Source organism: Thermohalobaculum xanthum (assembly GCF_016623495.1).
Classification (GTDB): domain Bacteria; phylum Pseudomonadota; class Alphaproteobacteria; order Rhodobacterales; family Rhodobacteraceae; genus Thermohalobaculum; species Thermohalobaculum xanthum.
In genome coordinates this window covers 1-57,671 of sequence record NZ_JAEHHL010000003.1, presented here as the reverse complement: position 1 = coordinate 57,671, position 57,671 = coordinate 1, and the positions used below count along the sequence as shown (strand labels likewise).

Genomic DNA, 57,671 nt, shown 5'->3' with positions numbered 1-57,671 from the left:
GACATAGCCGAGGGTCGCCGCCGCAAGCGTGATCGAATGCGCGGCGGTGAAGGCGGTGACCGCCCAGAACAGGCGGCGCAGGCCGTCCGTCAGCAACAGCAGCACGAAGACGAAGCACAGGTGGTCGAAGCCGAGCAGGATGTGCTCGAAGCCGAGCGCCAGGTAGAGCGCGGCGACGCCGCCAAGCGTCGACCGGGCGGTGGGCACGAAGGATGTCGCGCCCTCGAACAGGCGTGCGGTCTGCGTCGCGCCGTCTTCGCGTTCATAGCGCACGATGGTCTCGACCAGCGTTCGGTCCAGACCCTCGAGCCGGACGCCCTCGTCCGCGAGACCGGCATCGCAGCGGATCGACCAGCGCGTGGCACGCGCGGCCGTGTCGCGGGTGACGATCCGTGGCGTCGCGTCCTGGCAGCCACGGGGGAGCACGACCTCGATCGGCAGCACCGCATCACCACGTGCCGGAACCTTCCAGAAGATGTCGTAGGTGCTGGCCCCGGTTTCGCGGATCTCGAGATAGGCCGGCCGCACCTCGTGCGCCGCCGCCATTCCAGCGAGCACGGACAAGAGACATGCGATGGCGAGGGCGAAAGGCCGGATCATTCGTCCCTCGCCCCGGGCTCCTCAACGCGGATCTCGTATTTCGCGCGAAGCTGCGCTAGATACGCCGCGCGCGCCTCGCGCCGCCGGGCATCGCGCCAGTCGCTCTCGACGCCGGCACGCGCCTCGGCCAGGCTCGGCATCCGGCCGGGCTCGCGTCGTTCCACCTGGATCAGATGGACGCCGTAGGTCGAGGGGACCGGGCCGGTCCACCGCCCGAGGGGTGCCGACCCGAGGGCATCGGCGAAGTCCTCGCCGAAGACCTGCGCGATGCGCGAGACCGAGGCGCCCTTCATGCCATCTGGCAGCGGGGCCGCGTCACCGAGGGCCGCGGGGTCCGTGCCACCCTCCAGCGCCGCGAGCACGATGCCCGCGTCGTCGAGCACGCGCTCCCCCCTCCGTTCAGGGCTGAGATAGATCTGGCGGAAGCTGATCGCAGGCTCGATCGCGTAGCGATCGGCATGTTCGGCGAGGAAGGCCGCAAGCTCCGCCTCGGTCGGGTCTCGGCGCGCCGAGAGGTCGTCGATCAGGAACTCGACCTTTTGTGCGAGCCGGCGGCGGACCACAACGTCATCGGTGTCGAGGCCAAGGGCGAGGGCCTCGCGGTAGAGCAGTTCCTCGTCCAGCCGGGATGCGATCAGGATGTCGATCTCGTCCGCCGACGGCTGGCGCCGCCAGGTCTGCTCGAAGAGCGCGGCGAGATTGCGCTGCTCGGCCACGGTCACGACGATCTCGTCCGCCGCCTCCGTCTCGCTGCCAGGGCCCAGGGCGTAGAGACCGAAGATCACGGCCCCCGCGGCGAAGAACTGCACGAGGGGGCTCGATGCCGCCGCCCGGAAAATCGGTGCCGTCATCCCGTTGGCGGCTCCCGTCTGCCCCGGCGTGCCGCAAGGCCCGTCGATATTGGTGCTGCCTTCACGGCTGGTACCAGATCGGCGAGGTGTAGGCGCGCTCCTGCCCGGTCGTCCGGGCGCCGTCGGGGATAGGCACGCCGTAGCGGAAGGCGTCATAGACGATCCAGCGCGGCGTCGGGATCTCGAGCACGCGCGCATAGTAGAAGGCGGGTTGCGAGGCATCGAAGTCGGGATCGGTCCAGACCGTCCCAAGCTCGGAGGCGCCGATCGTGTTGGTCCAGTTCGCATTCGCGATGTCGACCGTGCTCCCGACCGGCGGCAGCGTGCCATTCGCGTCGGGTTCGCGCCCGGCGGACCATGCGACGTCATGGACCTTCTCGTGGGTCTCGCCGTTGGCGTCGAGCCAGCCCTTGATGATCTGGATGCGGTCGAGGTTGGCGCCAACCGGATCGCGCAAGGCATAGACCATGAAGGTCGGCGCGCCATCGCCGTTGCTCGCGGGCAGGTCGTCGCCCATCGGCACGCCCTTCTCGTAGCCCCGGAAGGCGGGCTGGCGGCTGTCGAGATCCCCGCTCGTGAAATCCCAACCGCCGAAGAAGCGCACCATCATGCGCGGGCCCGTGGTCCCGTAGACCTCCTTGCGCGCCATCGCGTCCCAGATGGCTGCACGGGTGTTCTCGTGCGCCCAGACCGCAGCGTAGCCCGAGGCGGCAAGCTGGTAGCCCTCGAAGACACCGACCGCGGTTTTCGTGAACGGGTGTTGCATCCGCTTGGGGTTGGGCTCGACGTTCGTTGCCTTGCCGAAGAAATTGTCCTCGGCGGCGGTCGAGAGCGCCGTGTGACTGTCGGTCGAGCCGACGAAGCCGAACTTGTACGGGTTCGTGCCAAGCCGCTGCTCGAGCAGAAGGCCGTTCTTCAGCGCCTCGCGGGCATACTCGTACTGAAGCATGTCAGGTGTCTTCGCCTGGCTCAGATCGAGATTGCCGACATCCCAGGTCTCGTAATCCGCGAAGGCATCGTCGGGCGACAGGAAGGGATGCGTCTCCCCGTCACCCTTGATCTGGGAGATTTCGTACATCGGCTCCCATTTCGCGCGCTGCTCGACATAGGCGGCGTTGAGCGGGCGCCCGGTATACTGGGCATCGACGGGGAACATGATGCCATTCGATAGGTTGCCGTTGTGCGCGAGCGCGAGGGCCGAGCCGCCCGTCTTGGCCTCGTAGGCCTCGAGCCATGCGTAGAGATCGAGCGGATCGGTCGAGCCGACCGGTGCCTGGGTCGTGAAGGGCACGATCTGCCCTGCCTTGTCGGCGCCGTCGCGGAAGATCACGTTGCGGTGCAGGTTGTTGCCGGCCACCAGCGACGTCCATTCGAAACCGATCAGGGTGCTGAACCTGCCCGGCTCGTTGAATCGCTCGGCCGAGGCGATCACCTTGTCCCAGATCGATCGGTAGGTCTTACCGCCGGGCGAATACTCGGCCATCATCTTCGGATCGATCTTTCCCTGCGCGAACGTCGTGATCAGGTCGAGCGCGGCCGTGGCCGAGGCCTCGCCGCCCTGCTGCAGGCCCGCGTACCAGGGCTTTGCCTGCGCGAACTTCAGGATGTTCGGGTTGCCTGCGGCGAGATCGTTGAAGAAACCCATGGCGTCGGAGTGATCGGCGATCACCAGCCAGTCGAGGGGGCGCGAGAGCCTCGCCGGCTGACCGCTCGAGGCCATCACCTCTTCGCCGCGCGCAAAGCGATAGGCGTCATCGAGACCGAGCCGGGCGCCGAAAAGCCCGGCATCGACCGAGAGCCCGGTGTGAAGGTGCGTGTCACCCCACAGCAGCTTGTCCGGGAAGCGTCGCTGCGCGTAGGGCGAGTACACCTTTCCGGGATAGAGGCCCGAGAGCGACTCCTCGGTCGGAACGAACTGCGCAAGGGCGGTGCTTGCCGACAGGCCGAGGCCAATGGCTGCGAGCCCGAGAAACGTACGCATGCGTTCACCTCCTTTGACGGGTCGACACCTTCGCACCAGTCGGGCATCGGCCAGAACCGGCGGGTGACGAGATTACCACGGCCGGCGCGGCACAGGGCGCGACACGAGCGCGCTCGTCGTCGAGTGCGTGCCTGTCCACCGCCCTTTCACGACGGCGCGGCGATCTGCGCCGGACGGGTTTCTGGCAGTCCACTTTCTATCCCGGGAATGCGCGGTCGGGTCCCAGGTGCGACCGGTCACGGTCGAGGCATGCAGGGTTGACCTGCGTCCGGCGCGGGGGAGAGATGGGCATGACAAGAGATTGCTGGCTGAAGTCCCGGCGCGGAGCCGGTACCTTGCCGAGGAGGCGGAGACCCCGAGGCGCAGGTGCGTTGACGGGCAGCATCGCCAGGCGAAGGGGAAAAGACATGTCCGGGTCGTATGTCAAACCATGGTTGCGTCTTGGCGCCGCCGCCGTTCTGGGGGTTGCGCTGCTGGCCTCCGCCTGCTCGCGCACGGATTCGAGCGCGGGCGTCGAGAACCTCTGGCGCGCCGATGGCTTCGAGGTGACCGAAGGTGTGACGACGGAGGCGGAGGTCCTCGAAGCCCTCGGCCCTCCCTCGCAGATCATCAGCCTCGAGAACGAGACGGTCTTCTACTACCTGACCGAGGCCTTCCGGTCCGACCGGCTGCTACTGATCATCTACAACAGGACCAAGCGCACGACGCGCTATGACCGCGCGATCTTCTTCTTCGACCGGAGCGGTGTCCTCCGCAAGGCGTCCTTCAGCCAGACCGCCCTGCCGCGGTCCTGACCGGGTCATGCTTACTCCTGCGAAGGCACTGCTCGGACTTGCGCTGGCCGCCGCCGCCAGCGCCTGCACGGCACTGCCGTTCTCGGCGGGGTTCACGGACGAGGGGTCCGAGTTCGGGGACGCTCTTCCCGCCGCGGCCGAAGACCTGATCGCGGGACAGGCCAGCGACGCTGACGTGCTCGACGCCCTCGGGCCTCCGGCCGCCGTCACCGCGTTGCCGCACGGATACGCGTTCCTCTACGAAAGCGGGCGGCTGAGCAGCAAGTCGGTCGGGGGGAGCGTCTACTCGCTGCGGGCCGGGTATTCCTGGAGCGACGCGCGGTTCGCGATCGGCGCATTCGTCTTCGACGCCGAGGGCACCCTGGTCGGGCGCGCGGTCGAGCGGAGCGATGACGGCACCGGCAGCGGCTTTGCCATCGGGACCCAGAAGAGCAAGGCGGCCGAGCAACTGCTCTACACCTTGCCCGCCGCACAGCACTACTGGGGCCGGCAGATGCTGCGCCCGATCCCGCGGACGCTGAATCAGGCCAGCAACCCCGATTCCGGCGAAAGCGGGCTCGAGCGTCGTGGAACGACCACGAAGGTTGGCCAGCGCAGCCTCGAGTCGGGCTATCTGACGGCCCTCGCGCTGCTGGAACTGCTCAAGACGCAGACCGGGAACTGACCTTCCCAAGGCGCATCACTGCACCGCTTGGTCCCCTCACGCGTCCGCCGGATGCGGGATCGTCGAAGCAGGGCGCTATCGGGCAGGGTGTCTCCGAAGCCGCGCTCCAAGTCACGCCCTGACGCGCGAGCGGACGGTGGACGGTGTCTTGCCCGTCCAGCGCCGGAAGGCGTGATTGAAGCTGCTCACCTCGCTGTAGCCGAGCAGGAACGCGATCTCCGTCAGGCTCAGCGTCGTCTCCTCCAGGTAGCGCAACGCGAGTTCGCGGCGCAGGTTCTCGACCAGATCCTTGAACGAGGTGCCATGCTCGGCCAGCCTGCGGGTCAGCGAGCGCGTGCTCATGCCGCATGCGGCGGCGACCGTGGCAAGCCGCGCCTCGCCCTTGCTGAGGCGGTCGGCGATCATGCGCTCGACCCGCTCGACAAGGGCAGGCGGGGGGGCGGAATGCCTGGACAGCACCTCCTCGCAATAGCGCAACAACAGCGCCAAGAGGCGGTCGTCGGCCGAGCGGATCGGGCGCGCAAGGTCGGCCTTTCGCAGCACGATGACGTTCTCGGCGGCGCCGAAGACGACCTTGCAGCCGAAAAACGCCTCGAAGTCGGCGCGCCCGTCCCTCCTGGGATGGACGAAGCTGACCTGCAGTGGGGTGATCGGCTCTCCCACAAGGCCGCGCACGGCGCGCAGCAGGTTGGCGGCCGAGAATTCCACGCACTGCCTTGCGCCCGATACGCCCGATCCATGGAACCACCAGCGCATCGATCCGTCCGTGAGCAGGTCGGAGACATCCATCTCGGCGGCGTCGCTGAAAACCCTGCGGTAGCGAGCGAGGTTCTTGAGGGCGTCGACGAGGCTCGGCGACGCGAGGCCCACATACCCGATCAGGCCGGCATCGCGGGTGTCGCGACTGCGGCCGAAATTGAGGCCGAGACACGGATCCTGCATCGCCTCCGCGGCAAGCTCGAAGACGGCGGCGTGTTTCGAGAACGGCAACCGGGCCCCGTCGGCGGCGATCTTTTGCCGATCCACTCCCGCTTGCCCGAGGATCTGGTCAGCGGCGCATCCGGCGCGCTGCAGTTCGGCTGCCAACTGCCGGATCCAAACGGCGTCGTGTTGCGGTGCGCTCCCCGTCACGGCCTGCTCCCGCTTTGGTGGCGCCGGCTGTGGCGCGGCCCGTGGTGGCGCCGATTGTCAGGATTCTGGCCGCTGCGCGCAAGCCGCCGGGGCGCCGCGGCGCTAGGCTGGGCGCGCCCGAGTGGCAAAGCGAGGGGGGCAGAGATGCCGGATCGCAGCAGAGCAGCCTTTTACGCGGGTGGCGGGAACGTCCTGCCCGCCCCGGGCGGCTGACGGTCGTTGGCCAGGCCCGTGCACTTCCTCGACCTTGGGTCAGAGGGCATCGGGCCGCTCTGCCGCGGACAATCGGCTCCGCCCGGATCGGCGCGGACGACCATCCTTGTCGAGCGAGTGACCTGCGCGCATTGCCAGGACGCGATAAACCAAATCCTCGCCGGCTGGCGCATCTGCCGCGAGCTTGCCCGGATCCAGTCGCGCCGTCCGCATTCGCGCAACTCGTGAGCGCAACTTCGCCTGATTGGCGTCATCTCCCAAGAGTCTGGCGCGCGCCGCCAAGCCCAGGGCCCGCCCGATCGGCAACAAGGGAGCCCATTCGAGGGGCCGCCAGCTGGCCTTGACAGAAGCCGGCAGCGGCGAGTGTGGGGCGGAGCTGCGGGCGGGGCGCTGAGAAGCAAGAAGAACCTGCGACCCGCCCGCAATGCGCGTGTGAGAACGTTTTGCCTCCCGCCGAGCCGGGACGGCCTTGATAGCGGGTGAAGGCATGTTTTACCGCGATGAGCGCGTCGCCCTTTTCATCGATGGCACGAGCCTTCGCACCGCGACGAAGGCACTCGGGTTCGATCTGGATTTCAGGTTGCTGCGGGCCGAGTTCATGCGGCGCGGCAAGCTGCTTCGCGCCTTCTACTACACCGTGATGGTCGACAACGCGGAATACTCACCCCTCCGCCCGCTTCTGGACTGGCTTGCCTATAACGGCTTCACGCTCGTGACCAAGCCCGTCAAGGAGATCATTGACGCCACGGGGCGGCGGCATATCAGGGGCAACATGGACGTCGAGATTGCGGTCGACGCCCTGGCGGCGGCAGATCACGTCACGCACATCGTTCTCTTCTCGGGCAATGGCGAGTTCACGCCGCTGGTCGCCGCGCTGCAGCGAAAGGGTATCCGCGTCTCGGTTGTCTCGACGATCCAGTCGACGCCACCTTTGGCGGCGGACGACTTGCGCCGGCAGGCAGACAACTTCATCGATCTCGACGACCTTCGCTCGATTCTTGCCCGCTCGCGTGACGATGACGATGCGCAGGTGCCGGTCATGCGCAACGGCGCCGGCACTTTCGACGCATCGGATGGCAGCCTGGCATAAGGCGACAGAACAGCGGTCTTCCGCGGGTCGGCGTCGTTTCACTTCCCGATGCCACGAGCCTCTTGCGTGAAGCACCCGCGCTCGCGGGTGCCTCGGCGGGGTCATTTCGTCTTCTTGTGAACCTGGCCGATGATCGCGCCCGTTGCTGCCCCCGCGGCCGCGCCGGCCAAAGGCCTGCCGCCAGCAACGCCGCCGATCACCGCGCCCCCGACGGCGCCCCAGGTTGCGCCCTTCGAGACGGGCCCCGCGGCGGCATCGTGCGGCATCGCGGCCAGCGCGAGGACGACCACGGCGAGCGCGCCGAACATCGTGACTGCTGTTCTGACTGGCTTGGGGGTCATTGTGTGCCTCCGGCCTTCCATTCGGTTACGGTCTGGGTTCCGTCGGGTTCGGTCACGAGGATCATGCCGTCCGGCTCGCCATTGATGAAGCGTCCCTGGACCACGTTTCCGTCCGCATCGACCGAAGTGCCGAAGCCATTGCGCTTCCCGCCCGCGAAATCGCCCGCGTAGCGCTCGCCGCCGGCCCCTTTGTAGATGCCCTGGCCGTCCGGGACGCCGTCGACGAACTGCCCGGCGTAGAAATCTTCGTCGGCCGCGGTGAGGATGCCGAATCCGTGGCGCTTGCCATTCTCGGCCTGGCCGACATACCGCTCGCCGTCCTCGGCGAAGTAGTCGACGACAATGGTGCCGACGCCCTTGCCGTCCTTGAACTCGCCTTTCAGGACCCATCCGTTGGGAAGGACGACGACGCCCTTTCCGTGATCGATGCCGTCGATCAGCTCGCCCATGAAGCGCGCGCCACCGGCGGTCCGCAGGAAGCCCTTGCCGACGGGCTTTCCATCCTCGAAGCGACCGATGAACTCGTTGAAGCCACCCTGCTCGGCGCGAAGGTAGAGCCGCCCTTCGCCCGAGAGCTTGCCGCCTTCAAGCTCGCCGACATAGCGACCGTGGAGGCCCTCGCCGTCCCAGAATACGAGGACGCCGCTGCCGGACGCCTTCCCGTCCGGGCAACTTCCCGACCATGAGACGCCCTCCTCGGGCGTGGGCGGCTCGACGCTCCAGACCTCGCAGCCGCTGATCCGGTCCTTCATCCATTCGCCGTCGGAGGCAGCGGCAAGGCCGGGCCCCATCGCTACCAGCGCCGCTGCCGAGGCGGCAGCCACCGATCTTGCCAGCTTCATGATTTCATCCTCCCGTTCCGATCGCAGCCCAATGACGAGGCGGGTAACGACGCGCCGGCCGACTCCGCGAGCAGGGCTGGCGCGACGCGGCATGAACCTGGGCTCCGGCCGCGAGCCGCAAGCGGCCCCGCCAGCCGGTCTTCGGCATCGATTCAGCCCTCGAAAACGCCATCGCGATGCACCGCCTCTCGGTTCGCTCGGAGGGACGCCTCCATGCGATGTGGTGAAACCCAGGTTCCAGTGCGTCATGCTCTTTGTGCGGCGTCAATCTTCCGCAACACGCATGAGATCGTGAATGCCCCGCGAGCACCGATTTTTCCGCGAGCGCGTCGGAGAGGTCGTTGATCACTGCGGAAGCCGGTTCTAGCCCGCAGGCGGCGCTTGGCGCTGATCGGAGAACGCGGACGTGATGCGTTGATGACCGGATCTCGCAGCGCTGACGCGGCGTCGTTACGCTTCCCGTCGGCAGATGGCATGGGCCCGGCTTCCGGGAGGGCGGCCCAACCGTTCCGGTCGCGTCGGCGATCGTGAGCCGCGCCGTGGGCGGATGGCTTGGTCGAGCCGAATCTGGTTGAGTGAGGCCGGGAGGTCGTCATGGTCGAACATCACGATTGTCGCCAGGCGTTCGCCGGCCAGCCCCGAGAACTGCGCAATGCGCGCGATGCGGAACGGTGCGCCACGCCTGCCGAAATGGGTCTCTGGGCGTGTGCAGATGCATTCGCCCGCGGCGCCCTGTCCAGCCGTGCCGTCAAGTCGTCGATCTCTCTGGGCCTTGTGTTGATCGCCTGCGTTTCGCTTGCCGGTTGCGGCGCCGCGCGCCAGCGTAACCCCGTCCCGAACGATCTGATCGAGGTGGTCGAGCCTGTCGGGTTTCATGGTGTCCGCCTCTGGGGCGACTACAACGAGCCCGAGGAGGTGGAGCGCATGATGCTTGCGCGGGCCGAGATCCTCCGCGAGCGCTTCGGCGCCGTGGCTGCGGCCGGCAAGACGCCGCGCCTTCGCTATCTCGCGATTTCCGGCGGTGGTCAGTATGGCGCCTTCGCGGCGGGCATCCTGACCGAATGGAGCCGGCTTGGCACGCGGCCCGAGTTCGACGCGGTGACGGGCATCAGCACGGGCGCGATCATCGCGCCCTTCGCCTTTCTTGGACCGCGCTATGACAATGTGCTCACCGAGATCTACACCACCTTCTCGACCGAGGATCTGGTCGAGCGAAGGATCTTCTCGGGCGTCGTCTCCGGCGCATCGCTGCTCGACACGGCGCCGCTGCGCGAGAAGATCGCGCGCTACGTCACGCCGGCATTTCTCGACGAGGTTGGCGAGGAACATCGCCGCGGCCGACTGCTTCTTGTCGGCACGACAAACATCGATGCCGGGCGCTCGGTCATCTGGAACATGGGCGCTATCGCGGCCTCGGGAAAGCCGGGGGCGCTCGAGCTCTTCCACGAGGTGATCGTGGCCTCCGCCGCGATTCCGATGGCGTTTCCTCCCGCATTCTTCGAGGTCGAGGCGGGCGGCGAGACCTTCGAGGAGATGCATGTCGACGGCGGCGTGACCTCGCAGGTCAACGCGCTCTCGCCCCAGATCCCGCATTTCATGATGCAGGACCTTGTGGGCTTCGACATGGACCGGGAGCTCTATCTGATCGTCAACGGAGCGGTGACGCCGCCGCCGAAGACGGTCGCGGCACGCACGCACGAGATCGCGGGCGCGTCGATCGACGCGCTCTGGTACGCGCAGGCCGTCGGGGATCTCTACAAGGTTCACTCGATCGCGACGCGTGACGAGATCGCGGTTCACTACGCCTGGATCCCCGAGAGCTTCCGGCTCGAGCCCGAGGAGCGCTTCGACCCGGTGTTCATGCGCGCGCTCTTCGACCTCGGTGGGGATCTCGTCTCGGGGAACGCGCTTTGGCAATCCTACCCGCCGGGGTTCACGGTGCGCACGCCATCCGAAGCCGGGTCACAGGCTGCGATCGCCGCGCGCCGATGAGGTGCTTGCGGGCGCGCGCGCCCATCCGCCGCCCGGCCGCGACATCATGTCGGGGTTTGTCAGTGTTCGGTTGCTCACCCGCGCGTGGTGACAGCAAGCTGGATGGCAACGACGTGCCGAAACCGGGCACCTGCACTTCTGCGGCAGAAAAGGGCAAGCCCGCATGACAGCCAATCCGCTCCTGATTGTTGCACTCGCGCTCAGCGGCCTGATCGCCGCATGGGGCATCCTCGATCCGAGCGGCCTGGGGGTTCTCGCGCAATCGGTGGTGGCCGTGCAGTTCGACAGCCGCGGCTGGTTCATCATGCTCGAGGCGAGCGGCCTGCTCTTCGCCGCGATCTACCTCGCGTTCTCGCCCATGGGACGCGTGCGCCTCGGGCCGGACGACGCCGAGCCCGAGTTCTCCACGCCGGCGTGGATCGCGATGCTGTTCGCCGCCGGGATGGGGGTCGGGCTGCTGTTCTATGGCACCGCCGAGCCGCTGACCCATTTCGACGAGATCCGCAAGCACGTGCCCGAGCCGCGCGCCGCCGGCCTTGCGCTTTTCGTCACCTATCTGAACTGGGGCTTCCATGCCTGGGCGATCTACGGGCTGGTCGGCCTTGTCATCGCCTTCTTCGCCTTTCGGCGTGGGCAACCGCTGCTGCTCAGCGCTCCGCTGATCGATGCCGTCGGCGACCGGCCGTGGACACGAGGCCTCGGATGGGTCTTCGATCTGTTCGCGATCGTCGCCATCGCCGTCGGGCTTGCCGGATCGCTCGCGATGGGGGTCTTCCAGGTTCAGGCCGGGTTGGCGGGGCTGATCGGGCTGGAGAGCCCGGATGCATTGACGATCCCGGTCTTCGTCGCGATCTGCGCCGCCTTTGCGCTACCGCTGAGACGCGACCTCGGCGACGGCATGGCGAAGCTCTCGAACCTCGCGATGCTGATCGCGATTGGCCTCACGGGGTATCTGCTCGTCGTCGGTCCGACGTCGTACCTGATGAACACGATCGTCTCGGGGTTCGGAAGGTACTTGTTCGGGATGTTGCCGGCCGGGTTCTCCACGGCCGAGTTCTTCGAGCGCGAGGTCGTCGACTGGTTCCAGGGATGGACCCTCAACTACATGATCTGGTGGCTCGCCTGGTCGCCCTTCGTCGGCGTGTTCATCGCGCGGATCTCGCGTGGGCGCACGATCCGCGAGTTCCTGGCGGGCGTCATCGTGGCGCCGACGCTGTTCTCGATCATATGGTTCGGGGTGTTCGGAGGGCTCGGTTTCTTCGATGCGTTCCAGGAGCAGGGCACGCTCGCCGAGGTGAACCGCGCGAACCTCGACGCGACGACATTCTCGCTGCTCGAACGATTCCCCCTGGCCGGCCTCACCCGGACAGCGACGATCGTTGCGGCTTTCCTGTTCGTCGTGACCAGCGTCGTCAGCGCGGCCTTCGTCCTGGCGATGTTTGCGACCGGCGGAGACGAGAACCCGTCCGTGCGGATCCGCACGATCTGGGGCGCGATCCTCGGCGCGCTTGGGCTTGCCATGGTGCTGGTGGGCGACGTCGCCCTTGTGCGCTCGATCATCGCCGTCTCGGCGCTCGCCTTCGTCTTCATCACGCCGGTGCTGGTAATCTGCCTGTTTCGGTCCCTCAACCGGGAGCGCCAGCAATGATCGGCCAGATCCTCGACACGGCCCTCAATGTGACGGTGTTTGCCTATCTCGGGTTTCTCATCTGGCTCGCGACGCGGCCGAGCCCCGATCCCTGACCGCGCGCACCGCCGCTCGAACGGGGTCGTGCCGTGTCGCCCGGCCCGTGCCCGATCAGCCAGAAGCGTGTCCCAGAGGCTTTCGCATTCTCCGGGTACTATGGCGCGGCCGGCGATCGAACCTAGATTAATGTGGAGCCAGGGCTGGCATGAGGGAGACACGAAATGTGGCGCATCACGATGGCTTCGATCGGCCTCGCGCTGGCGGTCGCGGTGTCGGTGCCCGCGCTCGCGCATCACGGATGGCGCTGGACGACGGGCAACAACATCGAGCTGACCGGTGTCATCATCGAAGCGAAGCTCGGGAACCCGCATGGCCTCCTCCAGGTGAAGGCGGAGGACGAGGTCTGGACCGTCGAGGTCGGACAGCCGTGGCGCAACGAGCGTGCGGGCCTCGCGGACAGCGATCTCGCGCCAGGGGTCGAGGCGACCTTCATCGGCGAGCCTTCGGCCAACGTGTCCGAGCGCGTCATGAAGGCCGAGCGCATCCGGATCGACGGTCGGACGTTCGAGCTTTACCCCGAACGCGACTGACGTGATCCGTGGAGGGGGGCTGGAGTTTCGTCGCTGAGACCGGTCTCGCCGAGTGGGTCCGGGTCTCGCGCTGGGGTTATGCCGCGATCAGCGGCGCGCATATCCTGGGGATCGCCCTGCTGGTCGGGGCCATCGTCCCCTTGAACCTGAGGCTTCTCGGGCTCTGGCCGTCTCAGCCGCTTGGCCCGCTCTGGCGCGTGCTGAAGCCCGCTGCCATCGCAGGGCTCTCGCTGGCAGCGGTTTGCGGCGGGCTCCTGTTTCTCGCGGGGCCCGAGACTTACGCCAGGGCTCCCGTCTTCCAGGCGAAGATGGCGGTGATCGCGGTTGGCACACTTTCGGCGCTCTGGTTCACCGCGCGCGTCGATCTGGTCGCATCACCTCTGCGGGTCCGGCGCACAGCCGCCATCATCTCGCTGTCGTGCTGGCTTTCGGCGCTCGCGCTCGGTCGTCTGATTGCGTTCACGACGGACTAACAAGCACGCGCCGAGGCGCCAATCCAGCGTTCCGGTTTGCCAAGGCCGGTGCATTCACCCATCGCGAGTCGCGCACTTGGACGATTTCGCGGTCTGGGGCGGTGGAAATCGTATTCCCCGCGGACTGGTCCGCCGCGCTCAGAGCTTCGTGGTGGTGACATAACGCAAGGCGCGGGCGACCTGTTCGGGCGTGCGCGCCACGGCGTTGGCGGCAGCGTCCACTTCCTTCAGCGCGTGATCGTGATCTTCCGGGTGAAGCACGATGATCGGTTTGCCAAGGGCCGCCGCGTAACCCGCATCGAAGGCGGCATTCCACTGCTTGTACTTCTGGCCGAAGCAGACGACCAGGACGTCGCAGCGCTCGATCCCGGTGCGGATGCGGATCGCGTTCAGGAGCGCGCCCTTGCGGTCGTGCCAGAACTTTTCGTCCTCGGCGCCAAAGATCTCGACGCCGCAATCGTCCGATGCCCCGTGATCGGTGACGGGGCCCGACCAGTCGATGTCGAGCCCCTCGCATGCCGAGATGATCGCGTCGCGCCAGTCGGTATGAATTTCGCCAGCCAGGTACACGTTCAGTTTCATCAGGCCCTAACCTTGTCTGCACGAATTGTTCTCCGGCCGGATCTTCGAGGATGCGGCAAGGATTGACAACCTGTCGCACGGTGCTTCCGGCGTGCGGGTGCGATCGATCAGTCGCATGCGGGGTGGCGAGAGGGTGCGTTTCTCCGCCTAGGCAGGCGGCTCGTCCCAGATGTCCGACGTCAGCGCCTATGGGCCATCTGAGTTGACTTCATAACGGAGGGTTTCTGGCTCATCGTAGTCGTCGAGGAACGAAGATGAGACAGAAATCCGTGACAAGAGAGACGCCATCAAAGCGGATTGTTAAGGACATCCGCCGCCGCACCCGCCGGAATCGATCGGCTTCAAGGAGATGATCAAGAGCATGGAGCTCGGGCAGGCGGTCAACAGGTATCCTGTCGTCCGCAAGCTCTGGCCGAGTTGCGCCTACACGCATCGCACGATCCATGGCGCCGAGATGCTGCACAGGGGAATCGGCGAGGGCGCCGAAATCCGCTCGATCAAGGTCCGCATGCCCGAGCCGTTCCACCGGGTCGCGGGCTTCGTCGTGCCGAACAACGACGCGGAGGCACGGTTCTCGGTCAGCTACTGCGCGGTGGTCGGCCTGCTCACCGGCCACGTCGCGCCCGATGACTTCCGCGAACACCGCTTCAGCGACCCGGTGCGGCGGAAGATGACGGCGGCGGTCGAGCTCGACCTCTATGCGCTGCCGAAGGGCGACTCGGGCGATATCGGTCCGTCAACGCCTGAGGTGATCACGGTAACCCTGGAGGACGGGCGGGTCTTGACGCGCGAGACGCTCCATGTTCCGGGCGGCGTCGGCTCGCCGATGACCCGCGCACAGCTTCTGCAGAAGGTCGCGGATTGCCGCTGCTCGGTGGCCGTGGCCGAGGCGTTCCTCAACGCCGATGGGGCGACGCCGGTCTCCGAGACCGGGATCCTTGATCAGGTGCAGGGCGTGTAACGGATGGCGGTTGGCTCCCGACCCGGCAGGGGGCGGGATCTCCCGACCTGCGAGCTGATCTACGGATCTGGCCCGGCATGACGGATGGGTTTTCGACGCATGCGACGGGCGCCGGCTGCGTCGCCTGCATGGTTCGCCATGCAGCGTCCCCGCTCCGCACGCCTGAGCCCACAAATTATGGCCCTTACAAAAAACGAACGGCAGAACATTCAAGCTGAGACACGAGCCGCGCGTCTGCCCGCTGGCGTTTCTCCCCGGCATCGGACGGCGCGGAGCGGCATCGCGCGGACCGACCAGAGCGATTGACAAATCGGGCCGGCCCCTTCAGGAGGTGCGCGCCGACGCGCGGATATCAAGAAGCCGGAGAGAGAGAACCGCTATCGGCCCGGGCAAACCGCGTCCGTGCCGCCCGAGACGCCGGGTGATCCCTCTACGGACGGATCAGCCGGACACGCGACACGACACCCTCACCGAGCCCGGCGCAACGCCTCTGCGGCCGCAGGGCGATCCTTCTTCAAGAAACTGAGTACCCGCATGACCTCGCTCTACGCCTATCGCGCGCAATGGCTCGGCAATGTGCGCGGCGACCTTCTCTCCGGCCTCGTCGTCGCGCTCGCGCTCATTCCGGAAGCCATCGCCTTCTCCATCATCGCGGGTGTCGACCCCAAGGTCGGCCTCTATGCGTCTTTCTCGATTGCGGTTCTGATCGCCTTTGTCGGCGGTCGGCCCGGCATGATCTCGGCCGCGACGGCCGCGACGGCGGTGCTCATGGTTACGCTGGTCCGCGATCACGGGCTCCAGTATCTGCTCGCGGCCACGGTGCTCGCGGGCCTGATCCAGATCGGGGCGGGGCTGCTGAGGCTCGGGGCGCTCATGCGCTTTGTCTCGCGCTCGGTAATGACCGGCTTCGTCAATGCGCTGGCGATCCTGATCTTCATGGCGCAGGTCCCCGAGCTGGTCGGCGTGCCGGCGCTGACCTATGCCATGGTCGCGGCCGGGCTCGCGATCATTTACCTGTTCCCGCATCTGACCCGGTCGATCCCGTCGCCGCTGGTGTGCATCATCGTGCTGACCGCCGTGGCGATGCTCTTCGATCTCGACCTTCGCACGGTGGGCGACATGGGCGAGCTGCCCGCGACCCTGCCGGTATTCCTGATCCCCGACATTCCGCTGAACCTCGAGACGCTCCTGATCATCCTGCCCTATTCGCTGGCGGTGGCGGTGGTCGGCCTGCTGGAATCGCTGATGACGGCCCAGATCGTCGACGAGCTGACCGACACGCCGTCGGACCGCAATCAGGAATGCATCGGTCAGGGCGTCGCCAACACGGCGACCGCCTTCATCGGCGGCATGGCCGGATGCGCCATGATCGGCCAGTCGATGATCAACGTGAAATCGGGCGGGCGCGGCCGGCTGTCGACCTTCGCCGCTGGCGTCTTGCTGCTGTTCTTCATCCTCGCGCTCGGCGACCTCGTGAGCCGGATCCCGATGGCGGCGCTGGTCGCGATCATGATCATGGTTTCGATCGGCACGTTCTCGTGGTCCTCGATCAGGAACCTCAAGGATCATCCGACCTCGTCGTCCGCCGTCATGCTCGCGACCGTCGCGGGCGTCGTGCTCACCCACAACCTCGCCATCGGCGTGCTGGTCGGGGTCTTGCTTTCGGGCATCTTCTTCGCCTGGAAGATCGCGCAGCTCTTCCGCATCACCTCCAGCCTCAGCGCGGATGGCCTGCATCGAACCTACCGCGTCGAGGGCCAGCTCTTCTTTGCGTCGGCCGAGGCGTTCATGGCCGGTTTCGATTTCAAGGAGGTGCTCGAGAAGGTCACGATCGATGTCAGCCACGCGCATATCTGGGATATCTCGAGCGTGGCGGCGCTCGACATGGCCGTGCTCAAGTTCCGCCGCGAAGGCGCCGAGGTCGAGATCGTCGGCATGAACCAGGCGAGCGAGACGATCGTCGACCGCCTTGCCCTGCATGACAAGCCGGGCGGGCTCGACAAGCTAATGGCGCATTGACGCGCGGGGAGGGGAACATGACCGACAAGCTCATCGCCCTGATCGACGGCTCGATCTATTCGAGGAGCGTCTGCGAGAACGCCGCATGGATCGCCGGCCGCACAGGGGCGCCGGTCGAGCTCCTGCATGTCCTCGGGCGGCGCGAGACGGCGAGTTCCGATCTCTCGGGCTCGATCGCGCTCGGCGCCCGGACCGCGCTCCTGGAGGAGCTTTCCGCGCTCGACACCGAGCGCGCGCGCCTCGCACAGAAGCGGGGCAGGGCCATCGTCGAGGATGCCGAAGCGGTGATCCGTGCGGCAGGCATCGAGAACGTGACCGCGCGTCTTCGCAGCGGCGACCTGCTCGAGACCGTGGCCGAGGCCGAGCCGACCTCGCGCGGCATCGTGATCGGCAAGCGCGGCGAGGGCGCCGATTTCGCCCGGCTGCACCTGGGCTCGAACCTCGAGCGCATCGTCCGCTCGGCGACCAAGCCGGTCTTCGTCGCCGCCCGCGCCTTTCGCCCGATCACGAAGGTGCTCATCGCCTATGACGGGGGCGTCGCCGCGATGAAGGCGGTCGATCATGTCGCGCGCGCGCCGCTGTTCGCCGGGCTGGACATCCGGCTCCTGAGCGTCGGGACCGAGCAAGGCGAGCTTGCGCGGAACCTCGCCAAGGCGCAGGCGACGTTGCGGGCGGGTGGACACGATGCGCGGGTCGAGGTTTCCCCGGGGCAGCCCGAGAAGGTCCTGGCCGAGGTCGTCGAGCGCGATGGCATCGACCTTCTGGTCATGGGCGCGTTCGGGCATTCCCGGATCCGCGCGATGATCATCGGCTCGACGACGTCCGAGATGATCCGCTCGTGCAAGATCCCGGTGGTCCTGTTCCGCTGAGGCCGCGACCCGCCGGGGCCCGTGGTGCTCAGGTCCGGGGCTTGCCGGAAAGCTCGTCCATAAGCCAGTCGAGGAACGCCCGCGAGGCGGGCGTCGACCAGTGGCTGGCTGGCGGCAGGAGATAATAGGCCTCCGACAGTCTCGGCGCGAGCTAGATCACCGAGAACGCCATGTTGCACTGGAGCACGAGGTCGCTTCCCCGCCGGCCCTCGGCGTCCGCCGATGGTGCCAGGGTGGGCCTTGGCGTTCGCGTCAGCGCGGCCGCCGCGTCAGCCGCACCGCCAGTTTCCCGTCCGCATCTGTCAGGGTCATGGCGTCGGCCCGAGGGTCGTAGCCGATCGTGCTCCCGTCCGCGATGATCGCGAGGATGCGCCGCTCCTGCTCGCCGATGCCGGGCTCGACGCAGGCCATCTGCGTGGCAGCGACAGGCCCGTCCGCGCGAAGCTGGCCGCTCTCGATCATCAACCGGCCCCGGAAGCGGTTGCAGCCGACCGTACCGTAGAAATCCCCGTCCGCCTCGAAGCCCAGCTCCGCATCCGTCGAGGTTGGCGCGCCGTCGATCTCGACGATGCGCCAGAGGCTGCCCTCGCCCATCGGCTCGGGGGCGGCGCCTTCGCCCAGGAATCGGCCGGCCACCCATCCCTCGATCCCGCCATACGCGATCTTGCACCAGCGCGATCTGGCTGCCTCGGCGCGCTCCGCCTCGGTCGCCGCCTGCCACTCGGCGAAGGAGAGGCCTCCGACGCATCCGAGATTCCTGATGCCGTCCGTATCGGGCGGGATCTCGCCAATCTTTGCGTGGGACGCGCCCGCGTCGGCCCGAATGTTGAGGACATCGTCCGAGGCAACGCCGACGACCCGGAAGAAGTCGGGACCGCTCGCCTCGGCTGACGCCCTGTCCGTGCCGGCAAGGCCGGCGCAGGCGGCAAGCGCGACAACGGCGCCGAGACGGCGCGGGTTACGAAGCAGCTCTCTCATGGCCGATACTCCTCCCTGCTGGCGGAAGTATGCTCGCAGCGGCGTCCTCGGCGCCAGCCTACCTGTTCTTCGCCGCGGCGGCCTTGAGGTCGCTGATCACCTTCTGGCACCCGGCATCGCTGCCCGAGATCTTGTCGGCCTCCGCAAGCTGGTTGGCGGTGATCTGCTCGACCGCGGCATTCAGCACCTGGTCGACCTGTTCCGGCGTGATCAGGCCCAGCTCCTTCGCCGACTCCGCGGTCATGCAGGCGCCTGCCATCAGCCCGGTCGCGACACCCACGCCGGCGCCGATCCCCGTGGCAACGATGAACGACAGGCCACCACCGATGATCAGCCCTGCCAGGAAAATCAGAACACCCCTCATGGTGGCTCTCCTTCATTGGCTTCCGGTGAGAGCGGCCTTGCGATACTCAAGCCCCGCAAGGCCGCTCCCGGCCCCGGCCCCCATCCGCGATTGGCCGCGTGGCCGTGGCAGCGGGACACGCGCGGGAAAGCCCTCGCTCAGAGCTTTCCTTCGTCCCCGATGAACATCAGCTCGGCCACTTCGCCACGGTTCGAGGTGAGACAGCGCCAAGGCGCGCGGTTGGCTCCCACGACCATGTAGACGGCGGAATTGGCCTCGGAGAATTCCGTCCCAGTGACCTCGATCGCGCCATCTGTCTGTGAATCGAGCCGGTTGCGGCAGGCGCTCACCGCCGCATTGCTGACATCGGGTGAGAAGCCGACAGACGGCGGGGCAGGCTGCGACGCGGGCTGGTTGGCACCGCCGCCCGATCCGCCGCTGTTGGGCGCGCAAGCCGCGAGCGCGAGAAGCAGGACAGTGCCGATCGCAAGGGGCATCGGTCGGGTCATCTGAATGTTCCTTTCGTGTCGTGATGCCGGTGGGATCCCTAGTGGATCCCGATGCTGATGGTGAAGTCGGCCGTGCTGCCGCCCCGGTTGACCACCTCGACCACGTGATCGCCCGACTGCCAGAGCTGGCCGCGGTACTCTCGGTCGGCGGGGATCAGGTCCAGCAGGAAGGTTCCATCCGGGTTGAAGATCTGGAAATCGGTCCGGGGCCCGTTGCGCTGAACGACGCTGACACGCAGGTCCTGGCCCTCGCGCGCGCCCAGCACGAAGCGGATCGAGCTGCCGGGTGTCAGGGAGCGGCTGAGTTCGGTGCCCGAGGCGCCCTGAGCGAAGCGCACCTGCTCGGTGGCGGTGCCAGGTTCGCTCGCGGCGGAACCAGTGCCGCCGCCGGTGAAGAACGCGGTCTTGTTCTCGCCGTCTACGAAGAACTCGCTGATCGTGTAATCCCCCTTGGGCCAGGCGCAGGCGACATAGGCCTTGCGGGCTTCGAGGAAGATGCCCCCGCCGACGGTATGGGTCCCGTCGACGCGCTGTCCGTTGTAGCGCATCTCGGTGCGGGCGCCGGGCTCGCTGAAATACTGCTTGGCGAGGCCGCTGCACTCTTCGAGCATGAAGTCCACCGTCTGCGCCCCGGCGGGGAGAGAGATGGCGAGACCCGCCAGCAGCGATAGCGTCCCAATCTGTCTCATTGTCGGCGTTCCTTCCTGAATCGGCACGCGGGCCGCGTCCGCAAACTTTCCGCAACGCCGCAAGGGCCGGCGATCAGCCGCCAAACACGATGGCGTCGACGATCTCGTAGCGCTCCTGACCTATCTGGACGCGGTAGACGTCGGCCGCCCGATGAGTCGTGAAATCGTGGTATCCGTCGGCTTCCGAGGTATCTGCGCCGACGGGCGCGCCCCGGACGACGAAGATGGCGCGCTTGAGCCCATCGGGCCGGTCGACGACCACCGTGGCGTCCCCGCCTCCTCCACGAGCCACGCCGAAGGCGCATTCGCCCATCGGCTGGCCATCGGCGAAGGCGCAGCCGAGCGGGCCGCGCGCATCGAAATCGCCGCGTCCGGCGCGAAGCGCGCTCGGATCCTCGCCGGTCGGGTAGCTTCCGTCGGGCGCCTGCGCGTGCTTGAGGAACTCATGCGCCGCAAAGCCGCGCGGCCCGCCGCGAAAGGGTTGCACGTCGCACCACACGCGGCCGCCCGCGTCCTCGCAGCCGAGATTCGTGAGGATCGCCCCCGGCGCGAGGCGCGCGATCCTGCGTGACGCGGTCGTCGGGCCCTCGCGCAAGGCGAGAGAACTCTGGACCCCGGTCACTTCCCAGTGCCGGGGTCCGCCCTCCCCGGCAGAGAGGGGGACATCGGCTCCGCCGGCAGGGAGCGCGCTGGCCAGGAGGCAGGCGATCGCCAGGCCGGCGCGCGCATGGGACTCGAGCTTGAAGAATCGAAGCTTCATGCCCGAAGTGTCCGTGTGCCCGCGACGCGCCTCAATCCGCGTTGCGAAACCGGCTATCCACTTTCCGTGAAAATTAGCCCCGAGGCCGCCCTCGGGCGCACCAGGCGCCGCTCTGCCGCGCGCAGCTCGGACCGGCTCCCGACCGCGCCGGCTGGCGCTTCGTCAGCCGTGGCTGCAGCCAAGCGTGACCGAGGGAAGCTCGCCAAACTTGTTGGCATAGGCGGCCGCGAACCGGCCGAAATGGCCGAATCCGCATGCGAGGGCGACCTCGCTCACGGTCGCGCAATGGCCGGCCTCGAGCATGTGCCGGCGGGCCGCGTCGAGCCGCATCGCCGTCAGCCGCTCGCGCGGCGAGCAGTTTCTGACATTGCCGAAGGCCTGCTGCAGACGCCGGCTGCTGACGCCGATCTCGGCGGCGACATCGGCGATCGAGAGCGGGTCGGACAGGCGGGCTTCCATGAGTTCCTCGGCCCGTCGCACGATCCGCCAGTCCTGCCCTGGCGCCGCCTTCACGCGCATCTCGCGCGGAAGCTGCCGGATCGCAAGCTCGTAGAGCGTCTCGCGGATCAGAACGGACGCCGCCTCGCGCGCCGCGGGCTCCACGAGGAAGCTGTCCTCCTCCGACGCTGCCTGGACATAGAGGTCCATCATCTGCCGGACCCAGCCGGTTTCCCGCAGCCTGGTTGCAGCGAGATCCACGCCAGCCAGCTCGGCGACGGCCAGGTGCATCGCCGCGCCCTTGGCCGAGGCGTGATCGGGCACGACCGGGATCAGGGCGCAGTCGCACCGGAAGAAGCCGGCCGAGCCTGCGATCACCGTCGTTTCCCGGTCGCTTGGCAAAAGGACGATCACTTGTCCCGGACCCGCCTCGCGCCGCCCCTTCGGCGTGTCGATCCGCAAGCGCCCCTGCCGCGGAACGAGGATGGTGGCGTGATGTCGTTCCCGCAGCCGGATCAGGTGGCCCGTCGACGTCACCCGGCACAGCCGGACATCGCCGATATGCGCCGTCTCGATGATCTTGCGCTGCGCGAGCGTCGGGGCGAACTCGAAATGATCCGTGTCCTGGAACATCTCGCGTCGGCGGGTTCTGACATCCCCGGGGCCACTGCTCTCGGTGCAGGAAAAGAGCATCGAGGTTCCGATTCAAATATTTTTTGCTGACGAATAATACGTGCGCGCGCATGCAATCGTCAAAGCACCATCGATCGGGCGCGTTGAAGGCGTTTTCCCGGCGACGACAAGTGGATTGGTCGCGCGCCTCGCGGGCCGAGGCCCGAGGCGACAGGCTGACGGCATCAGCAAGCGTTGTGCAACCCGGACCCGCGCTGCGTCGCCACGCGACCACAGGTGCACTCTCCGGCGCCGTGGAAGGCCATCATTGAGGCCGCCCCCCGCCGGAACATCCGGCTTCACGGGCCGAGGCCGCCGACCTTCAGAATCTTGCGAAACTTCGGGCACTCCAGGTGCGTGCGGGCCGGGCAGTCGGCGACATGCACGAGCAGGTCGCGCATGGTCCCCAGCTCGCGGATCTGCCGGTCGATCTGGTCGGCACGCTCGCGCAGGGCGTCTCGCGGCAGGTCCCTGCAGTCGGCATCCGCGAGGAACGCGGTGATCTCGGTCAGCGAGAATCCCGCCTTCTTGCACAGCGAGATCAGCGCGACCTGCAGTTCCGCGTCCGGCCCGAACTGTCGGCGCAGGCCACGGCGGCCGATCGAGGACAGGAGGCCGATCTCGTCGTAGTAGCGGAGGGTCGAGACCGCGACGCCGGTCCGGTCAGCCAGCTCGCCGATGTCGAAGATCTTCATGCTTGACCTCAAGTTGACTTGAAGTCGCAGAGTGCCGGTCAGATGTGATTCTGACAAGGACCCCGACATGACCACCACAGATGCCGGGCTCGCAGCCCGAGCCCCCTCCGGCCCCCTTTTCCCGATCGCCGCGGCGATGCTCCTCGCATCGCTCGGTATCAGTGCGGCGACCGTCGCCCTGCCGACGCTGGCGCGCAGTTTCTCGGCCCCGCTGGCTCAGGTTCAGTGGGTCGTTCTCGGATACCTCCTCGCCGTCACGGCATGCGTCGTTATCGCGGGCCGGATCGGCGACCTCCTGGGAAGGCGGCGGATCCTGCTTGCCGGTCTTGCGATCTTCGCCCTGGGATCGGCGCTGTGCGCGGCGGCCCCGACCCTCGCGGCCCTCGTCGCGGCGCGGGTCCTGCAGGGCGTCGGCGGGGCGATCCTGATGAGCCTGCCGCTCGCCATCGCACGCGACACGGCCGGTGACCGCACGGGCTTCGCCATGGGGCTGCTGGGCACGACATCCGCTGTCGGGACGGCGCTCGGCCCCTCGCTCGGCGGCCTGGTCATCGAGGCGTGGGGGTGGCGGGCGGTCTTCGTGGTCCTCGCCCTCGCGGCACTCGGTGCTCTCGCGGCCGCCGCGCACAGCCTCCCGGTTGTCCGGGGTGAGGGTACGCGCGGCCCGGTCCGGCTCGACCTTCCCGGTGCGGCGCTCCTGGCCTTCACTCTCGTCGCGTTCTCTCTCGCGGCAACCGGCGGAGGCCACGGGATCGGGGTCGGGCAGGCCTGGCTTCTGCCGCTCACCTTCCTCGGCGCGATGCTCTTCGTGGCGTGGGAGCTTCGTGCGCCGAGCCCGCTGGTCGAGCCCGCGGCACTCCTCGACCACCGGTTCTCGCTCCCGCTGGTGACCAACCTCGTCGTTGCGGCCGTCATGATGTCGACGCTTGTCGTCGGTCCGATGTTCCTGGCGTTTGGATTGGGCTTCGGCGAGGCGCAGGTCGGGCTCGTGATGTCGGTCGGGCCGATCGTCGCGGCACTTTCCGGGGTTCCCGCCGGGCGGTTTGCCGATCGCTTCGGCGCGGCGCGGATCGCGGTCGCGGGCCTCGTGCAGACTTGTGCGGGTCTCATCGCACTTGCCCTCCTGCCGCACGCCTTGGGTGCGCCCGGCTATGTCGTCGCGCTCGTCCTTCTCACGCCGGGGTTCCAGCTGTTCCTGGCGGGCAACAACGCCGCCGTCATGGTCTCGGCTTCCGAAGGCCAGCGTGGTGTCGCCTCGGGGCTGCTCGGTCTGTCGCGAAACCTGGGCTTCATGATCGGCGCGTCACTGGCGGGGGTGGTGTTCTCCATCGCCGCGGGCGCCGAGCAGATCGCGCAGGCCAAGAGCGAGGTCGTTGGCCGGGCCTTCTCCGCGACTTTCATGTTTGAGGCCTGTTTGATCCTCGTGGCGATCGTGCTGGCGATCGGGGCCCGAACGCGGCGGCGGGCGGACGAGTAAGGTGATGCGGGGTGGGCTCGTCATCTCCGGCGCAGCGCGGTCGTCGGTTTCGCTGCGAACGGCGCTGCGCCACGGCGTGCCCAAGGCAACTTTGACAGGTCCCGCCGAGCGATACTCCACCGCCTTCGCGTCGCGGGCGTGATGTAATGGGAGCCTGTCAGCGTTACCGTCCCACGCCCGTCGAAGTGATCCGCCCTGAAGTATGGGTTGATCCCATTTTAGAGAGGCGTGTGCGCCGGCGCGGGTGGAGCCGAGCCGTCAGTCGATCCAATGGACGGTCTGGAGTTCCAACGCTTGCTGTGAGTGCGTCAATGCACCTCTCCTTGACGAGTTCCTGGCCGGCGAGGTTCTCTTCCCGCTCCGCAAAGTTCAGATCGTCATCGAGGAATGGCGGCGCCACCACGAACCGTCCGGTCACACTGCGCTCTCGGCATGCAACCGTCCCCACCCGAGGCAATCGCTCCGGTCGGCCACAGGCCGGTGATCCACGATCAATGAATCTGGGCCATTCAGAGCGGGCCGCTTTGAACCGTTCCTCCGGCAAAGCGTGCGGACACAACGGCGGTCCAACTCGCCGCCGCGGAAATCGTCGTCAGGAACTGCTGTCGGTGACAGCAAGTTGTTCTGACGGTGCCTTTCCGGCTGTCCAGCGGCGGCGTCTATTGCGGCAGAGCGAGGCCCTCAGGCGCCTTTCGGCCAGACGAAATCAGGGCGCAGCCCCGCATAGACCGGCCGCCCGTCATTGGGTTTCGGGTAGCCTTTCGTCTCATCCCAGAAAGCGTGATAGGTTGCCGGGCCCGGTGCCGGGTCGTAGTTCATCACGTTGGGCACGGCGACCCGGATCCTTTTCTGCTTGTCGTCGAGCATCAGGACGCCGTCACATTCCGTGCAGAGGCAGATCTCCAGCGGGCCGTCGGGATTGTTCGCGTTGAACGGCACACGCTTCATGGCGCCTTCGTTCGAAGCCTTCAGATCGCCGTGGTTGAAAAAGACCACGTGGGTTGTGTGCTGTCCTGTGACGGATTTGCAGACGTTGCAATGGCACTCGTGATTGTCGATCGGCTCGGCGTCCGAGTAGACTTTCACATGCGCACAACCGCCTTGGTACTTATGCTGTGACACTTCGTTTCCTCCCGTTTTCGCGATTCCCGCGTTGGCAATTATCGCGTGAGAGTACAGCGTGCGGCAGCTACTTTCATAACGGTTTCCGCCTCGAGTACCCGTCCCGCCCGCCCTGGAAAGCCCCGCAGCGCAGTGTACAAGCTGCGCACGCAGCCTACAGCCGGGCAGCTATGCAGATGTTCGGTTTGTCCACCGAGTTGCCGAACGCTGTTGCCGCCTTTTCGATGTCGCGGTGACCGGCAGGAAGCAGGACTGAGATCACAGCACTGGCGATGACATCAGAAGGTCCGTTCAGGAAAGCTTCCGGTCACCTGCCACCTGCCCGATGCAACAGCACCAAACGGGTGCCGGGACGTCCAGAATTGCAGCGATGGCCGATGTTCGGGGCCGCGCTTGCCAGGCTGGATCGCGCCACGGCGCAAATGACAAATGTGCGACGCTGCAAGATGGACACTGCCCCCGCTGACGGGCGGCAGGACATATCGCTTGTTGCTTGCTCGAATGGCCCTCAGCGGATCAGTGGCGCCCTGGCGAAGCGTCTGCGCTCGATATCCAGTTCGTCCAGTCCGGCGTCTCGGCGGATCCGAGCGGGAAGGCGATCCGGGTCGTCACGAATTCTGAAGACGCCGCTCAGTGAGGCGAGAGCCTTCTTTGCACGCGCAACGACGCGAAGGTGCTCCGGTGTGACCGGCGCTTCGCAAACTGCGAATTCTCGCTCATCGATCGGCTTCATCGTCGCCTCCGTGGTTTATCGTGAGGCAACTTTGCTCCGCGGCGGCCGAGGTGCTCAAACGCCGTTGCTTGACACCGATTGTTCCAAAAAGTCACAAAAGGCGATGCGGCGATTGTTGCCCCCTCTGAACGCTCTGCGCGCCTTCGAGGCGGCGGGCCGGCTCGGGAGTTTCACGAAGGCCGCCGCAGAGCTGAACGTGTCTCACTCGGCGATCTCCCGACACGTCCGAGGACTGGAAGACCGTCTCAACGTCCATCTGTTTCAGGCTCGGAACACCGGCGTCGTCCTGACCGAGCAAGGTCGCACATACCTGTCCGAGATCACGCCTGCATTCGACCGGATCGCTCACGCGACCGAGGCGCTCTCGGTCCATCCCAAAGGCACGGTCACGCTCACGACGGAGAACACCGTTGCCCAGAAGTGGCTGATCCCGCGGCTCGCAAGCCTCAGGGCCCGACACCCCGACATCGATCTCAAGATTTCCGCGACGGCAGAGGTCATGGATATCGAGGCGCATGACTTCGACATGGGCCTGAGATACGTGCGCTCCGAGCCGTCCGAGGAATACCATCTGCTGTTTCGATCCGAGATCCGGGCGTACGCGGCGCCCGGCTTCGCCCCGATGTCCAACGGCGAACTGGATCTTCGGGCCCTGGCAACCGGCCCCTTGATTGAAGACGCCACGTTTCGCCTCTGGTCCAAGTGGTTCCGGCAGGCCGGGCTCGACGATGTCCCGGAGCTCAACCTGCCCCACCCGCTCGGCGCAATCCTCGCGATCCAGTCGGCGGTGGCCGGCCTGGGAGCGGTTCTGATGGACAAGAACCTCTGCGAGCCCGAGCGTCAGTCGGGCGCTCTGGTCGAGCTTGCCGGCGTCGAAATCCCGTTTGGGGGCTACTACCTCGTTGTCAACAAGCGGGCCGGGCGCCGGAAAGCCGTTCGGGCTGTTCGCCAATGGCTGCTCGAAGAATGCTCGCGAGCCGAAGCAGTGAAACCGGGCTGACGTATGACAGGCGCGGCGCGCGGACCCACCGAATATCGCTCGGCGCCAAACTCAGCGCCTCCACTTCGTGTCGCTTGTTCTCTGAGGGCGGACACGCCTTCGCGCGGTGAATGCGATCGGAGCGCGAGCTGTATGGCACGCTGATCTGCTATGTCCGCTTTAGGGTTTGGTCTGGGCCTTTGCCGCAAAGCTCCAGCGGGCCGGCGCTGGGCCGTATTCGGATTGCCGCAATCGCAAGATTGAGGTGGCCGGAACGTGCCATGACCACACGCATCAAGTACGCCACCCGAAGGCCTGTGCGCCCCGACCCTGGATAGCGTTGATCATTCTGTCGACCGTATCGACTTCGGTTAGCCGCAGGCTCGTCAGGACTTCGTAGAGTGGGAGAACGCTGGGTTCGGTCGCCAAGATTGTGGCAACCTCCAGCGGGCTCATTTGCTGGATCGTCAACTCACTGCTGAGCCGGTATGCAGCTTGGTGCATCCCGAGAGGGTCCAGAATCTAAAAGAACTTATCTCCGGGTTGGAGCCTCTCTCCTCGCGGCCCGCGCGGCGCAGAACCCCGCGGCCAGTCGGTCACTTGATCGGCGTCGTGTTCGGGGTCCCTTCGGCGCCAATGAAGACCACGAGGAGGCGCGCCGCGGCATCCCCCGAATTGTGCCCCTCATGCGGCGTCTCGATCGCCTCGACAAGAGCATCGCCGGCGCGATAGACGCGCTCGCCATGGTCTTGGTATGCGACCGTCAGCTCGCCTTCGAGGATGTAGGCGACGAGCGGGACGGGATGCCTGTGCCAGCCGGTTCTGGCGCCGGGCTCGAGGGTCACGATGGCGGCGGTCACCTCGCCAGGTGAGCCGGACGGGTAAACGATTGGCTGTCCGAGCACTGTCTGGTCGGTCTGCAGCACGACCTTGGTCGAGGGCGGCGCGACAGGCGTTGAGGCATCGGATGCCAGCGACGCGCACCCCGACAAGAGGGCGAGCAGGGCTGCGGTGATCACGGGTGCGGTATGGCGTGTTTTCATCGGCGACATGCTGTGGGTCTTACTGCTTGCATGCAATCCTGGTCGCTCGGAACAACTGTGCCATCGATACCCCGCCAGATGCAGTTGTTGCGGGTCAATGCCGTTGATCGTCTTGACGCCCGAGTGCCGCAAATATACCACCGCTTGCGCGTTGCGGGTGTGATGTAATGGTAGCCTGTCAGCCTTCCAAGGAAATGACTTGAGTTTCACCTACCATCACCCTCTTGCTACCAGCCTCATTTAAAAAGAGAATCCCTTGCATCGGCCTGCACCTGGTTGCAGGCAGTCCTTGGTATCCACCGACAAATTTCCTGCAGAATTTCCATGCCCAAGCTCACCGAGACCTTCGCCCGGAAAACCCCTTTCGCCACGGCCGGCACGGCCAAGCACTGGGACACCGAGATCAAGGGCCTCGTCCTCTTCGTCGGCAAGCGCTCGAAGACCTGGTATTTCCAGAAGGACAGGAGCGGGAAGACCAAGCGCACCCTGATCGGGCGCTACCCCATCATCTCCGCGGACGCGGCGCGGCAGACCGCCATGGGCCTCGCGCTCGACATGTCGCGCGGCGCGGGCAAGGTCATCCAGGCCGGCGCCCCGACGCTCGAGGCCGCGATGAAGGCCTACCTCGCCCGGCCGAAGCTGCGCTCGGACGAGCACAAGAACGACATCGAGGGCCAGTTCCGCAAGCACCTGAAGGACTGGCTCAGGTTGCCGCTCGACGAGATCACCAAGGCGATGGTCGCGGCCCGGCATGCCGGGATGGCAGAGGTCCCGTCCGCGGCGAACCATGCCTTCCGCCGGTTCCGCGCGGTGTGGAACCACGCCCGGCGCACCCACGACCTGCCCGAGTGCCCGACCATGGCGATCGAGTGGTACGAGGAGCGCCCCGATGGCCGGACCATCGAGGACCTCGCCGCGTGGGGCAGGGCGGTCGACGCCCTACCGAACCCGATCCACGTGGCCTATTATCGGCTCCTGCTGTTCACTGGGCTTCGCAAGAGCGAGGCGCTGGCGCTCGAGTGGAAGCACGTCCATCCCGACCGCATCCACCTGCCGATGACCAAGAACGGTCGGAGCTTCGACCTGCCGGTCGTCGACATCCACCACGCGATCCTCGAGCCGTTGCGCGGGCTCAGCAGCCAGTGGGTCTTCCCCTCGCCGAAGTCCCCCAAGGGACACCTGACCTCGCCGCAGCCGCTCGCCTGGTCGCCGCACGCGCACCGGCGCACCTTCGCGACCGTGGCGATGGAGGCCGGCATCCTCGAGGAGATCGTCGGCCGGCTGCTCAACCACACGCCGCTCTCGATCACGGGCCAGCGATACGCCAAGCCCTCGCTGGACGCGCTGCGCCCGGCGATGCAGGTTGCCTGCGACGAGCTCTCGCGTCGGATCGCGAGCGGCTAAGCTCGCGTGGCCGGGGTCATCCTCGAGCCCCGGCTTTCCCGCGACGGGCCGGCGAGGCCGAGCTCGCAGGGGTAGTCGCCTTGCCAGCATCGCGCTTGGCATGACGCCGGCTCGGATACTGCCCGCTCACAAGCCGTTGCACACGTGGTTTTGCCTGTGGCGCCACGCGCCGGCGCGTCGGTAGGCTTGCTTGGTGAAGCGCGCGCCGGGGGCGATCGCGTGTCGCTTCCGGCAGCTGACCTGGAACGATCGGGGGTGGGGTGATGAACAAGCGGACGAGAAACGATTTCCTCGATGGTCTCGAAGAGAGCAACCGCCTTGCGCTCGAGCAGCGCGAGGCGGCGGGCGACGGGACCGTGCTCGTTTATCGCTACGCGCCGCCGTGGTCTCTTCTTCCCGGGGCGACCGCGGCTCTCGAGCCAAGCATGCAGTTGGCCGTCGCCGAGCTTGCCCTTGACCAAGGCAGGTTACGGCACCTGGCCGCGGACGGCGAACCCATTCGCTGGATCGAAGGCGCGGAGAACCTGGTCGATGCCTACTTCGCGGCGCTGGTGGACGCGCAGGGAAAGCCCTGGTCAGGGTTTCTGCCCGGGCTCGAGGCGACCTGGGACCGGGTCGCCAGCCTTGCCCATCTGCAGGAGGACGACGTCGCTCCCGACCAGTTCGCGGCGCTCCTGCGACAGGCGCCCGAGGCGCCCTGGCGGCGCTTCGATCCCGAGTTGGCCGTGTCGCACGACGCAGCGCTGAGCGTCGCGTCGGACGCCGTCACGCGTGCCTGGGCCGATGCCTTCAGGACCGGAAAGATCCTGGTGTTCCGACGCGACGTCGCGGGGTGGTCCATCCTTCCGTCGCAGCGCTGGGAGGCCGGCCCACCCTTCACATGTCCCGGCATCGAGGAGCTGAAGGCGCGCTGGGCACTCGAGACCCACGCGATCGAGAATGCCGCGGAAGAGGCGCGGCTTGAACGGATGCGCATCGGCATTCCGATGCCGGCCGACGTGATGCCGTTGCCACTCGGGTTGAGACGCCTGCACCGTCCCCTCGCGGCGGTCGACGCCGCGATCATCGCGCGGGGGCGTGTTTCCCGGGCCGCGGCGGGGGACCTTGCATTCCTGCTCGCCCATGACCTCCCGGCGGCTCCGGGTCGAGGGCGCCAGCCGGCGAGCGCCGTGAAGAGGCACCACAACCGTGGATACGAGCGGGCCGATGAACCCTTCGTGAGGATGGGCGTCGAGATGATGGAGGGACCCGGGAAGCTCTCCGCCGCGGCGGCTGCCGGCAAGGTCTTCGAGCAGCACAAGGACAAGATCGTCGGGGGCGGAAACGACGATAGCAAGATCACGCGGCTCCAGCGGCGGATGCGCCAAGCGTCACAGGGGGAGCCTTCCTGAGCGCTCCTGACTTCTCCCGAGTACTCCCGAGACACTCCTGGCTTCACCGTGGATCCTTGGTCCATGAAACCCAAGATGAGGCCAGGAAGAATGAGCAGCACTGACGAGAGGCAACTTGTTGCCCGCAAGGACGTCGCGAGGATCTACGGGATCCCGCCGCGGTTCCTCGAGGTTGCAGCGATGCGGGGGGACGGACCGAGATTCATCAAGATCGGGCGGCTCTGCTACTACCGAGTCAGCGAGATCGAGCATTGGCTCGATGCGCAGACCGTGACGCCAGGGGCCGATCAGCTCGGCCGGGAGGATTGATCCATGGGCGGGACAAAATCACCAGAGGCCAAGGACGTGCGCTGGACCCTCGTGGACAAGCAGCTCCTCAACACGCTGCTCGCGAAGCACCCGGGGCTCGCGCTCACGGCACGCCGGGTGGGGCCAGTGCTCATCGAGTGCTACAACACCAGGACCGGGCTCTGCTGCCCCTCGGTCTCCCACATTGCCGCGGAGATCACGGCGTCGCCGCGCGCCGTCCAGGTCGCGCTGCGGCAGCTCGAGAGAAAGGGCGTTCTCGATACCGAGCGCAACGCGGGTCCGAACGGGACGAATCTCTACCATCCCAACTTCGAGATCGCCCGGCGCTACGGCGAGGCGAAGAAGGTGTCGAGCCATGCAGCCCAGCTCGTGGCCGCCAGCTTCTTCACCTCGGGTCGAACGGCGTTCGCCCGCACCCCCGAACATCTCGACCTCCAGGGGGCGAACGGGGCTTCGCACGAAACGTTTCCAACCCCACAAGGAAACATTCCAAAGGGTGCAGAGAGGGGAGAGCACGAGGACGCTGACGAGGAGAGGAGCGATCAGACGAAAGCGCAGGGAAGATCAAGAGAGAGCATCGAGGCAAGGATCGTCCAGCAGCTGGGTGTCGACGGGGCACGCTTGTCGAAGCTGAAACACGCCGACGCGGAGCTTCTCCCGAGCCTGGTCGAGGCGGTGCTCACGGGAAAGGATCCCATCGACAGGGCCGTGAACACCCTCAGGTTCGCGCTGGAAGGGCGGGGGCTGTGAGGGCTGACCCGCGGGGCGCGTCGGCAGGTGCTGTGTCGGCGCGACGCCCCGCGGTTCTCGGTCCCGACGGTTCCTGCCGGTGCATGCGGGGCTCTCCCGTGGCGAGGCGCGCGGGTGTCCTTCGTAACGGTGTCACCCATGGTTGGTGAGAAGTCTTTCGTTGCGGGTCGAACGAAGAGCCGCTCGGCGAAACAAAGTGGTCTTCGGAGCAGATCAGTCCGAGAACCGCACCTAACCCATCGCCGACCCGAAAAAGAGAGGCGGCAAGCGAGAGAACACCAGCCGATTGCGAAGCACTTAGTAGGCGAGATACTTGATTCTGCCCTCCGCTTGCCACGATGAACGACGCGCGCCGCTCGCCCATGGGGCGTTTCTTTCCCTGCCCTGTTCGATCCCGTGCCTGCACGTGTTAACCTTAATTGCCATCAGGGAGGCTGAGATGAGATCACTCGGGATTCTCATCGTCGCGGGCATCCTCTGGCTTTCGGTTGGCATCGCTCAATCGCTCGCTGGCGAAAGCGTCCTGGATGCCGTTCGGGATCGAGGCTTCGTCAAGTGCTCGATCGGGAACAGGCTGGTCGGCGACACGCGGATCGGCCCCGAGGGGTACGAAGGCTTCTTTCCGGAGTTCTGCAGGGTTGTCGCGCTGGCAGTGCTCGGCGATCGAAAGGCCGTCGAGATGTCCCCGACTCTGATCCGTGTCGGGCTCGAGAGCATCGCGGAAGGTGATGTCGACCTCTACGTCTCCAACGTCACCTGGACCTTCTCGCGCGATATTGCGCTCGATCTCATGCCTGCAGCCGTTCTCTATTATGACGGGCAGGGCTTCATGTCGCATCGAGGGACGGTAGACGGTCCGCTGACCGAACTTCCGAGCGCATCGGTCTGTGTGTCGCGCGGCACGACGACCATCGGGAATCTCGAAGACTTCATTGCGCGGCATGGCCTGGATTGGGCGATCGTACCGTTCGAGTCTTCGCAGGGCCGAAACGACGCCTTCTTCTCGCGCCGCTGCGACCTGCTGACGACTGACCGGTTCGCGCTCGCGACGATGCGGACCTCCTCCTTCGACAACCCTGAAGACTACGTTCTGCACGACGAGATCATCTCGAAGGAGCCGCTGGTCGCCTATGTCTCCACGCGTGACATGACTTGGGCGACCATCGTCCGCTGGGCGATCTTCGCGACCATCGTTGCCGAGGAGAAGGGCATCACCCGCGACAATCACGCGGCTTATCTGGACAGCCCCGACCCCGAAATCCGCCGGCTGCTCGGCGTCGACGTTGTTGAAGGAACGGAGGCATCGGGGCTCGATGCGGCTTGGGCGCGCCGCGTCATTGCGGGCGCCGGCAACTATGGCGAGATCTTCGAAAGGTATCTTGGCGCGGACAGTCCCATGGGTCTCGATCGGGGGCTCAATCGGCTCTGGAAAGACGGGGGGCTGATCTACGCCCCACCGTTCCGGTAGGCGTAGCCGATGACCGATCCGGCGAGACCCGATGTCAAACCGCATCGGCGGATTTCGGCCCTCCTGTTCGCAATTCTGGCCGGCATCGCGGCCGTCATTGTTCTTGGGCTTGCCTTGATAGGCCTCCGTCTCCTGGAGATCCAGGAGGAGCTTGACCGTCTGCGCGACGCGGCCCTGCCCCGAATGGTCAAGCTCGCGCAGCTTTCTCAGGACGCGTCTGCGACAAGTTCGATTGCGCCGGCGCTGGGCATGAGCCCTTCGAAGGCAGAATTCGACACGCTGCGCGCGCGCATTCGCGACAAGGAGAGCTCGCAACGCGCACTCATTCTTGAACTGGACGCCCTGCTGGACCAACCGGAACGCATGGCGACGCTCCGGCAGAATGCCGATCTGCTGATTGCCAATCTGGCGAATCTCACCAGCGCGGTCGATGACCAGATCGCGGTCGAGAGGAAACTCGAGGTGTTTGGCGAAGAATTTGCGGGTCTCGTCAGGCCATTCAACGAGGGCATGAGTGCGGCTGACGGCGGGATCACCGCTTTTGCGCTGAATTCGGCCTCGAGGATCAGGGCCATGATTCTCGACATGAACCGAGGCCGTTTTTCACGCAACCGGACCGAGGCTGAGGAAGCGGTACACGCTCTGTCGCAACGGTTGAATAGATCGAATGAGAATGCCGCGCACCCTGTGCCAGCGGTCGGAGACGCCGCGCGCGCGATCATCGATCTCTGGCAGGCCTCCCGGCAGGCCATCCTGGCCGCGAAGTCGGCGCAGCTGTCGAATGCTTTCCAGATCAGGGCATTGGCTGAGGAGAACTCGCTTATCGCGAACCGGCTTCTTGGCAGCGCCAGCAACGAGTTCTGGCGCGCCAGCTCGGAACTTGAAGACCAAATCAAGCTGGTCAACGAGACCACGCGCTACACCCTGGTCGCGATCCTCGGCGTGGTCCTGATCCTCGGGGCGGGGAACCTGCTGGTCTGGCAAGTCCTCAAGCGCCGGGTGTTCCTCCGCCTTGAGCGGATGAGGGAGGGGCTGCAGCAATATTCCGACGATCGACGGCATGGTCTTTCCGACCCACGCCCCGACGAGATCGGTTCGATTTCCGGCGCGATGGCGCATTACATGGAGGTGATCGACCACCGCGAAGCGGCGCTGGCCGAGAAGACGAGAGAGCTCGAAGCGCTTTCGAACCAGTTGGCGAAGTATCTGTCTCCACAGGTCTACGACTCGATCTTCACCGGCAAGCAGGAGGTGAAGGTTGCGAGCAGCCGCAAGAAGCTGACGATCTTCTTTTCCGACGTCGTCGGGTTCACCGAAACGGCCGACCGGCTGGAATCCGAAGAACTGACCCAGATCCTGAACCAGTACCTCACCGAGATGTCGCGGATCGCGCTCCGCCATGGCGCCACCATCGACAAGTTCGTGGGCGACGCCGTCATGGCGTTCTTTGGCGATCCCGATACCCGCGGCGTCCGGGAGGATGCAGTTGCCTGCGTGCGCATGGCGATGGAGATGCGGGATCGTCTCTGCGAACTCCAGTGGCTCTGGCGAGAGGCAGGCATCGAGCGCCCCCTTCAGGCCCGGATGGGCATTCACACCGGTTATTGCACAGTCGGCAATTTCGGCAGCGAGGACCGGCTGGACTACACGATCATCGGAAGCGCCGTGAACATCGCATCCCGGCTCGAGGCTATGGCTGCACCAGGCGAGATCCTGCTCTCTTTCGAGACCTTCGCGCATGTGAATGGCAGCGTCGCGTGCGAGCCGCGCGGAGAGGTCGAGGTCAAGGGCGTTGCCTATCCGGTGGCGACCTATCGTGTCATCGCTCCCGGTGAGATCGCCGACGAGGGACGAGGCGGCGTCCACCAGCACGGCGAACATCTTCGCCTCGATCTCAATATCAACGCGATGTCGCCCGCCGACCGCGCCGCCGCGCGCGCGAGCCTGAAGCATGCGATTGACATGCTGGACCTGGCCGCACGCGCTCAGCCGGCACAACAAGACGGAGACGCGGAACCGGAATGACGTGCTAGATCGGACGCTGGTTTGATCGTTCCTGGCATCGGCCTGCAGTTCGGCCACGATGTGGGGGGCGTCAGTTCTCGGACAAGAAGCTGCCGTTTGCCGACCACCGAGGGCTCCGCGGTCTTTTAGCCATGGGTCCTTCCCGAGCCTCTCGCTCACCGTGGGGAATTCGCCACCGCGGTGCGAGCAAAGATTTGGTGCGCTGCCCGTGGGTGAATAGGGGTTGGTGTTGTGGGGAATGTGGGTGGACACCTAGCCATTCCCTCGGCCGGCACCCACGGTCACCCGCATCTTTGAACAACCGGCGATCCCGGTGGAGCAGGCATCTATCGCCAGACTTTGGTCCCCAAGTGTCGGCCTTGATACTCCGTGTGGAGGGCCCCTCTCAGCTTGTGACCACGCTGGATGACGCCCAGCACATCACTCACTTGGCGTGCGCAGGATCAAAATTTCGGTTCGCGCCAAACGCGCCATGGATTGCCTAATCGGTGAGTATAAAAAACTCCCTATGGTTCTTGTGGTGGCGATGGGGATGCGAATTTCAGTTCTAATCAAGGAGGTTTCGTTATGAATACTCGGCGAGAGCGCCTCGATCTATCTAGCGATGAAATCCGCCGTGCTCTGCCTCAGAGAGATGAGCCTCATTGGTCAATCCTCGAGTATTGCCGACACCTCGGATACGAGAAGCGTTGTGACGGAAGGCGTTACTGGCTGGCACGGGTCAGGACGCAGGATATGCGCTATCGCCAGCGACGATTGGGCGAGGTCGCTGAAGGCGGTTCGCAAGGCCTCGATTATGCCAACGCGCTCACGGCTGCGCGCGCGTGGTTCGATCGGCCGGATACCAGAACGCTTGCCGCGGAGAGTTACCCCCTCGGATGCTGCCGATCCCTTAAGATTTGCCCTGCGGGCGCCATTGTCACTGTTGGCCACGCCTTGGATGACTACGTGGAATGGAAACGGCTTGCAGCAGCGCGGAGCCATTTTGAAACCAACTTGAGTCTTATCAACCATCACATCGTCCCACGGTTGGCGGAGATCCCGCTTGACGAGTTCAACGGTCTGCACTTGAGAGACTTCGCGCGACAGGTACTGGAGACGCCGCCCAAGCGTGGAAGGCAAGAGCAGGGCGCACAGCGGGGGATTTCATCCCTCTCCGAAGATCAACTCAGGAAGCGAAAGAAGACGCTGAACACCCTTATCAGCATCCTTCGCGTGGCGTTCCAGATGGCTTGGGAGAACGGTCGGACCGACAACGACCGCTGCTGGCGTTGCCTGAGGCGGCTCCCAAATGTCGATCGGCCGAGAATGTTGTTCCTGACCCGGCAAGAGTGCCGGGTGCTCCTCTCCCGATGCCGTCCAGACCTGCGCCGGTTTGTGCTCGGCGCGCTCTACTCGGGCTGCAGGGCAACCGAATTGCATAGATTGCGCGTCGCTGATGTGGCGCGCCACGGATATGGTATCTTCGTTGCGCCGGTGAAGACCTATCGCCCGCGCTTTGTGTTTCTGCCCGACGAGGGCATGTTATTCTTCCTCTCGCTCTGCGAGGGGAGGCCATCACATTCGCTCATCTTCGTCCGAGACGATGGGCGGCCGTGGGAACCACGACACAATCGATATCTCTTCAAGCGGGCGGTCCGAGATGCCGGACTTCCTGCAGAGTTCGTGTTCCATGGATTGCGACATACCTACGCAAGCCAGCTAGTGCAGGCGGGTACACCACTGTCGATCGTGGCCGAGCAGCTTGGGCATGCGAGCACGTCGACCGTATCAAACACCTACGGCCACCTCGCGCCGCAAGTAAGGGAGGCGGAAATTCGACGTCGCTTTGAGCCGATCCGCGAAGAGGAACAGGACTCGATGAGGTCCGCCTCCCTCAAATCGGGCACTGATTGGTCGGATGCTCCGGACTGGCGAAGCTACGCTCGGGTCGACGATGATACGTCGTGGCCAAAATCAAACTTTTCGAAAGCGGGCGCGGATGCGTTGCGCCTATTGCGGCGAGGGGAGTTGACGCGCGCACCAGGTCGGCGTGGCATCGTAGATCGTGATGAATGAACTGTCGGTCTTCGCGGAAACGCCATATGAGTGTCAAGGCGAAGGCACTGCAGCTAATAAGCAGAAGCAGAGGTTTGTACTATATATAAAGAGTATTTTTCGGCCCGTCATGGCGATAGCCTAGCTCTCAGCTCTTCGAGGTGTTTCATGGCCGTTCCGGTCGGATCGCCAAGCATCAAGGCTCTTTCCAATTGTCGAATCGCCTGAAAGTCGTCACCCTTCGCGATAAATGTGTGGGCGGATTTCACAAGGTCATCACACTCTCTCGTCACAATTTCTTCTTCACGAGCCATCCAGCACTTCGCGAAGAGATCGATTATTTCGTCAATTCGTATCTCATCTGTAGGTTCGCTCCTTGAGCGAGCATCAATTTTCTTGTGAAGTGAGGAGTTAAGGTCAACGCCGTATTTTTGGAAGATTTTCTCGTTGTCAGTTTTGTACCATTTAATTATCTCCCCGCACCCATCGGCGGGAAGTTTTATTTTTTCAGATCTATCAATTCTTGCGATAAACTGATCGATGTTTCCGCCCCTCCAATCCTTTATCCCAGAGTCACCTTTTCCCATATGGACATTGAGGTGTCTAAGGAGCTCGATCCCGTTTCTGCCAATGCTCTCGTTCGCGTTCAACGGAAAATCAATGTTTCTATCGCTCTGCGCCCCTAATATACTAAGAAAATCTCTGCATACATCGCCCCCAAGCAAACTTTCAGGCGAAAACTCTTTTAATATGATACTTCCAGAGCCAAATCGATCTGCCCATCGCTCAATTATTTTATTATATTCAAATCTGTTGAAGTATCGCTCTTTTTTAATTGGAGTGAGTGGGTGCGTTTCTCCGGCGCGGATCTCCGTCGAGTAAAAGCTTTCAATAGCAGATATTTGATCTCTAATATAAATTATAATTTTTATTTCATCCGATAATCTTGATAAAAATTCGCGCAGTCGCAGAGTTTCCTCTGGCTTTGTAATTAGAGATGCCAGTCTTTCATCCGAAAAAATGATGCTTTCGTCACATGCTCCCAGCTCTCGGGCGAGGTGATCTTCAAATATCGTGCGCCACCTGCGAAGGTCTTCCTTGTCTTTCAGGCCCTTCTGGCGGTGATGAGCGCCCATGCGCTCATCGTTCATCGCGTAGAGAACGAGATCGAGATGTGCGCGGTATCCAGGAGCAATAGGAAAGCGCAGCCGATTTCGTAGCAAGGCTTCGCGATTCTCGCTCAACATGTGCTGAATGGCGGTGGTGCCGGTCTTCATCATCCCGACATGGACAAATACTTTTCTCGCCAACTGCGCTCCCTCATGCTGCGAGCGGCGCCTCGTTTCCACGCATCATTTTCTCCTTTTAACGGTGATCGAGATCCCGTCCAAGATTGTATCGAAGATGAAAGGCGAAGCTGCGACGGCTGCGTTCAGTTTGCGCTGACCGTGATCTCGGGCGGGATATAACCGCGCGGGCGAAGGCCCTCAAATGCGGGGCGGTTCTTCGCTCGGAGGCAAAAGTTCATGTCACGTGGCGGCGGCTCAGTGGACGAGAGCCTTTATCCATCGCGGGCTTGACGCAGCTAGTTTCAGCCCGCCCGTTGCCTGGCGTGAAGAAACACTCGGGGCATGGGGGGTCTTTCACCCGACCCACGCGCTTTGGCGAGAGGTGCGATCATTCACTGCGGGTGCGAGCCAGAAAGCGCTTGGAGTGGTTTTATTCATGCTGGCTGTCCAGCGTCGCTCGGAAGTGATAGAGGATCCATCGCACTGCCGACTGCCATTATGGTGCCGCCGCTCGTGGGGCTGATCCTTGAGGTGACGCTCGGGCAATCGTGGCGGGTGCGGTGGGGCACACTTACGCAGCGGCGCCCCGGATGCGCTGCAGCGGCCACTAGAAACGCATGCAATGGTGTCCGGATGCTTGACGACCGTGCGGAAAGCTTTCTTGAGGAACTCTCTCGCCTCCGCGAACTGGAGAAGTACGCCGATGCGCTGCAGATTGCTCGAAGTGCGGTGGAGTTGTATCCGGGCCACCTTGGTCTTCTTCTTGAAAAAGCGCGGCTGCTCCGCTTGAACGGTGAGCTCAATGAGGCGGCGGAGGTGTTTCGGGCTGCCGTATCCAACTCCCAGCGACCCGGGCCGCGGATTGAGCTAATCCAAACATTGCGGCGTGCCGGGCGGCTTGACGAAGCCCAGTCCGAACTCGACTCGATCGGCGCAGAGCATGCCGATCATCCCGGCGTCTTGATGGAGCGGGTGCTTACGGCGAAAGGCCGTGGAGCGCATGAAGAGGGTCTTGAGCTGGCTCGCGGCGCGGTAGAATCTCATCCGGGCCATCATGGACTCAATGTCGAACGGGCGCGGCTCCTCCGTCTGTGCGGGATATTTGACGAGGCCGCAGCGGCGTTTCGCGACACGCTTGTGAAGGGCGAGAGCCTGGGGCTGCGGATTGAGCTTATCCAAACTCTGCGGCGTGCTGGGCGGCTCGATGAAGCGCAGTCAGAGCTCGACTTGGTCGGTGCGGAGCATGCCGATCATCCTGGCGTTTTGATGGAGCGGGTTCTATTGGCAAAAGGCCGCAAGGCCTACGCCGAGGCAAGTGAAACCGCGCGAAGCGCCGTGAGGCGGCGCCCAGATGACGCGCGACTGCGCCTTGAAGCGGTTCGCGTTGCTTCGCTTGCCGGGGACCACAAGTGGGCGCTTGAAGAACTAGCGAAATTGGAGCCGCTGCTCGATGCAGAAACCGTCTTGGTAGAGCGAGGCGATATCTTGCTCCGAATGGAGCGTTTGGCCGATGTCGAGGAATTGCTCGATGAGCTGGACCGCAGGGACGTCGTAGCTTCGAAGATCGGTCTTCAGCGAGCCCGGCTTCTCGAAGAGAAGGGATGTTACGAGCTCTCGGCGGCCGTCGCGATGGACTGGATCCGACGACTTGGGGCAAGGAACTGCCCGCCCGCCCTCTCTGAAGTCGTGGTCCGAGTTCTCTTGAAGAGTTCGCGGCCGCGTGACGCGTGGAACTTTGGGGAGGACGCCATCATCGCTGGCGTCCGATCCGATCAGCTCCGCCTTATGACGGCGCGCGCCGCCTTTGCCTGCAACGATCCGGTAGTGGCGCGGTCGCATCTCACACATGTCGTGATGAGGCACTGCCCGACTCACCTGGTCTACGGAATGACCGAGGCGTTGAATGAGATCCTTTACGATCTCATGGGGCCAAAGGCGTTTTACGAAGTAGCGGCAAAGATTCAAAGCGGCGCGGTTTTCTCGCGGTCTTTCCAAGACGACTTGGATAAGATGAGTGGAGATCATGAAAGCGTCATATCGCGGTATCTTCTTAAATCAGATGATGAGAAGTTTGATTCTCGGGCGTTCATTGATTTCGTGCACGCTTGCTGGGACACAGGACAACACGATCTGATGTGTTCAGAAATCTATGCGCTGCCGGAGTCCGCTAAATTCTCGCCGAAGCAAATGAAGGCTTTAAGGAGAATTGCTCATTACATGAGGGGAGATGATAAATTCCGTCGGTTCATATCGCGCCGCCTGAAAGATCTTGTTCTAGATGATCAGGGCCGTGATGATTTTTCGTTCGTTCTCGAGTTTGAGGCAGCGACCTCTCGAGAGGAAGTTGGGGCGATAGCTCAGAGATGTATGGATTTTGTGGCAAAGCGTGAGCCCGGGCGTCAGCTGAAGTCTTTCTTGGCCCTGGAGGGGGAGAAGCTGGCCTCCACGATTGAATGCGACGCGCTTGCGGAGCGTGTTCGCCTACATCGTAATCATGCGGTCGACAGATTGCGCGACGAGAGGGCTGTGGAAGCCGTCGACAGAGAGCGTCGTCTCTGCGACCTGATAAATCGTGGCTCTGATGAGCCGAGATCTCCGCGGGTTTCCGTGATCGCTCCCATCCATCGTGCAAGTGACCTGGGAAATCTCTGTAGAAGTGTTTCGCGGCAAACTTGGCGCAACTTGGAAGTGATCGTCGTTCCGAACGGAGAGCTTTTTGGTTCAAATTTGATGAATAGTTTTGAGTGTCCCCTTCATGTGGATTTGAAGGTCGTGCACTCCGATGACAGGCAGATTGGAAAAATTTTGAACAAAGCTGCAGATCTGGCGTCTGGCGAGCTGGTTATGAGATTTGATTCTGACGATATATACTTGGACAACTATGTTGAGTCATCTGTGCGCTCGATGGAGTTTCTGAATGCAGATGTTATTGGTAGATCATCATATTTTGTCTACATTGAAGAGCTAAACATGATTTTCCGACACCGACCCCAGCCATATTTTAGGGATTGGAAGGTGTCAGGGCCGTTTGCCGCGGGTTGTTCTCTTTGCTTTAAGAGGGAGGTATTTGACGATGTTCGATTTCTTGAGACGGTTTCTCTTGGCGAGGATACTGCATTCTGCCGGAACGTCTTTATGCGTGGCTGGAAATGTTATGATGTTGATCCCTTCAATTTCGTCGTTATGCGGCGACAAGAAAAGTCGCGCCATACATGGAATGCAGGTGACGCAATCCTCATAGAGGAGGCGGATTGCCTCGGTGGGCCCGAGATGATTTCAGTTCTTTCAACACCAGGCCTTCTCTCGGAGCGATGGCGTGCCTATTACGACGAAGCGATCGACACTGCGAAGCGTCTGTGCTGACATTTGATCTGCGTGCCAGTGCCTTGCGCTTCCGCATTCTCCCGGTGCATTGCGGCCGTTGGTTTCAATTGGAAGCGACGCTGGCTTCGAGGCCGGAGCCTAATGAGATGGTAGGTGGGCTATTCTCCATCGGACGCTAGAATCGCTGTAACCTTCACATGCATTGCGGGGTCGCGAGTGAGCCTAAGTGGGGCGGAGGTCAGCAAGATTGATTCCGCGCACATGCTATGACCGAACCGAACCGACGTGGCGATCGGTTGGCGGTAGGGTCAAATCCTGGTCGCGGCCGTCGTGAGCCCGAGCACGATCGGAGGTTGGCTTGCCCTGTGATTGCCACCAATGTGTGAGAGCCTTTACGTGCTGTTAAGTTCCGACTCCTACCATGCTCGTGAACGAACAACCCATATGGATGATTCACGATGAATGACCTCTCGAGCGATCAGCGGACCTCCTGCTTTTGCGAGTTTCCCGCGATCGGATTCTTTCCCGTGGGGGCAATCCCAATCGGAGCAATGATTTGGATTGCCGTAGCGCTATGGGCATTCTGATGCGGTCCTGCCCGCAGGTCAGATTTTGGATCGTAACTCCCAACCCTGCCAAACCGAGTCGCGTGATCTACGTCGCTGCAGCCACGGGAGAGGAAGCCTGTCGGGCCGTTGGTCGTGATCACGCGAGAGCGACGCCAATGGAGATAACGCCACGCCTTACGTCATCGTTGGATGACCCTGCGGTGTCCGACACGAGGCGCGCATTCGGCTTGGCGTGACGCGAGTGGCGTCGCGCGCAACGGCCAAACCAAAACACGCTTGGAGGCGATCCGGTCACGTTTCTGGTGCAGTGCGCAACCGACGTGTTTGAATTGTAGCGTGCGTTTCTGAGGAGCCCTCTTTCTGACCCATTGATGTCGTGTCGCCGAGCAAGGGCGGCGCCTGACCTCATTTATGGACTGCACGATGCGCTTCGCCTGCTGGTGTCGCACGTGGCGACACGACCCAGATCGCCCTCTGCCGCATACGCCGGCTCACGATGGGGCGATGTGGGCCGGTTTATGGCTGTATGACCGGTCGCCAGTCTTGTTGCGGCCTTGTCGCCTGGCACGAGGGTTGAAGCGGGCTATGAAGTCTCAGATGGAGAGCCGGCGCCGCGCATATCTTGCCTCCCTTGCCGGCAATGCCCCGGTCACCGTGGCGTGTCGCGGATTTCCACTTCATGCGCGCGATCTCTGTTTTCGGGGGAAGTTCCGCTTGGCTCTCCAGGGCTGTGGGGGTATCTAGGTGCCGCGAATTCTGGTGCGTGAGGGCAGCTGCTCAAAATTGATGGAGGCATGCTAAACATATGAAAGATTTAGATTCTGTCTCCATAGAGCAGCTCGGGGGTGACGTTTTCCTCAACGTAAGCAGGACAATATTCACGGGAGATGTTCTGCGGGTTGAAGATCACCGGCAAAACCGTTTCGAGAACCCACAGACCATCAACGTCACCTGGTTGCGGCGCCTGCTTGCCCCCGCTTTTGAGAACGCACTGAGCGTGCCGTCTGTTGACGTGTCTCTCACAGAAACGTCACATCCTGTCACGCGCCTCGATATCTACCAGATGCATGGGATACCGTTTTCCACCGCTGGCTGGGCGTCGGTCTATCGAAGCCGACTGTGTGAGCGCGCCGAGCAGGCTCTGATCGACGTCTTTGATCGGGGAGTGGTCGTCAGTTTCGAGCTCCCGCCCTACCTGAAGGATATCTTCGATCGAAATTGCATCCCGTATATCGACTTCACCATCTATCCTCTCAGGTTTTTGCAGGATTGCGTTCTTGGTGCCAGAACCAATGTTGCTGCGCTGCGCCAAAGCATGGAAGAGCACGCAGTTCCGGAGGATGTGTTCCAAACCGAAGCCCGGCTTCTCAGCGCCCGGGCGTCTCGGCGGATGCAGGGGTCCGCGGCTATTCCTCCGGGCTCCGCAGTCTTTCTTGGTCAAACGGAATTTGACGCGTCATTGGTGTCCAACGGTATCCATGCAGGCCAAATTGATGTGGAGCTCGCGCTTCGAGAAATGGTCGAGGACTTTGGCACCGTATTCTACAAAAGACATCCCCATAGCAAGCCAAACTCGAAGCTGGATTCGTTTCTTGATGGAGAGCCAAGAATTAATGTTCTGGAAAGAAACATATACGACCTACTGGGTAGTGGTTTTGTTTCAGTGGCAGGGTCCCTTTCATCAAGTGTTTTGTGGGAAGCGCCGTATTTTGGTGTCACTCCAAAGAGATTTTTAAATAATGGCGATCATTTTGCTTGCATTGGGGCGGAGAGAAGCTGGCGCCAATATATTCCCCTACTTCCATACGCAATTACGGAGAGGTTTTGGAGATCAATAATCCATGGTGATTCATTTAAACCATCTCCATGGGACCCGAATTTTTTAAGTGGATCTTTGAAGCATTCTCTTAATATGACTTGGGGTCGATAATGAATTTTACAAATCCCGGTTCAACTTCCCGTTCGTGCAAGAAGTATACGGTCCTATTCGACGCGACGCGACTTTTCATGAGGCGCAAGAGCGACTTCGCAACGGGGATCGACAGGGTCGATATAAGGCATGCAGCGCATCTGAGCTCTCGCAGCGATATCGAGTTCCGATGTGGAATGAGAGTCCGCGACGAGTTCGTTGTGCTTCCGAAGCCGTTTGGGGAGTCGCTGGTCAAGAGACTTGAGGCGCAGTGGCTGGGCGGAGTTGTTGACGAAGATGACAGATTTTACAAGATGCTCGATCTCGCCTCTCGAGATCAAAAACAAATAGTCGAGCTATGTCGTTCGGTCTTCGATCATTTGGATCGAGGCGCGCCACGCATTTTCTTGAACTCATCTCATGCTAACCTGGATTGCGAGCCATACCTGCGAAGCGTCGAACGCCAAGGCGTTCAGCGCATGGCTTTCTATATTCATGACCTCATACCAATAGACTATCCGGAATACGTGAGGGAGGGGGATGAGTTAAAGCATGCCGCGCGCATTGAAAACATTGCTAAATTTGACCCAATACTGATGGTAAACTCCAATTTTACTGCCGATCGAGTGCAGAAATTTTATCATGACTCTGGCATTCGCCACCAGGTTCCGAGCGTGCTTCATATTGGCGTGGAGCCGAGGTTTGGAGCCCGGTTGGAGCATTCGGCAGCTTCATCCGATGGATACTTCTTGATGGTTGGAACCATCGAGCCGCGGAAGAACCACATATCCATGCTTCTCTTGTGGAGGGACATGGTGAGCAGCTTGGGCGCGGGTAATGTCCCGCGATTGGTAATAGTCGGGAAGCGAGGCTGGAAAAACGAAAGTGTGTTTGACCTGCTAGACAGGTCGCCGGCAATCAGAAGCGCAGTGATTGAACGCGACTCTGTCTCGGATGCGCAGCTTTCCGAACTGATAGCTGGATGCCGGGCTCTGCTTTTTCCGAGTTTCGTCGAAGGCTGGGGAATGCCGTTGGTTGAGGCGCTCTCCCAGGGGGTTCCGGCGATCGCTGCGGACATCCCGGCGTTTCATGAAGCAGGGGGAGAAGTCCCGGAGTTCATTCACCCACTTGCAGTATCAGAATGGCGTGATGCAGTTCTCGAATATGCTCATCCTGATAGTCGTCGACGATCGGAACAGCTCGCGCGATTGCCCGGATACCGGCCGCCAAGCTGGCAAGCACATTTTTCCGCGTTGGATCGAATCCTTGACGCAGCGCTGGATCAATCCGCAGCACGCGAGCAAGTGCGGCCCCTGCGCGAGTTGAATGCTCCTGATGAGGCGCAGATCTTGAGGAATACCACGGTCCTTGACAGGAAGACGGCCACCTTCGATCTGCCCGAACTTATCGGATTTTGGCGAGATGCGGTGACGCCGAAGCGGAGATGGAGGCGCTCGTCACAGAGTCCGGTGGAGAGCGGTGCGGGCGCGTGCTTCAACGCTGCGGACTGGTACAGAGATCGACAAGATTTCGCGAGAGCAGCATTTTGCTATGCGGAAGGTCTGCGTGAGCGACCAGAGCGTGGAGAATACTGGGTACAATATGGCCACATGCTGAAGGAGACGATGCGCTTCGAGGAGGCATTTTGCGCCTATCAGCGGGCAAGAGAGATCATGCCGACCGATCAGGACTTGCTGCTCCAGCTAGGCCACCTCTTTAATCGAATAGAACGTCACGATCTCGCTGTTAAATACTATGAACTTGCTCTTCATATTGACCCAAACAATGAGAGCGTGGCAGAGCATCTGCGCTTGGCGTATGAGAGAGTGGATAGTGATTTGATTTCGGCTTGATGCCATTTTGACTTTTATAGCCGATAAATTGCATCGTAGGTCGTCCGATGATGCGGGCCCCTTCAGCGTGTAAGGGATCTCGCCGTTGAGGAGTTCGTCGCGCAGGCTGGCGTTGAAACTCTCAGTACCCGTTCTTTCAAGGTGAACCGGGCTCGATGAAGGCCATCTTTGCGGCGACAGCTGAGGTTCAGTCGCGCACCCGCTCGGCGAGGGACTCCGGCCCGTCATCGGATTGAATGAAGTTGGGCGGTCCACGCATGATGAGGAGATCGGTCAGCATCTTGACCTCGTCTAAGGAAACGAGGCTTCGATCGACACGGATCATCAGCGCCTTCCGAGTGTATTCATCGATGATGTTGAGCATTCGGTAGGAACGCCCGTAATGCGCTCGGTCCTGGACGAAATCATAGGACCCGAGATGGCTTGGGAGAGCGCTAGCCTCCGCCGGACGCAGTATGATCCGTCAGCGAGCCAGAGCGTGGCCCTCCTGGGTTGCTTCTGCGGAAGAATCCTGAGCCCTTCGCGTCGCCAGATCCGAGTGACCCGCTTGTGGTTCACCTGCCAGCCCGCATCACCGAGCATTGCGGTGACCCGGCGAGACATGTAGCGGCGATACTGACGGGCCAGTTCGATCACGTCGGCAGTCAGCCGTTCTTCATCATTGCGGCATGGAGGCGGCCTTCTCTGCGTCGAGCGATGCTGGCCGAGTGTGTGGCAAGCTCGGCGTTCCGACACCGAGAGGGCCTGCCTCACGTGATCGACACACAGAGGCGGCGGCGCAAAGAGCTCAGTAGTAGCGCTTCGTTGGCTCTCGGCACCCGTTGGCGCCTCCGTCAGAGTCAACTTGTGGAGGGTGAGATCGGAGACGCCCGGCGCAGCCGCTGGTTCTCCTTCTCGAGTTCCTCGAGGCATCTCAGCTTATCAGTGCCCATCCCGCCGTACTGCTTGCGTCAGCGGTAGAAGGACACCTCACTCACGCCAACCTGACGGATCGCATCATTGTTCTTCATTCCTCGCGGCTCTACGACCTCTCCTGCCGAATCTTCGCGACGATCTCCTCAGGTCAATACCGCTTCCTCGCCATCTCCAATCCTTCTTGCTCGTGTCACAAGCACATACATCAAGGCGGACCACCCACATGAGGCTGGCTCACGCAGCTCCGCTCTCGGTCATGCGCATGCCCTCGGTTTTCGAGTAGCGCTGGGGCTTTTGCGAATCGCAAACATCAAAATATATCCTCCAGCATGAACAGATCTTCCAATCTATCTATAATTTCTAATATGTGGTCGAAACTGTGAAGCGTTAACGGGTAAGAACCACATGGGGCGGGGACTCTCACCAATGCAACTCGAGATCCTCAAAGCGCTCGAAGGCTTTCCGGCATACCGAAACTGGCATGATGAGAACCACGGACAATGCCACAACTGGCGAGACCTTGCCCGTCCCATTGATGTACTCCGCGCGATTGGCCTCGAAGCGACGCAAGCGAACCGCGCAACAGTTCTGCGCGCTCTAAAGGCTTTGGCCGCACGCGGCCTCGTTGATATGGCGACGCTAAGAGGCTCGGGACGGTACCGGCGGTTTGCAGCAAAGAAGCATACGGAATAATTGCCGTGAAACTGTCCGTGGGTTCGTCGACACATGACAGCACCGGACCGGACGCCTCCATCCGCCGTTGCGCAGACGAAGGCGTCCACACATGACAAGATCACCTGCCGCATAGCGCTACATTGCGCGCGCCGCCAGAACGTTACGAAACTGCCACGGATCGCTCTCGTCTGACTCGACACCGAAACCCTTCAGCCGGCTCTCAAGGGGGGTCCAGTCCGTGTAGTGTCCCTCGACGCGACCATGAGCGGCCCCCACCGAGTGGCCCAAATCATCTGACAACGGACATGCCTCGGACTCGAACCGGACGTTCGCTGCGTCGAGCACGGATGTTCGCTTTGGGCGGAGAGCGGTCATTAGCTGCATGCTGCACCAACGACTGCTGTGCGGGCGCACATGATCTTCGTGAATGCCGTCTCGAATTACCGATCATGGCAGGGTAGCCCCGGCTTCCGGCCAGCACCACGAGCCCTAGGCGGTCCACCAGTCCTGATCGCTGTCGTAGACGGCGGCCGCTAGGCCAACTCCACCCTCGGCCGGCGGGAGGACGCTCCAGAGATCGCCATAGGCAATGGTCTCGGCGAGGTCGAGGTCCATCGTAGTGCCGATCGGCAGGACCAGATGATCGAAGATCACCACTCGATCGATACCGCACGCCTCTATGCCGAGTTCGGCGATCGCGAAGTCGCCCATCCGCCCACCCGGACCGCGACTCGCTTCGATCGCCTCGATCGCCGCGTCACGTTCGGCCTCGTCGCCGATCACCAGCAAAAGCGTGTCATGCCCCCCGCCGCCGACAAATTGGTCTACGTCGCGACTTGCCCGTGTACCGCCGATCATCTCTTCGGAGACATTGAGGAACACGTCATCTCCGGCTCCGCCCTCGGAGACGTCGTCGCCGAGACCGTCAAACATGAAGTCGGCACCGCTCCCTCCGACCAAATGGTCATTGCCATCCTGGCCGGAGAGGACGTCCGATCCGTGACCGCCCAAAAGGTGGTCGTTTCCACTGCCGCCGGCGAGGATGTCGTTGCCCCATTCGCCGAACAGCCGGTCGTTGCCGCCGCCGCCGAAGGCGACATCGCCGCCGCCGCCCGCAAAGATACGGTCATTGCCCAAATCGGCGAATACCACATCATCGACACTCGCGCCCGTGTGGGACGGCATACCGGACCGGAAATGATCCGCCTCGTCTGTCAGAAATCGCAGGTTCCTCGCCAACGATGCCTCGCTGTAGGCGCTCAGGATGTCATGAGTGTTGGCGGAGAAATGCACGGTGTCGAAGTAGACGGACTGATCGAGCGATATGCCGTCCGGGTAGTCGCCGTTTGGCGGGGCAAAGAAGAACTGCTCTCCGGTTAACGGGTCGATCGCACCGTTCGGCGTGTCGAGATAGACCGGCTCGCTGAGGTTAAGAATCCCGAAGGAGGCTGGATCTTTGAAGATCTGCTCCACCATGGAGAACGTGTCGATCACCTGGAACTGCGTCGTGATCGACGGGTCCGACTGAAATGCCCCGATGGCTGCCTCGACGCTCGCGTTCTGCGCATCGAAGATCGCCAGTGCGAAGGGCTTGATCAGATCAGCGAAGCCCTCCGGCAAGCCGGGCGCAGCTTGCACGAGCGGGGTGAAGAAGGACGGGTTGTTGGCGAAGATCAACGTGTCGATCCCCGCGGTGGCGAGGGTATAGATCGCGCCTGCTGTGGCCTCGATCGTACCGGTGAGGATCGTGACGATCTCAATCAAGAACGGCCGGATCAACTGGGGCGTGTCTGGATCCTGGATCACGGCGGGGATGTCGAGTGTCCCGCTCGCGACCAGTTCCCCGAGAGCCTCCGCGTTCTCTCCAATGAAGTCGAGATTTGACGCTAGGAAAGAAATGAAGTCGTTGGAGCCAATGGTGATTATGGCGGCAGCGTTCTCCGGGCTGCCATCCGTCACGAAGGACACGAGCGTCCGTTCGATCTGACCGGCGAGATCCATCCGCGTTTCGAGACTTTCTGGCGGGGGCGTCCGATCCTGGAATTCCAGCACGTCGAGAATGCTGGCACCGAAGAGCGATATCTGGTCGATATGCTCTTTGACGGTGAAGTCCCGTACCGCTTCCGCGCCGGCTACCGACTCGTTCTGGACCTGATCGGCCAAGCCAAACAGCGTAACCAGTTGCTGCGCGTAAGACTCACCGTCTTCAACACCGTCGCCGTCTACATCCTGGGTGTTGGTACGGTAGCCATATCCGAACGCGGTGTAGTCTCCAGTCGGCGTGCCAAAGGTAAGGGTATTGATCCCACCTGAGTCGAAGATGCTGTCGCCGACGATATAGATCTTGGAGTATCGGGGGGCCGTTTCGCTCTTTTGAACGGGGCTCCGGAACGAGTTTCCAGACATGTGCGTCTCCTCCCTTGGCTAGCGATCAAGACTCTCGCCCGAAGAATCCGGGCTGCATCTTTCCTCGAGACTCACGGTCTGGCGGGTCGGTCGGCATCCAAAGGCGATTGGAGTTCCAAGCCCTGTGCCGGCGCTGCGCTCTGCCGCAGACCACCGGTAAGGTCCCAAATGTCGAGGGAAAAATAATCATTTTCATGCAGCGCCTTAGGACGCCTGCCCGAGCCGTTTCAAAAATCGGAAGTGCGACGTGATCATGCCGAGGAAGCTCGTCACGTTGTAAGGTAGGCCGTACCGGACCGCTTCCTCGCGGATCATCCGCGTGATCGCAGGATAATGGACATGTGCGACATTCGGGAACAGATGATGCGCTACGTGGGCGTTGGCGCCGCCTGCAATAGCATTGGCGACCGGACTTTCGGGGCTCCAGTCGAGCGAAGTGGCGAGCGCGTGATAGGCCCAGCCATGGTCGATCATGCCGTCATCGTCGACGACGGGAAAGATCGTTTCCTCGGCAAAATGAGTGCCGATCAGTAGGCCGATGAAGATCACCGACATGATGAACGAGACCGCCGGCCACGCAAGTGCGATCCACCACCAGGGATAGGGCAGTACTGCCATCGGGATGGCGAGCCAGATCGCGAAATAGCCGACCTTCGAGGCGACGAAGAGTGGATAGGCGTACCAAGGATGGCTGATATCGCGCATGTTGGCGAGGTCTCGCTTAAACAGGTAGACCGTGTCCTGGTAGAATGTCGTGTGCACGTTCACGAGCCAGAAGATCAGCGGTGCGTAGAGGTGCTGGAAGCGGTGGTGCGGCAGCCGAGGCTGGTTCGGCGACAGTCGGATCCACCAGTACTCGTCGATATCGATGTCGCAATCGTTCACGTTCGGGAACACGTGATGCGATTTCACGTGGCGAAGCCGCCAGAGATAGGCATCGGCCCCGAGAAGCGTGAAGATCAACGTCTGCAGCGTCAGGTTCAGCCAGCGTTGGCGCGTGAGGCAGTTATGCGCCGCGTCGTGACCGACATTGAGCCCGAGCAACAGGCAACCGAGGCCGAACACGACCGCCGCGGCGAAGGTCCCCACCGGGGGCAGCCCGCCGAACAGCATGACGAAATAGGCCGTCAGCGTCACTGCAGCATATGCCACCCCCTTCAGTGCGATGCGCCCGTCGTCGTAGCGGCTCTTGCCGTGCTCGCGGAGGTAGGCATTCACCCGCTGGCGCAAGTCGATGAAGAAATCGTCCGAGGCGTCCTTCTTGAACCGTGCTCTCAGATGCGTCGGTGGCCGCGGCTTCGGTGGTGACTGTGGCACAGAGGTGCTTCGGGCGTGAACGGTCATAGTGAGTCCTTTTCGGCAGGCTCGTCCGAGGCAAAGGTCCAGGGAAATCGGCCACAGTACCGCTCTGCCTCCTGGGAAGATCAAAGAGGGATGGATTTCCGCGATCGGTGCCGGGCTGACGAGAGCGGCCACGCAACCCCGATTGACCCTTCAGAGCATCGTCGGCTTGATTGAATCGGTTGACCCGGTTTCCGCTGCCGTTGCTTTGGTTGCGCGGCTGCTAACGTGTTGTATCGTAGTCAGATCGTGGGTCCTGCATGTCGCCCCCGGATAACGGATCATCCGGTCCAAGCCAGTGCTGGACAGGTGGGGCCAAACCATGCGGGCCCATCAGGTGTCGGAAGAGTTCTATCGAGACCAGTCGGCCAGCCAAGGGCCAAGATCGGCGATGATCCGATCCATGAGAGCGTCCAGCGCGGCTTGGCTCCCGTTATATTGTCCTGCCCATACCATCTCGCCCGTTGCGGTCGCCCAGACCTCGACGGTCACGCGCACCTCGTTGCCACTGCATTGCAGCGCCGTTCTGGTGCGCAGCGTGCTCACCGGGTCGCCCTGCGGATCGACGTGAGCGCCGCCAAGCAGGACGGCGACGTTCGGAAGCGAGACGAGCGCGCTCTGCTGCAATCGCTCCAGATCCCTCGCGAGCGATGGCGTGGCGCACGGAGCCGGATCCGCCACGACCGGCGCCAAGGCGATTATCTGCTTCGTCATCGGTTGCGGCTCCGCATCCGGACGGACCGCTGCGCGATATACTAGGACGGCGAGGCCGAGTGACACGGCGATACCCAGCCCGAGGAGAATGGGCCCAGATCGCGCAAGACGGACAAGGCGCAGCAGGTATCGTCGTGACGGAACGATGTTGATAGGCGCCGAGACGAGCGCGACCGGGATGCTGGGCAGGCCATCGTCCCGAGAAGCCGGGACATCGCTCAGGATCTTGCGATGAAGATCCTGCGTCTCCGCGGACGGCGCGACATCGAGGTCGCGCTTCAGAACGGCGACGCATCGATCGAACTGTTGCAACGCGCCGGCACGATCGCCGCGCCTAAGGTGGTACTGGATCAGCGCGCGATGGGCCTCCTCATCGGTCGGTGCGATCTCGAGAAGCCGTCGTGCAACGGAAGCGGCGCGATCGGTCCGAGCGTCCGCCACGCATTCGGCGAGCAACCAATGCCCTGCCTCGAGAACCAACCCTCGACAACGGTCTGTGACGAGTACGAAATAGTCGGCGATCTCTGCCGATGGCATTCGGAGGTCGGGCAGCATCGCGCCGCCGAACAGCGCGAGGGCTCGCTCAGCCTCCTGCACGGTGCGCTCCGCCGCAAGGCGTCCCATCAGACAGGCGTCCACTTGCGTCGGATCGAGACGGAGGCACACAGTGTCTTGGTCCGCCGTGATCAGGTCGTCGCCGACGGGTCGCAAGCCTTTGCGCAGCGTGGTCAGGGCCATGCGCAGATTCCGCCTGGCAGCCGCCTGGTCGCTCTCGGGCCAGACCAGTCCGGCAATCCGGTCGCGCGAGACCGCGATTCCCGGTGACAGAGCGAGAATTGCGAAGACGATCCGGGGGATCCTTCCCTTCCAGTCCAGATCGCTATGGCCTTCAATCAGGATGTCGGCGCCGGTCAACAAGCGGACGCGGATGGTGTCATCTCTGCCGCTGACGTTCTCGCCCTGCATGTCTTGAAGCTAGCCCACTCGAAGACCTGACAAAAGGCGCGGCACGACCCGCACGCCCCGGCGTCCTCCTAGAGTCCAGCGCCAGAGAGGTACTCAAATTCCTTGCTCTGCAGCTCCGGATCCTTGAGCCGCGGGTGCAGCAACCATGCCGATGCGCTAAACTCAGGATCGATCCTCCGGATCACCCTCGCGACCCTTTGCGCGGCCCTCTTGTTTCCGTTCGCCGAGTAGGAGGCGGTCAGTTCGGCCAGGTGCACCAGCGTGGGTTCGCTTGCCCCCAGATCCTGCTCCAGTAATTCGATCGCCTCATCGAAGCGGCCCGCAAGCCGTAGCACACGGCCTTTCGTCCAGCGATACCAGCCTGGGCTCATCGGGCTCAGCTCCATTGCGCGATTGATCAATTCGAGCGCGCGCGCCGTCTCGCCGACATAGGTCAGCGTATGGGCGAGCACCGCCGTGGCGTCGGCCGATCCGGGCAGCATCTCGACCGCGAACTCGCCGGCATCCACCGCGTCTTCGTAACGTTCCTCGAGAAGCAGGATTGCTCCCTCTAGGCTCTTAGTCAGGCCGTCATCAGGGCGCTTTCTGAGGACAATTCCCAGCTGGTTCTTCGCCTCGAGGATCTCCGCGGCCGGATCCCTGCTCCACCCCAGGCGCACCCGCAGGAAGGAGACCCAGGCTAATCCGCGGCGGGCACTAATGTACTCCGGGTCGTATTGAAGCGCCCTCACATACGAGGCTCGTGCAATCTCGACATCTTCCTTGCGCACCCGAATGAGATGACGCACGCCGTTAGCGGCGGCCAGCCAGGCATGGAGGTTCTCGGTGTCGTCGAGGTACTGGATCCGGTTCCACTCGGCGGTATTCAACTCGATGTCGAGACCCTTAAGGATCTCGAGCGTGATCTCGTCCTGGAGGCTGAAGGCCTGGGCGATCGGCCTGTCGAACTGCTCGCGCCAGATGACGGTCCGGGTCTGAGCATCGAGGCACTGTGCAAAGACGCGGACCACGCCTTCCTTGACCTCGACAGTCCCCGAAATTAGGTACTGCACGCCAAGGTCCTTCGCGACTGCGAGGCGCTCTTCCGTGCCAAGGTCGCGGGCTTGCGCCACATGCGTGACGACGAAGAGCTCGCGCGCCGTGATCGCATAAAGCGCGTAGTTGACGCCGAGCGTCACCCCTCCGGCAAGGCTCTGCTCCTCAGTCGTCGCATTGCTGGTGGTGAACGGAAGAACAGCGATACGGCGCACCACCTTGCGCTCGCCGAGGATGCTGTCATCGAAGACGTGCCGCACATCCATCGACATGTGATAGGCTCCGATCGATGCCAGAACGACCAGGATGATGGCGCCTGCACCGATGCCGAGGCGGCGGAGCGGTCTGGCGCGGCGACCCGAGAATTTTCGCGTCAGAAGGCCCCAGTTTCCCGTCTGCTCAGAGGCCGTCTCAGCGATTGAGATGGTCTCGAGGATGGTGCGCAGATTGGCGGCCTGGGAGGTCTGACCCGACCGTCGAGCGGATTCGTAAGCCGCTGTGGCGATGCGCTGCGTTGCTATGTCGAGGCGTTCGCGTTGCAGTTCCAGCCAGTCATCGAAGGGCTGGGCCCGGGTCGCCAGGGCACGCAAGAACGGGCCGCGGCAAAGGCCGATGATCTCGGCGGCCGACGCTCGGCGCCCAGAATCGATCCGGAGGATTTCCAGTGCGTCGATACGGACGACATCATGATCCAAGGCGACCCACTGATCCGAAAGCTTGATGATTTTCTCGAAGCTGTCCCCCAAGCTCTTTCGCAGCGAGAGCAGGCACTGCCGCAGATTGTGCTTCGATCGCGAGGGATCTGGCCCGGGCCAAAGCATCCCTGCGAGCTCAGCGCGCGACACCCGTTCCGCGGTCAGCGCAAGGTAAGCCAGCAGCGCAAGCGCCTTCGTTCCAAGACCGTCGACGGCGACGCCATCAGGCGTAACGATCGACAGGTCTCCCATCAGGCGCCAGATCGGTGAAGGCGCGGATCGCTTGCGCATCGAGCTTCTCCGACAGGCTCATGGCCGTGATTCTATTCCGCAGCGCAATGCTTGTGAAGCTCCTGGAAACGATCAGTTCGGGCCCGTGACGCGCTTTTGACTCCGAAATGACGCCAATTCGACGCCTGACTGACGACTCATGACGCTTGCTTTTGACGCCCGTCAAACTGCCGGTTGGGCATGATCGCGAAATTGGGTCACACCGAAGGGCGACCAGAATGCTCAGAGAGATCGAAGCACTTGAGACCATCCTTGGCTGTTGCCGCGAGGGCGTGCCGCTGCCGATCGATCTGCAGGAATGGTTGGGTGCGGCGCTCGGCCGTTTCCTCGATCATGATTGCGGAAACCTTGATGAAGCCTTCGGCGTCGCTCAGGACCACGGCGGTGTCCCGTGGTGGATGGAGCGCGCGATGTGGCTGCGTGATGCCGAATTGCGAAGCTTGTCGGCGATGTTGCCGCCAACGATGTCGACCTACCATCGTGCCAAGCGGATCTGGTCGATGTCGGAGCGCTACGCATCTACCGCCTGGCCGCGCGATAGGCTTCTGCCAGCGATGCCTCGATATTACGCCGGGACGCCGAAGCAGCACTTGTGGACCGCGTTCCGGTCGGGCGCGAAGATGCCGGTCTCCGAGCGGCGACTCCGAACGCTGCTCGCCTAATAGGGATGGCCGCCAGATCGCCACGCTGAGCCAGCCGCGTGGTGTCGACACAGGCCGCCAATCAAGGCTCGTGCTTCAGAACCGAACCATCCGGTTCTCTACCAAGCCGATCATTCTTAGAATCAGCAACGAATGGCTATTCACCGCCCAAAGTTGCCCTTTCGCTCCCTGCCCATGGCTGTTTTTAGCAATCTCTGCAGAGGACGCCCGCTTCGAGCACAAGGTCGTCGTGTCCAGTCGCGACAGCTCGATTTGCGCGTTTAGGGAATGGGCTCGCAGGAGAGCCGGGAGTCGGCGGTCCCGGGCCTCATTTCGTTAACAGCTCTTCGACCTCGGCCGCGTTCGCGGCGCCTTTCAGATTAGTGAAATCGCCTCGCTCAAGCATCGCGCGGGCGCTGTCGATGATTACCTGCTGTGTGACCCGGGCCAGTCCCCCGCCGATCGATATGCGGGCGGCCCCGAGCGCCCCCATCTGGTCCGTCGTGAGATCACGCATTGCACCGGCGGCAAGGAGGTTGACCGGTGTGCCAGTGGCAGCCAGTGCGCGGCTGGTATCGGCATCGACCAGAGGCGCGTAGATCACGTCGGCGCCCGCTTGGGCGAAGGCCCGGCAGCGGCGCAAGGCTTCGGCCTGATCATAGTTCTTGAAGATCCAGCCGTCGGCGCGGGCGGTCAGCACGATCCCTGCGGTGCGCGCCGCGGCAACCGCCGACTCGATCCTAACCAGAGCCAGATCGAACGGATAGGAGGCCGTCGTCGGGACGGCGGTGTCCTCGATCGAGACCCCGGCGAGCCCCGCCTCCGCCGCCAGTCGCACCGTCTCGCCGACAGTCTCGGGGTCTTCACCAAACCCGTTCTCGAAATCGCCATTGACCGGCACATCGACTGCCGCGCAGATGGCGGCGGCGTGCTGCAGGGCCGTGTCGCGTGGCACCTGCCCGCCATCGGTCAGGCCCAGCGTGAATCCATGCCCGGCCGAGGTCGTCGCCAGCGCTTGCGCGCCCAGCCCCGCCATGACCTTCGCTGATCCAACGTCCCAAGGGTTCAACATCACCACCGGTCGGCCCGGGACGTGAAGGGCACGGAAACGCTCCGTCAGCTCGTTGCGTCGCATGGCGTGGCCCCGCTTTGGCTCGCCGACAGTGTCGCACTGCCAATGAACCGGGCAAGCGAAACCTGCGGTCAGCGACAAGTGCGGAAGTGGCTGATGGAGGCCGGGCGAGCCATTTGTGTATGGCCGCATCGACCATTGAGCGGGCCTCAGTGCTGAGCGCCACGAAGGTTCGTTCCCCCTCCGGGCGTACAGTCTTCGACGAGCTTTGATGTAGGGCGGCCGCCTCTTCAACTGTCGGAGTGCGGTCAGACCGCTAGTCGCCCTAAAGACTCGCGTTCGTGTGACCGCCGAGAAGCGTTTATTGACGTCAAAGCATCGACGATATACCACCGCTTGCACGTCGCGGGTGTGATGTAATGGTAGCCTGTCAGCCTTCCAAGCTGAACGCGTGGGTTCGATTCCCACCACCCG

Annotated in this window: 49 protein-coding genes (1 of these 49 running past the window's edge); 24 read left to right on the top strand and 25 right to left on the bottom strand. The window is 63.4% G+C overall.

The genetic code is table 11. The annotated features are described in order from the left end of the window. The 3 genes from H0I76_RS07580 to H0I76_RS07570 all read right to left on the bottom strand — a co-directional run. Positions 1-600, bottom strand: the 5' portion of a protein-coding gene (locus tag H0I76_RS07580; protein ID WP_200608930.1) for a HupE/UreJ family protein. The gene continues 537 nt to the left of window position 1, outside the view; only the first 600 of its 1,137 coding nucleotides appear in the window; the start codon lies at positions 598-600; its stop codon lies beyond the left edge, outside the window. Then, entirely contained in the window at positions 597-1,451 is an 855-nt protein-coding gene (locus H0I76_RS07575) for a peptidyl-prolyl cis-trans isomerase (protein ID WP_200608927.1), read from the bottom strand. Before H0I76_RS07575 ends, H0I76_RS07580 begins: the two co-directional genes overlap by 4 nt. Positions 1,452-1,512: 61 nt before the next feature. Beyond that, the gene (locus H0I76_RS07570; protein ID WP_200608925.1) at positions 1,513-3,432 is read right to left on the bottom strand and encodes a DUF3604 domain-containing protein; all 1,920 of its coding nucleotides are present in this window, start codon (positions 3,430-3,432) and stop codon (positions 1,513-1,515) included. A 407-nt stretch (positions 3,433-3,839) separates the two neighbouring features. On the opposite strand from H0I76_RS07570, the gene H0I76_RS07565 reads away from it, so the two are divergent. After that, positions 3,840-4,226, top strand: a complete 387-nt coding sequence (locus H0I76_RS07565; protein ID WP_200608923.1) for a hypothetical protein — start codon at positions 3,840-3,842, stop codon at positions 4,224-4,226. Between the two features lie 7 nt (positions 4,227-4,233). Next, on the top strand, positions 4,234-4,890 hold the full coding sequence (locus H0I76_RS07560; RefSeq protein ID WP_200608921.1) for a hypothetical protein: 657 nt from the start codon (positions 4,234-4,236) through the stop codon (positions 4,888-4,890). 111 nt (positions 4,891-5,001) lie between these two features. Here H0I76_RS07560 and H0I76_RS07555 read toward each other — a convergent pair whose 3' ends face one another. Beyond that, positions 5,002-5,976, bottom strand: a complete 975-nt coding sequence (locus H0I76_RS07555) for an AraC family transcriptional regulator (RefSeq protein WP_200608919.1) — start codon at positions 5,974-5,976, stop codon at positions 5,002-5,004. A gap of 745 nt (positions 5,977-6,721) precedes the next feature. On the opposite strand from H0I76_RS07555, the gene H0I76_RS07550 reads away from it, so the two are divergent. Beyond that, entirely contained in the window at positions 6,722-7,324 is a 603-nt protein-coding gene (locus tag H0I76_RS07550; protein WP_200608917.1) for a LabA-like NYN domain-containing protein, read from the top strand. 101 nt (positions 7,325-7,425) lie between these two features. Here the strand turns inward: H0I76_RS07550 and H0I76_RS07545 are convergent, their stop codons facing one another. After that, a complete protein-coding gene (locus H0I76_RS07545) occupies positions 7,426-7,665 on the bottom strand; it encodes a hypothetical protein (protein ID WP_200608915.1) in 240 nt (79 codons plus the stop codon). Beyond that, positions 7,662-8,507 carry an MORN repeat-containing protein gene (locus H0I76_RS07540; protein ID WP_200608913.1) on the bottom strand — a complete coding sequence of 282 codons (846 nt, stop codon included), beginning with the start codon at positions 8,505-8,507 and terminating at the stop codon, positions 7,662-7,664. The genes H0I76_RS07545 and H0I76_RS07540 overlap by 4 nt, the downstream gene beginning before the upstream one ends. A 594-nt stretch (positions 8,508-9,101) precedes the next feature. Here H0I76_RS07540 and H0I76_RS07535 point away from each other — a divergent pair. The 4 genes from H0I76_RS07535 to H0I76_RS07520 all read left to right on the top strand — a co-directional run bounded on the left by H0I76_RS07535 (position 9,102) and on the right by H0I76_RS07520 (position 13,249). Beyond that, positions 9,102-10,499 carry a patatin-like phospholipase family protein gene (locus H0I76_RS07535; RefSeq protein ID WP_200608911.1) on the top strand — a complete coding sequence of 466 codons (1,398 nt, stop codon included), beginning with the start codon at positions 9,102-9,104 and terminating at the stop codon, positions 10,497-10,499. 163 nt (positions 10,500-10,662) lie between these two features. Beyond that, entirely contained in the window at positions 10,663-12,147 is a 1,485-nt protein-coding gene (locus H0I76_RS07530) for a BCCT family transporter (protein WP_200608909.1), read from the top strand. A gap of 260 nt (positions 12,148-12,407) precedes the next feature. Then, complete coding sequence (locus H0I76_RS07525; protein WP_234455188.1) at positions 12,408-12,776, top strand: DUF6152 family protein; 369 nt, start codon at positions 12,408-12,410, stop codon at positions 12,774-12,776. 8 nt (positions 12,777-12,784) lie between these two features. Further along, entirely contained in the window at positions 12,785-13,249 is a 465-nt protein-coding gene (locus tag H0I76_RS07520) for a hypothetical protein (RefSeq protein ID WP_200608907.1), read from the top strand. A 138-nt stretch (positions 13,250-13,387) separates the two neighbouring features. Here the strand turns inward: H0I76_RS07520 and H0I76_RS07515 are convergent, their stop codons facing one another. After that, positions 13,388-13,831, bottom strand: coding sequence for a YtoQ family protein (locus H0I76_RS07515; RefSeq protein ID WP_200608905.1), 444 nt, complete (start codon positions 13,829-13,831; stop codon positions 13,388-13,390). A 361-nt stretch (positions 13,832-14,192) separates the two neighbouring features. Here H0I76_RS07515 and H0I76_RS07510 point away from each other — a divergent pair, with 361 nt between their 5' ends. From H0I76_RS07510 to H0I76_RS07500, 3 genes are all read left to right on the top strand, one after another. Further along, positions 14,193-14,792, top strand: a complete 600-nt coding sequence (locus H0I76_RS07510) for an MmgE/PrpD family protein (protein WP_200608903.1) — start codon at positions 14,193-14,195, stop codon at positions 14,790-14,792. A 534-nt stretch (positions 14,793-15,326) separates the two neighbouring features. Continuing rightward, positions 15,327-16,811, top strand: a complete 1,485-nt coding sequence (locus H0I76_RS07505; RefSeq protein WP_200608901.1) for a SulP family inorganic anion transporter — start codon at positions 15,327-15,329, stop codon at positions 16,809-16,811. Positions 16,812-16,828: 17 nt separating this feature from the next. Beyond that, positions 16,829-17,680: a universal stress protein gene (locus tag H0I76_RS07500; protein ID WP_200608899.1), complete on the top strand. Its 852-nt coding sequence runs from the start codon at positions 16,829-16,831 to the stop codon at positions 17,678-17,680. 252 nt (positions 17,681-17,932) lie between these two features. Here H0I76_RS07500 and H0I76_RS07495 read toward each other — a convergent pair whose 3' ends face one another. The 7 genes from H0I76_RS07495 to H0I76_RS07465 all read right to left on the bottom strand — a co-directional run bounded on the left by H0I76_RS07495 (position 17,933) and on the right by H0I76_RS07465 (position 22,764). Further along, positions 17,933-18,658 carry an META domain-containing protein gene (locus H0I76_RS07495; protein WP_200608897.1) on the bottom strand — a complete coding sequence of 242 codons (726 nt, stop codon included), beginning with the start codon at positions 18,656-18,658 and terminating at the stop codon, positions 17,933-17,935. Between the two features lie 58 nt (positions 18,659-18,716). Then, the gene (locus H0I76_RS07490; RefSeq protein ID WP_200608895.1) at positions 18,717-19,022 is read right to left on the bottom strand and encodes a hypothetical protein; all 306 of its coding nucleotides are present in this window, start codon (positions 19,020-19,022) and stop codon (positions 18,717-18,719) included. 137 nt (positions 19,023-19,159) lie between these two features. Further along, the gene (locus H0I76_RS07485) at positions 19,160-19,510 is read right to left on the bottom strand and encodes a hypothetical protein (protein ID WP_200608893.1); all 351 of its coding nucleotides are present in this window, start codon (positions 19,508-19,510) and stop codon (positions 19,160-19,162) included. A gap of 38 nt (positions 19,511-19,548) precedes the next feature. Then, positions 19,549-20,199 carry a hypothetical protein gene (locus tag H0I76_RS07480; protein ID WP_200608891.1) on the bottom strand — a complete coding sequence of 217 codons (651 nt, stop codon included), beginning with the start codon at positions 20,197-20,199 and terminating at the stop codon, positions 19,549-19,551. A 73-nt stretch (positions 20,200-20,272) separates the two neighbouring features. Further along, positions 20,273-20,959 (bottom strand): SH3 domain-containing protein, encoded by a 687-nt coding sequence (locus H0I76_RS07475; RefSeq protein WP_200608889.1) that lies wholly within the window; start codon positions 20,957-20,959, stop codon positions 20,273-20,275. 162 nt (positions 20,960-21,121) lie between these two features. Beyond that, on the bottom strand, positions 21,122-22,030 hold the full coding sequence (locus tag H0I76_RS07470; protein ID WP_200608887.1) for a helix-turn-helix transcriptional regulator: 909 nt from the start codon (positions 22,028-22,030) through the stop codon (positions 21,122-21,124). Positions 22,031-22,368: 338 nt separating this feature from the next. Then, on the bottom strand, positions 22,369-22,764 hold the full coding sequence (locus H0I76_RS07465) for a helix-turn-helix domain-containing protein (protein WP_200608881.1): 396 nt from the start codon (positions 22,762-22,764) through the stop codon (positions 22,369-22,371). 67 nt (positions 22,765-22,831) lie between these two features. Here H0I76_RS07465 and H0I76_RS07460 point away from each other — a divergent pair, with 67 nt between their 5' ends. Next, a complete protein-coding gene (locus H0I76_RS07460; RefSeq protein WP_200608879.1) occupies positions 22,832-24,241 on the top strand; it encodes an MFS transporter in 1,410 nt (469 codons plus the stop codon). A 681-nt stretch (positions 24,242-24,922) separates the two neighbouring features. Here H0I76_RS07460 and H0I76_RS07455 read toward each other — a convergent pair. After that, complete coding sequence (locus H0I76_RS07455; protein ID WP_200608877.1) at positions 24,923-25,363, bottom strand: GFA family protein; 441 nt, start codon at positions 25,361-25,363, stop codon at positions 24,923-24,925. A 508-nt stretch (positions 25,364-25,871) separates the two neighbouring features. Then, on the bottom strand, positions 25,872-26,096 hold the full coding sequence (locus H0I76_RS07450; RefSeq protein ID WP_200608875.1) for a hypothetical protein: 225 nt from the start codon (positions 26,094-26,096) through the stop codon (positions 25,872-25,874). A gap of 64 nt (positions 26,097-26,160) precedes the next feature. On the opposite strand from H0I76_RS07450, the gene H0I76_RS07445 reads away from it, so the two are divergent. Next, entirely contained in the window at positions 26,161-27,096 is a 936-nt protein-coding gene (locus H0I76_RS07445; protein WP_200608873.1) for a LysR substrate-binding domain-containing protein, read from the top strand. A gap of 575 nt (positions 27,097-27,671) precedes the next feature. On the opposite strand, the gene H0I76_RS07440 is transcribed toward H0I76_RS07445, so the two are convergent. Then, complete coding sequence (locus H0I76_RS07440; protein WP_200608871.1) at positions 27,672-28,328, bottom strand: cupin domain-containing protein; 657 nt, start codon at positions 28,326-28,328, stop codon at positions 27,672-27,674. A 114-nt stretch (positions 28,329-28,442) separates the two neighbouring features. Between H0I76_RS07440 and H0I76_RS07435 the strand changes: the two genes are divergently transcribed. From H0I76_RS07435 to H0I76_RS07405, 7 genes are all read left to right on the top strand, one after another. Beyond that, positions 28,443-29,522: a tyrosine-type recombinase/integrase gene (locus tag H0I76_RS07435; protein WP_200608869.1), complete on the top strand. Its 1,080-nt coding sequence runs from the start codon at positions 28,443-28,445 to the stop codon at positions 29,520-29,522. Positions 29,523-29,785: 263 nt separating this feature from the next. Continuing rightward, positions 29,786-30,913: a hypothetical protein gene (locus H0I76_RS07430; protein WP_200608867.1), complete on the top strand. Its 1,128-nt coding sequence runs from the start codon at positions 29,786-29,788 to the stop codon at positions 30,911-30,913. A 90-nt stretch (positions 30,914-31,003) separates the two neighbouring features. Then, positions 31,004-31,222, top strand: coding sequence for a helix-turn-helix transcriptional regulator (locus tag H0I76_RS07425; RefSeq protein ID WP_200608865.1), 219 nt, complete (start codon positions 31,004-31,006; stop codon positions 31,220-31,222). Between the two features lie 3 nt (positions 31,223-31,225). Then, positions 31,226-31,972, top strand: coding sequence for a helix-turn-helix domain-containing protein (locus H0I76_RS07420; protein ID WP_200608863.1), 747 nt, complete (start codon positions 31,226-31,228; stop codon positions 31,970-31,972). A 313-nt stretch (positions 31,973-32,285) separates the two neighbouring features. Then, complete coding sequence (locus tag H0I76_RS07415; protein WP_200608861.1) at positions 32,286-33,440, top strand: type 2 periplasmic-binding domain-containing protein; 1,155 nt, start codon at positions 32,286-32,288, stop codon at positions 33,438-33,440. 9 nt (positions 33,441-33,449) lie between these two features. After that, positions 33,450-35,465 carry an adenylate/guanylate cyclase domain-containing protein gene (locus H0I76_RS19400; protein WP_234455187.1) on the top strand — a complete coding sequence of 672 codons (2,016 nt, stop codon included), beginning with the start codon at positions 33,450-33,452 and terminating at the stop codon, positions 35,463-35,465. A gap of 735 nt (positions 35,466-36,200) precedes the next feature. Continuing rightward, on the top strand, positions 36,201-37,523 hold the full coding sequence (locus H0I76_RS07405) for a tyrosine-type recombinase/integrase (protein WP_200608859.1): 1,323 nt from the start codon (positions 36,201-36,203) through the stop codon (positions 37,521-37,523). A gap of 107 nt (positions 37,524-37,630) precedes the next feature. Here H0I76_RS07405 and H0I76_RS07400 read toward each other — a convergent pair whose 3' ends face one another. Further along, on the bottom strand, positions 37,631-38,851 hold the full coding sequence (locus tag H0I76_RS07400; RefSeq protein ID WP_200608857.1) for a hypothetical protein: 1,221 nt from the start codon (positions 38,849-38,851) through the stop codon (positions 37,631-37,633). Positions 38,852-39,424: 573 nt separating this feature from the next. On the opposite strand from H0I76_RS07400, the gene H0I76_RS07395 reads away from it, so the two are divergent. The 3 genes from H0I76_RS07395 (at position 39,425) to H0I76_RS07385 (ending at position 46,446) form a co-directional block, all read left to right on the top strand. After that, complete coding sequence (locus H0I76_RS07395) at positions 39,425-42,154, top strand: glycosyltransferase (RefSeq protein WP_200608855.1); 2,730 nt, start codon at positions 39,425-39,427, stop codon at positions 42,152-42,154. A gap of 1,335 nt (positions 42,155-43,489) precedes the next feature. Next, entirely contained in the window at positions 43,490-44,614 is a 1,125-nt protein-coding gene (locus H0I76_RS07390; protein WP_200608853.1) for a hypothetical protein, read from the top strand. A 77-nt stretch (positions 44,615-44,691) separates the two neighbouring features. Beyond that, positions 44,692-46,446: a glycosyltransferase gene (locus tag H0I76_RS07385; protein ID WP_200608851.1), complete on the top strand. Its 1,755-nt coding sequence runs from the start codon at positions 44,692-44,694 to the stop codon at positions 46,444-46,446. A gap of 187 nt (positions 46,447-46,633) precedes the next feature. Here the strand turns inward: H0I76_RS07385 and H0I76_RS07380 are convergent, their stop codons facing one another. Next, positions 46,634-46,810 (bottom strand): hypothetical protein, encoded by a 177-nt coding sequence (locus H0I76_RS07380; RefSeq protein WP_200608970.1) that lies wholly within the window; start codon positions 46,808-46,810, stop codon positions 46,634-46,636. Beyond that, positions 46,771-47,358 (bottom strand): IS3 family transposase, encoded by a 588-nt coding sequence (locus H0I76_RS19770; protein WP_407704255.1) that lies wholly within the window; start codon positions 47,356-47,358, stop codon positions 46,771-46,773. Before H0I76_RS19770 ends, H0I76_RS07380 begins: the two co-directional genes overlap by 40 nt. Before the next feature lie 429 nt (positions 47,359-47,787). On the opposite strand from H0I76_RS19770, the gene H0I76_RS07370 reads away from it, so the two are divergent. Further along, complete coding sequence (locus H0I76_RS07370; protein ID WP_200608848.1) at positions 47,788-48,054, top strand: hypothetical protein; 267 nt, start codon at positions 47,788-47,790, stop codon at positions 48,052-48,054. A gap of 471 nt (positions 48,055-48,525) precedes the next feature. Here H0I76_RS07370 and H0I76_RS07365 read toward each other — a convergent pair whose 3' ends face one another. The 4 genes from H0I76_RS07365 to H0I76_RS07350 all read right to left on the bottom strand — a co-directional run bounded on the left by H0I76_RS07365 (position 48,526) and on the right by H0I76_RS07350 (position 55,484). Continuing rightward, positions 48,526-50,442, bottom strand: coding sequence for an SGNH/GDSL hydrolase family protein (locus tag H0I76_RS07365; protein ID WP_200608846.1), 1,917 nt, complete (start codon positions 50,440-50,442; stop codon positions 48,526-48,528). A 204-nt stretch (positions 50,443-50,646) separates the two neighbouring features. Further along, entirely contained in the window at positions 50,647-51,759 is a 1,113-nt protein-coding gene (locus tag H0I76_RS07360; protein ID WP_200608844.1) for a fatty acid desaturase family protein, read from the bottom strand. A 375-nt stretch (positions 51,760-52,134) separates the two neighbouring features. Beyond that, a complete protein-coding gene (locus H0I76_RS07355; RefSeq protein ID WP_200608842.1) occupies positions 52,135-53,463 on the bottom strand; it encodes a BTAD domain-containing putative transcriptional regulator in 1,329 nt (442 codons plus the stop codon). 68 nt (positions 53,464-53,531) lie between these two features. After that, a complete protein-coding gene (locus H0I76_RS07350) occupies positions 53,532-55,484 on the bottom strand; it encodes a hypothetical protein (protein ID WP_200608840.1) in 1,953 nt (650 codons plus the stop codon). 218 nt (positions 55,485-55,702) lie between these two features. Between H0I76_RS07350 and H0I76_RS07345 the strand changes: the two genes are divergently transcribed. Further along, complete coding sequence (locus H0I76_RS07345) at positions 55,703-56,146, top strand: hypothetical protein (protein WP_200608838.1); 444 nt, start codon at positions 55,703-55,705, stop codon at positions 56,144-56,146. A 307-nt stretch (positions 56,147-56,453) separates the two neighbouring features. On the opposite strand, the gene H0I76_RS07340 is transcribed toward H0I76_RS07345, so the two are convergent. Then, the gene (locus H0I76_RS07340; protein ID WP_200608837.1) at positions 56,454-57,260 is read right to left on the bottom strand and encodes an isocitrate lyase/PEP mutase family protein; all 807 of its coding nucleotides are present in this window, start codon (positions 57,258-57,260) and stop codon (positions 56,454-56,456) included. Positions 57,261-57,671 lie beyond the last annotated feature (411 nt).

What these genes read in the sequence shown, in the direction of transcription:
- H0I76_RS07510 (WP_200608903.1), top strand. Translation starts at nt 14,193, where the DNA reads ATGGAGCTCGGGCAGGCGGTCAACAGGTATCCTGTCGTCCGCAAGCTC.
- H0I76_RS07490 (WP_200608895.1), bottom strand. Translation starts at nt 19,022, where the DNA reads ATGAGGGGTGTTCTGATTTTCCTGGCAGGGCTGATCATCGGTGGTGGC.
- H0I76_RS07390 (WP_200608853.1), top strand. Translation starts at nt 43,490, where the DNA reads ATGAAAGATTTAGATTCTGTCTCCATAGAGCAGCTCGGGGGTGACGTT.
- H0I76_RS07575 (WP_200608927.1), bottom strand. Translation starts at nt 1,451, where the DNA reads ATGACGGCACCGATTTTCCGGGCGGCGGCATCGAGCCCCCTCGTGCAG.
- H0I76_RS07450 (WP_200608875.1), bottom strand. Translation starts at nt 26,096, where the DNA reads ATGAAGCCGATCGATGAGCGAGAATTCGCAGTTTGCGAAGCGCCGGTC.
- H0I76_RS07470 (WP_200608887.1), bottom strand. Translation starts at nt 22,030, where the DNA reads ATGTTCCAGGACACGGATCATTTCGAGTTCGCCCCGACGCTCGCGCAG.
- H0I76_RS07495 (WP_200608897.1), bottom strand. Translation starts at nt 18,658, where the DNA reads ATGAGAGAGCTGCTTCGTAACCCGCGCCGTCTCGGCGCCGTTGTCGCG.
- H0I76_RS07350 (WP_200608840.1), bottom strand. Translation starts at nt 55,484, where the DNA reads ATGCGCAAGCGATCCGCGCCTTCACCGATCTGGCGCCTGATGGGAGAC.
- H0I76_RS19400 (WP_234455187.1), top strand. Translation starts at nt 33,450, where the DNA reads ATGACCGATCCGGCGAGACCCGATGTCAAACCGCATCGGCGGATTTCG.
- H0I76_RS07460 (WP_200608879.1), top strand. Translation starts at nt 22,832, where the DNA reads ATGACCACCACAGATGCCGGGCTCGCAGCCCGAGCCCCCTCCGGCCCC.
- H0I76_RS07405 (WP_200608859.1), top strand. Translation starts at nt 36,201, where the DNA reads ATGCGCTATCGCCAGCGACGATTGGGCGAGGTCGCTGAAGGCGGTTCG.
- H0I76_RS07525 (WP_234455188.1), top strand. Translation starts at nt 12,408, where the DNA reads ATGTGGCGCATCACGATGGCTTCGATCGGCCTCGCGCTGGCGGTCGCG.
- H0I76_RS07480 (WP_200608891.1), bottom strand. Translation starts at nt 20,199, where the DNA reads ATGAGACAGATTGGGACGCTATCGCTGCTGGCGGGTCTCGCCATCTCT.
- H0I76_RS07530 (WP_200608909.1), top strand. Translation starts at nt 10,663, where the DNA reads ATGACAGCCAATCCGCTCCTGATTGTTGCACTCGCGCTCAGCGGCCTG.
- H0I76_RS07465 (WP_200608881.1), bottom strand. Translation starts at nt 22,764, where the DNA reads ATGAAGATCTTCGACATCGGCGAGCTGGCTGACCGGACCGGCGTCGCG.
- H0I76_RS07420 (WP_200608863.1), top strand. Translation starts at nt 31,226, where the DNA reads ATGGGCGGGACAAAATCACCAGAGGCCAAGGACGTGCGCTGGACCCTC.
- H0I76_RS07380 (WP_200608970.1), bottom strand. Translation starts at nt 46,810, where the DNA reads ATGCTCAACATCATCGATGAATACACTCGGAAGGCGCTGATGATCCGT.
- H0I76_RS07370 (WP_200608848.1), top strand. Translation starts at nt 47,788, where the DNA reads ATGCAACTCGAGATCCTCAAAGCGCTCGAAGGCTTTCCGGCATACCGA.
- H0I76_RS07500 (WP_200608899.1), top strand. Translation starts at nt 16,829, where the DNA reads ATGACCGACAAGCTCATCGCCCTGATCGACGGCTCGATCTATTCGAGG.
- H0I76_RS07550 (WP_200608917.1), top strand. Translation starts at nt 6,722, where the DNA reads ATGTTTTACCGCGATGAGCGCGTCGCCCTTTTCATCGATGGCACGAGC.
- H0I76_RS07345 (WP_200608838.1), top strand. Translation starts at nt 55,703, where the DNA reads ATGCTCAGAGAGATCGAAGCACTTGAGACCATCCTTGGCTGTTGCCGC.
- H0I76_RS07385 (WP_200608851.1), top strand. Translation starts at nt 44,692, where the DNA reads ATGAGGCGCAAGAGCGACTTCGCAACGGGGATCGACAGGGTCGATATA.
- H0I76_RS07355 (WP_200608842.1), bottom strand. Translation starts at nt 53,463, where the DNA reads ATGCAGGGCGAGAACGTCAGCGGCAGAGATGACACCATCCGCGTCCGC.
- H0I76_RS07535 (WP_200608911.1), top strand. Translation starts at nt 9,102, where the DNA reads ATGGTCGAACATCACGATTGTCGCCAGGCGTTCGCCGGCCAGCCCCGA.
- H0I76_RS07485 (WP_200608893.1), bottom strand. Translation starts at nt 19,510, where the DNA reads ATGACCCGACCGATGCCCCTTGCGATCGGCACTGTCCTGCTTCTCGCG.
- H0I76_RS07540 (WP_200608913.1), bottom strand. Translation starts at nt 8,507, where the DNA reads ATGAAGCTGGCAAGATCGGTGGCTGCCGCCTCGGCAGCGGCGCTGGTA.
- H0I76_RS07425 (WP_200608865.1), top strand. Translation starts at nt 31,004, where the DNA reads ATGAGCAGCACTGACGAGAGGCAACTTGTTGCCCGCAAGGACGTCGCG.
- H0I76_RS07430 (WP_200608867.1), top strand. Translation starts at nt 29,786, where the DNA reads ATGAACAAGCGGACGAGAAACGATTTCCTCGATGGTCTCGAAGAGAGC.
- H0I76_RS07365 (WP_200608846.1), bottom strand. Translation starts at nt 50,442, where the DNA reads ATGTCTGGAAACTCGTTCCGGAGCCCCGTTCAAAAGAGCGAAACGGCC.
- H0I76_RS07570 (WP_200608925.1), bottom strand. Translation starts at nt 3,432, where the DNA reads ATGCGTACGTTTCTCGGGCTCGCAGCCATTGGCCTCGGCCTGTCGGCA.
- H0I76_RS07560 (WP_200608921.1), top strand. Translation starts at nt 4,234, where the DNA reads ATGCTTACTCCTGCGAAGGCACTGCTCGGACTTGCGCTGGCCGCCGCC.
- H0I76_RS07515 (WP_200608905.1), bottom strand. Translation starts at nt 13,831, where the DNA reads ATGAAACTGAACGTGTACCTGGCTGGCGAAATTCATACCGACTGGCGC.
- H0I76_RS07395 (WP_200608855.1), top strand. Translation starts at nt 39,425, where the DNA reads ATGCTTGACGACCGTGCGGAAAGCTTTCTTGAGGAACTCTCTCGCCTC.
- H0I76_RS07475 (WP_200608889.1), bottom strand. Translation starts at nt 20,959, where the DNA reads ATGAAGCTTCGATTCTTCAAGCTCGAGTCCCATGCGCGCGCCGGCCTG.
- H0I76_RS07435 (WP_200608869.1), top strand. Translation starts at nt 28,443, where the DNA reads ATGCCCAAGCTCACCGAGACCTTCGCCCGGAAAACCCCTTTCGCCACG.
- H0I76_RS07505 (WP_200608901.1), top strand. Translation starts at nt 15,327, where the DNA reads ATGACCTCGCTCTACGCCTATCGCGCGCAATGGCTCGGCAATGTGCGC.
- H0I76_RS07340 (WP_200608837.1), bottom strand. Translation starts at nt 57,260, where the DNA reads ATGCGACGCAACGAGCTGACGGAGCGTTTCCGTGCCCTTCACGTCCCG.
- H0I76_RS07565 (WP_200608923.1), top strand. Translation starts at nt 3,840, where the DNA reads ATGTCCGGGTCGTATGTCAAACCATGGTTGCGTCTTGGCGCCGCCGCC.
- H0I76_RS07545 (WP_200608915.1), bottom strand. Translation starts at nt 7,665, where the DNA reads ATGACCCCCAAGCCAGTCAGAACAGCAGTCACGATGTTCGGCGCGCTC.
- H0I76_RS19770 (WP_407704255.1), bottom strand. Translation starts at nt 47,358, where the DNA reads ATGCCTCGAGGAACTCGAGAAGGAGAACCAGCGGCTGCGCCGGGCGTC.